Annotated in this window: 40 protein-coding genes and 1 tRNA gene; 1 reads left to right on the forward strand and 40 read right to left on the reverse strand. The window is 38.4% G+C overall.

Annotated features, from left to right (window positions below):
• Positions 1-406: 406 nt before the first annotated feature.
• From lysS to spoIIE, 18 genes are all read right to left on the reverse strand, one after another.
• Positions 407-1900 carry a lysine--tRNA ligase gene (gene lysS / locus M3600_RS24985; protein WP_237940529.1) on the reverse strand — a complete coding sequence of 498 codons (1494 nt, stop codon included), beginning with the start codon at positions 1898-1900 and terminating at the stop codon, positions 407-409.
• Positions 1901-2080: 180 nt separating this feature from the next.
• On the reverse strand, positions 2081-3079 hold the full coding sequence (gene dusB, locus M3600_RS24990) for a tRNA dihydrouridine synthase DusB (RefSeq protein ID WP_233318750.1): 999 nt from the start codon (positions 3077-3079) through the stop codon (positions 2081-2083).
• A 20-nt stretch (positions 3080-3099) separates the two neighbouring features.
• Entirely contained in the window at positions 3100-3315 is a 216-nt protein-coding gene (locus M3600_RS24995; RefSeq protein ID WP_233318752.1) for a helix-turn-helix domain-containing protein, read from the reverse strand.
• The gene (folK, locus tag M3600_RS25000; RefSeq protein ID WP_251648006.1) at positions 3264-3794 is read right to left on the reverse strand and encodes a 2-amino-4-hydroxy-6-hydroxymethyldihydropteridine diphosphokinase; all 531 of its coding nucleotides are present in this window, start codon (positions 3792-3794) and stop codon (positions 3264-3266) included. The genes M3600_RS24995 and folK overlap by 52 nt, the downstream gene beginning before the upstream one ends.
• Positions 3791-4153 (reverse strand): dihydroneopterin aldolase, encoded by a 363-nt coding sequence (gene folB, locus M3600_RS25005; protein ID WP_251648007.1) that lies wholly within the window; start codon positions 4151-4153, stop codon positions 3791-3793. Before folB ends, folK begins: the two co-directional genes overlap by 4 nt.
• Positions 4146-4976 (reverse strand): dihydropteroate synthase, encoded by an 831-nt coding sequence (gene folP, locus M3600_RS25010; protein ID WP_233318759.1) that lies wholly within the window; start codon positions 4974-4976, stop codon positions 4146-4148. Before folP ends, folB begins: the two co-directional genes overlap by 8 nt.
• 2 nt (positions 4977-4978) lie before the next feature.
• Positions 4979-5848, reverse strand: a complete 870-nt coding sequence (pabC, locus tag M3600_RS25015) for an aminodeoxychorismate lyase (RefSeq protein WP_251648008.1) — start codon at positions 5846-5848, stop codon at positions 4979-4981.
• Between the two features lie 2 nt (positions 5849-5850).
• Positions 5851-6435, reverse strand: a complete 585-nt coding sequence (gene pabA, locus M3600_RS25020; RefSeq protein ID WP_251648009.1) for an aminodeoxychorismate/anthranilate synthase component II — start codon at positions 6433-6435, stop codon at positions 5851-5853.
• A gap of 8 nt (positions 6436-6443) precedes the next feature.
• Entirely contained in the window at positions 6444-7841 is a 1398-nt protein-coding gene (locus tag M3600_RS25025; RefSeq protein ID WP_251648010.1) for an anthranilate synthase component I family protein, read from the reverse strand.
• Positions 7842-7988: 147 nt separating this feature from the next.
• On the reverse strand, positions 7989-8921 hold the full coding sequence (gene cysK, locus M3600_RS25030) for a cysteine synthase A (RefSeq protein ID WP_233318769.1): 933 nt from the start codon (positions 8919-8921) through the stop codon (positions 7989-7991).
• 195 nt (positions 8922-9116) lie between these two features.
• On the reverse strand, positions 9117-9995 hold the full coding sequence (gene hslO / locus M3600_RS25035; RefSeq protein ID WP_233318771.1) for an Hsp33 family molecular chaperone HslO: 879 nt from the start codon (positions 9993-9995) through the stop codon (positions 9117-9119).
• A gap of 30 nt (positions 9996-10025) precedes the next feature.
• Positions 10026-10796, reverse strand: coding sequence for a type III pantothenate kinase (locus M3600_RS25040; RefSeq protein WP_233318773.1), 771 nt, complete (start codon positions 10794-10796; stop codon positions 10026-10028).
• A 185-nt stretch (positions 10797-10981) separates the two neighbouring features.
• Positions 10982-12901 (reverse strand): ATP-dependent zinc metalloprotease FtsH, encoded by a 1920-nt coding sequence (gene ftsH, locus M3600_RS25045; protein ID WP_233318775.1) that lies wholly within the window; start codon positions 12899-12901, stop codon positions 10982-10984.
• A gap of 107 nt (positions 12902-13008) precedes the next feature.
• Complete coding sequence (gene hpt, locus M3600_RS25050) at positions 13009-13557, reverse strand: hypoxanthine phosphoribosyltransferase (protein ID WP_233318777.1); 549 nt, start codon at positions 13555-13557, stop codon at positions 13009-13011.
• 22 nt (positions 13558-13579) lie between these two features.
• Positions 13580-14965 carry a tRNA lysidine(34) synthetase TilS gene (gene tilS, locus M3600_RS25055; protein ID WP_251648011.1) on the reverse strand — a complete coding sequence of 462 codons (1386 nt, stop codon included), beginning with the start codon at positions 14963-14965 and terminating at the stop codon, positions 13580-13582.
• A 141-nt stretch (positions 14966-15106) separates the two neighbouring features.
• Positions 15107-16114: a protein kinase domain-containing protein gene (locus M3600_RS25060; RefSeq protein WP_233318832.1), complete on the reverse strand. Its 1008-nt coding sequence runs from the start codon at positions 16112-16114 to the stop codon at positions 15107-15109.
• Positions 16086-16823 (reverse strand): vWA domain-containing protein, encoded by a 738-nt coding sequence (locus M3600_RS25065; protein ID WP_237940522.1) that lies wholly within the window; start codon positions 16821-16823, stop codon positions 16086-16088. The genes M3600_RS25060 and M3600_RS25065 overlap by 29 nt, the downstream gene beginning before the upstream one ends.
• A 78-nt stretch (positions 16824-16901) precedes the next feature.
• Positions 16902-19385, reverse strand: coding sequence for a stage II sporulation protein E (spoIIE, locus tag M3600_RS25070; RefSeq protein WP_237940520.1), 2484 nt, complete (start codon positions 19383-19385; stop codon positions 16902-16904).
• A 413-nt stretch (positions 19386-19798) separates the two neighbouring features.
• Here spoIIE and M3600_RS25075 point away from each other — a divergent pair.
• A tRNA-Met gene (locus tag M3600_RS25075) sits at positions 19799-19872 on the forward strand.
• Positions 19873-20020: 148 nt separating this feature from the next.
• On the opposite strand, the gene M3600_RS25080 is transcribed toward M3600_RS25075, so the two are convergent.
• The 22 genes from M3600_RS25080 to veg all read right to left on the reverse strand — a co-directional run bounded on the left by M3600_RS25080 (position 20021) and on the right by veg (position 40163).
• The gene (locus tag M3600_RS25080; RefSeq protein WP_233318785.1) at positions 20021-20497 is read right to left on the reverse strand and encodes a S1 domain-containing RNA-binding protein; all 477 of its coding nucleotides are present in this window, start codon (positions 20495-20497) and stop codon (positions 20021-20023) included.
• A gap of 116 nt (positions 20498-20613) precedes the next feature.
• Complete coding sequence (locus M3600_RS25085; protein WP_237940518.1) at positions 20614-20991, reverse strand: FtsB family cell division protein; 378 nt, start codon at positions 20989-20991, stop codon at positions 20614-20616.
• 18 nt (positions 20992-21009) lie between these two features.
• Positions 21010-21636 carry a spore cortex biosynthesis protein YabQ gene (gene yabQ / locus M3600_RS25090; protein ID WP_233318788.1) on the reverse strand — a complete coding sequence of 209 codons (627 nt, stop codon included), beginning with the start codon at positions 21634-21636 and terminating at the stop codon, positions 21010-21012.
• Positions 21633-21935, reverse strand: coding sequence for a sporulation protein YabP (gene yabP, locus M3600_RS25095; protein ID WP_251648012.1), 303 nt, complete (start codon positions 21933-21935; stop codon positions 21633-21635). The genes yabQ and yabP overlap by 4 nt, the downstream gene beginning before the upstream one ends.
• Before the next feature lie 142 nt (positions 21936-22077).
• Positions 22078-22335, reverse strand: a complete 258-nt coding sequence (locus M3600_RS25100; RefSeq protein WP_233318792.1) for an RNA-binding S4 domain-containing protein — start codon at positions 22333-22335, stop codon at positions 22078-22080.
• A 13-nt stretch (positions 22336-22348) separates the two neighbouring features.
• Positions 22349-23821 carry a bifunctional methyltransferase/pyrophosphohydrolase YabN gene (gene yabN, locus M3600_RS25105; RefSeq protein ID WP_237940516.1) on the reverse strand — a complete coding sequence of 491 codons (1473 nt, stop codon included), beginning with the start codon at positions 23819-23821 and terminating at the stop codon, positions 22349-22351.
• A 1-nt stretch (position 23822) separates the two neighbouring features.
• A complete protein-coding gene (locus M3600_RS25110) occupies positions 23823-25427 on the reverse strand; it encodes a putative polysaccharide biosynthesis protein (protein WP_233318797.1) in 1605 nt (534 codons plus the stop codon).
• 125 nt (positions 25428-25552) lie between these two features.
• The gene (locus tag M3600_RS25115) at positions 25553-26653 is read right to left on the reverse strand and encodes a DUF1648 domain-containing protein (RefSeq protein WP_251648014.1); all 1101 of its coding nucleotides are present in this window, start codon (positions 26651-26653) and stop codon (positions 25553-25555) included.
• Between the two features lie 2 nt (positions 26654-26655).
• On the reverse strand, positions 26656-27036 hold the full coding sequence (locus M3600_RS25120) for a GntR family transcriptional regulator (protein WP_233318800.1): 381 nt from the start codon (positions 27034-27036) through the stop codon (positions 26656-26658).
• A 130-nt stretch (positions 27037-27166) separates the two neighbouring features.
• The gene (gene spoVT, locus M3600_RS25125; protein ID WP_192486470.1) at positions 27167-27703 is read right to left on the reverse strand and encodes a stage V sporulation protein T; all 537 of its coding nucleotides are present in this window, start codon (positions 27701-27703) and stop codon (positions 27167-27169) included.
• A 421-nt stretch (positions 27704-28124) separates the two neighbouring features.
• Positions 28125-31667 carry a transcription-repair coupling factor gene (mfd, locus tag M3600_RS25130; RefSeq protein WP_233318802.1) on the reverse strand — a complete coding sequence of 1181 codons (3543 nt, stop codon included), beginning with the start codon at positions 31665-31667 and terminating at the stop codon, positions 28125-28127.
• A 233-nt stretch (positions 31668-31900) separates the two neighbouring features.
• The gene (fin, locus tag M3600_RS25135; RefSeq protein WP_192486466.1) at positions 31901-32131 is read right to left on the reverse strand and encodes an anti-sigma-F factor Fin; all 231 of its coding nucleotides are present in this window, start codon (positions 32129-32131) and stop codon (positions 31901-31903) included.
• Positions 32132-32228: 97 nt separating this feature from the next.
• Positions 32229-32792: an aminoacyl-tRNA hydrolase gene (gene pth, locus M3600_RS25140; protein ID WP_192486465.1), complete on the reverse strand. Its 564-nt coding sequence runs from the start codon at positions 32790-32792 to the stop codon at positions 32229-32231.
• A 228-nt stretch (positions 32793-33020) separates the two neighbouring features.
• Positions 33021-33659 (reverse strand): 50S ribosomal protein L25/general stress protein Ctc, encoded by a 639-nt coding sequence (locus tag M3600_RS25145; RefSeq protein WP_192486464.1) that lies wholly within the window; start codon positions 33657-33659, stop codon positions 33021-33023.
• 176 nt (positions 33660-33835) lie between these two features.
• Positions 33836-34792 carry a ribose-phosphate diphosphokinase gene (locus M3600_RS25150; protein WP_192486463.1) on the reverse strand — a complete coding sequence of 319 codons (957 nt, stop codon included), beginning with the start codon at positions 34790-34792 and terminating at the stop codon, positions 33836-33838.
• Between the two features lie 100 nt (positions 34793-34892).
• Complete coding sequence (glmU, locus tag M3600_RS25155) at positions 34893-36263, reverse strand: bifunctional UDP-N-acetylglucosamine diphosphorylase/glucosamine-1-phosphate N-acetyltransferase GlmU (protein WP_251648016.1); 1371 nt, start codon at positions 36261-36263, stop codon at positions 34893-34895.
• Positions 36264-36572: 309 nt separating this feature from the next.
• Positions 36573-36863, reverse strand: a complete 291-nt coding sequence (gene spoVG, locus M3600_RS25160; protein WP_101658244.1) for a septation regulator SpoVG — start codon at positions 36861-36863, stop codon at positions 36573-36575.
• 158 nt (positions 36864-37021) lie between these two features.
• Positions 37022-37396 (reverse strand): 2-iminobutanoate/2-iminopropanoate deaminase, encoded by a 375-nt coding sequence (gene ridA / locus M3600_RS25165; RefSeq protein ID WP_192486461.1) that lies wholly within the window; start codon positions 37394-37396, stop codon positions 37022-37024.
• A 13-nt stretch (positions 37397-37409) separates the two neighbouring features.
• Positions 37410-38234, reverse strand: a complete 825-nt coding sequence (purR, locus tag M3600_RS25170; RefSeq protein WP_192486460.1) for a pur operon repressor — start codon at positions 38232-38234, stop codon at positions 37410-37412.
• Positions 38235-38292: 58 nt separating this feature from the next.
• Entirely contained in the window at positions 38293-39162 is an 870-nt protein-coding gene (ispE, locus tag M3600_RS25175; protein WP_192486459.1) for a 4-(cytidine 5'-diphospho)-2-C-methyl-D-erythritol kinase, read from the reverse strand.
• Between the two features lie 409 nt (positions 39163-39571).
• A complete protein-coding gene (locus M3600_RS25180) occupies positions 39572-39751 on the reverse strand; it encodes a small, acid-soluble spore protein, alpha/beta type (RefSeq protein WP_192486458.1) in 180 nt (59 codons plus the stop codon).
• A 148-nt stretch (positions 39752-39899) separates the two neighbouring features.
• On the reverse strand, positions 39900-40163 hold the full coding sequence (gene veg, locus M3600_RS25185) for a biofilm formation stimulator Veg (RefSeq protein ID WP_192486457.1): 264 nt from the start codon (positions 40161-40163) through the stop codon (positions 39900-39902).
• Positions 40164-40484 lie beyond the last annotated feature (321 nt).

The raw sequence follows: 40484 nt of genomic DNA on the forward strand, positions 1-40484 counted from the left end.
ATAAAGAGTAAGATTAGCTCATTTGCTAAACTCTAGCTTTTTGTTACTTTGTTTTCATCTTTATAACGCAAGTTATAAAAACGATTATTGTTGACGTTTTGTTTGTTCAGTTTTCAAAGAGCAATTTCTGTCGCTATCAGACGACTTTTTTAATATTACCAGAAGTCTACTTTCAAGTCAACAGTTTTTAAAATTATTTTTCATTTGTGTTACTGGCTTGTTTCAGCAACGAATATAAATATACCACCCTATTCGACCCTATGCAACTCTTTTTTTAAAGAAAAAATATTCTAATAACTATATCTGCATTTTACCCATAAGTACATGAACAAAACCAGCAGACAACCTAAAAGTTTTTATTATATTAAAAGACCTGGAATGTCTCTGCATTCCAGGTCTTTTTTAATTATGAGCGGTGTCTCATTAATGGGAATAATAGTACATCTCTGATAGATGGTGCATTTGTCAATAGCATAACTAGTCTGTCGATACCGATACCTAGTCCACCTGTTGGAGGCATACCATATTCAAGCGCCTCTACAAAGTCGTCATCCATTAGATGAGCTTCATCATTTCCTTGCTCTCTTTCTTTCAGCTGTGCTTCAAATCTTTCTCTTTGATCAATTGGATCATTTAACTCTGTAAATGCATTCGCATGCTCTCTACCTACGATAAACAATTCGAAACGATCAGTGAATCGCGGATCCTCATCATTTTTCTTCGCTAATGGTGAGATTTCAAGCGGGTGCCCGAAAATAAATGTTGGTTGAATCAGCTTCTCTTCTACTCTTTGCTCAAAGAACTCATTAACTATATGTCCATAAGTCATGTGCTCATTGATTTCAATATTGTTTTCTTTAGCTAGTTTTCTTGCTTCCTCTACTGACATCTCAGGCCAGAAATCAACACCTGTATATTGTTTAATTGCATCAACCATATGAAGTCTTGTCCATTCTGGTTTAAGATCTACTTCATATTCTCCGTATGGTATTGTTGTCGTACCATGAATTTCTTGAGCAATATGTGCAACTAAATTTTCTGTCAGACTCATGATATCACGGTAATCAGCATACGCTTCATAAAGTTCAATCATTGTAAATTCAGGATTATGTCTAGTAGAAACCCCTTCGTTCCTAAATACACGGCCTATTTCATAAACCTTCTCCATACCGCCGACAATTAATCTTTTCAGATGTAGTTCAATCGCAATACGCATGTATAACGGCATATCTAAAGCATTATGATGTGTAATAAACGGACGTGCAGATGCACCACCTGCAATCGAATGCATCATCGGTGTTTCTACTTCTAAATAACCATGGTCGTCTAAGTATCTGCGCATAGCCTGAATAATTTTACTGCGAAGAATAAATGTATGCTTGCTTTCTTCACTAGAAATTAAATCAAGATAACGCTGACGGTAGCGCTGTTCAATATCTTTTAATCCATGGAACTTATCAGGAAGCGGGCGCAATGCTTTTGTAAGCAAAGTGAAATCCTTAACCTTTATAGACAGCTCTCCAACATTCGTTTTAAATAGAGTTCCTTCCACTCCGACAATATCCCCTAGATCTACTGTGTTAAAAATTGCGTATTGGTCCTCTCCAACAGCATCTTTTCTAACATAAAGCTGGATTTGTCCTGCAAGATCTTGAATATGAGCAAAACCTGCTTTACCTTTTCCTCTTTTAGTCATTACTCGTCCTGCAAGAGAAACAATAATCCCCTTCTCTTCAAGTTCTTCCTTAGAAAGAGAATCAAATTGGCTTTTTAACTCCTCCGATAAATGGGTACGTTCAAATCTTTTGCCGAAAGGATCTATACCTTGATCACGAAGATCAGTCATTTTGTTTCGTCTAACTTGTAATTGGTCATTTAAATTCAATTCTTCATGACTCATGCTTAAATCAACTCCACCATCTTTATTTATGTATGACACCTTTTAAGGTAGTCGTGACTTTAATTACATACTTTATTATTCTACACAATGTTACAACTACAGACACTAAAAAAGAAAAAAAAACCGCCAGTTTTTTTCACCGGCAGCCTTTTGGTCGTGTATGAAATAAGAAATAAGGTATTATCCTACTTGAATTTCCCTTTCTTTCGCTTCTTCTTCCAATACTAAACCATTTAATAACGAAACGAGCTGCTCGCGAGTTTCACATTCATTCACTCCATTGCGTGCTTTCGCATTTCCTCGAATACCCTTTAAGTACCAGGCTGCATGCTTTCTCATTTCTCTAACGGCGATATATTCATCTTTTAAATTTATTAAACGATCTAAATGAAGGATACAAACATCTATCTTTTCACGTACAGATGGTTCACCTGCAAGCTTCCCTGTTTCAAGATAGTTTACAGTACGATAGATCATCCATGGGTTTCCTAAAGCAGCTCTGCCGATCATTACTGCATCACAACCAGTTTCATCAAGCATTCTTTTTGCATCTTGGGGCGTATTAACATCTCCATTCCCAATCAGCGGGATGTTGATGGATTGCTTAACCTCACGGATAATATCCCAATTCGCTTGGCCCTCATACAATTGCACACGTGTCCGTCCATGCAGTGCTACTGCTGATCCACCAGCACGCTCCACTGCCTGGGCATTGCGCACAGCATATATATGCTCTTCATCCCAACCCATGCGCATCTTTACTGTAACTGGCTTATCTACCGCTTCAACTACAGCTGATACCATATCATATATTTTGTTGGGATCAAGCAGCCATTTAGCTCCTGCATCGCATTTCGTAATTTTAGGAACAGGGCAACCCATGTTGATATCAATAATATCAGCATTAGTATTCTTATCAACAAATCGAGCAGCCTCAACCAACGTTTCCTTTTCTCCGCCGAAAATCTGCAAGCTTAGAGGATTTTCTCTTTCATCTATATATAACATGTTCATTGTTTTTTGATTTTTTGAGACAATCCCTTTATCGCTGATCATTTCTGCACAAACTAAACCTGCGCCGAATTCCTTTACTGTTAAGCGAAATGCCGAGTTAGATATTCCTGCCATTGGCGCTAAAACAACACGGTTATTCATCTCAACATTGCCTATCTTAAACAAATTTTTACCTCCCTTTGTTTTCAGCTATTAATATTCGGATCTAGCTCTTCTCTGCTTATCTTTAACACTTTAACGATTGAATCAATTATCTCATCAGAGGGAACTCGGTTACCTCTTTCTATTTCTCCTAATATAGATACAGACACAAGCAGTTCTTTAGCAAGATTCTCTTGTGTATATCCTTTTAGTTTTCGAAAAGCTCGAATACGTCTTCCCCATTTTTCTGATGTCTCCATACTCTTACTCCTTCTTTATCCTGCAAAAGCTCTAGACTTTCTTGTAAACGTGTGGATTTATTCGGTATCTTCACGAAAGGAGCTATCTCTATTAATGGAATTAGAACAAAAGCCCTTTCCTCTATTCTTGGATGTGGAACAATTAGCTTCTCTGATTCTATATTTTCGTGATTATACAATAAAATGTCAAGGTCTATTGTCCTTGGGCCCCATTTAATTATCCTTTTCCTTCCAAGTTCTTGCTCAATACTTTGGCAAACTTCTAATAATGCAAACGGCGATAATGAAGTGCATACTTCAACAGCTATATTTAAGAACATTTCCTGATCCCTATAACCTACAGGATCTGTTTCATAAATGGAGGAAACACTTACCACTTTTATATCCTCGTATTGGTTTAGCTTTCGGACGGCTTCCTCCAAATTCTGCAATCGATTGCCTATATTTGATCCTAATGATAAGAACGCCGCGTTATTCATCCGCGCTTCCTCGTTATCTCAACAGAAACAGATTGATAATGACCCGGAATTGGCGGGTCCGGCTTAATCACGCGTACCATCACACTAAAAATGCGCTCGTAGCTTCCCAGCAACTTTTGTGCTATTGCCTCTGCAACAGACTCAATCAGTTTAACAGGGTCACCTTCTACAACTTCCTTCACATCGAAATAAAGCTGTCCATAATTAATGGAATACTCCAGATTATCAGTAGTTCCTGCTTGTTGTAGATCTGTCTCAACTTCTAGGTCAATAATAAATCTTTGCCCCAGTTTTGTTTCTTCTTTGAAAACTCCATGATACCCATAGAACTCCATTTTGTTTAATGCTATCTTATCCACCGTACTGCCCCTTTCCCATTAAAGCATCCATCATACGAGCCATTCTTGTCATCTCCTTGACATCATGCACCCGGATAATTTGGCAGCCTTTCTGAATTCCAAAACATACAGTTGCACCAGTGCCTTCTAGTCTTTCCGCTACTGGCAAGTCTAAGATCTTTCCAATCATGGACTTTTTAGAGGTGCCAAGCAGCACAGGGTAACCTAGTGCTACGAGCTTGTCCAAATTACGCATCATTTCAAGGTTATATGTTAAATCCTTCGCAAAACCAATACCTGGATCAAGAATGATTTTGTCTTTTTTCACACCCGCTTTTACGGAGATATCAATACTTTCGTTCATATCAGCAATAACATCTTCTACAAATGATTGATAGTCCTTGTCATTGCGATTATGCATAAGCACAATCGGTGCATCATACTCTACAGCTACAGCTGCAATTTCTGGTTCTCGTTTTGCTCCCCAAATATCATTAATAATATGAGCCCCGGATGCCATAGCTGCTCTTGCAACCTTTGCCTTATAAGTGTCAATGGAAATAGGAACGTCTACTTCATTCGAGATCAACTCAATGATAGGAGCAACCCTTTCTATTTCCTCTTCTGCAGAGATTTCTGTATACCCTGGTCTTGTTGATTCTCCGCCAATATCTAAAATATCAGCACCGTTTTCAACCATTTCCTGAGCATGCAATAGTGCTTTGTCTCGCTCGTTATACTTGCCCCCATCTGAGAAGGAATCTGGATTAACATTTAATATGCCCATCACAATTGTTCTTTCTTGAAACGGCAGTTTGTACTTCCCGCATTTTATATTCTGCATCCTTATCTATGTCCTCCTAACTCATCAATTGACCATAAGTATGAACAATTATCTTTATATCTTGTATAGAGCATCTGCACAATGGGACCACTGACTCCTTTGTACGATTCTGACCCAATACTTTTGATTGCGACAATTTCCTGAATGGAATTTGTGATAAATACCTCATCTGCCTCCAATAAATTTTCCTGCTTATATAGTCCTTCCCGCACCTCTAACCCTGATTGAGCTGCCAACGCTAGGATAAACCGTCTAGTAATTCCGTTCAATATACCTGTTTCCACACTTGGAGTATATAAAATCCCATTTCTTATCCAAAATAAATTAGATGTTATCCCTTCAGCCACGTAACCTTCTTTTGTCAAAAAAAGTCCCTCCATCTGAACATCCTCACCTATCTCTCTCTTAGCTAAAAGGTTATTCAAATAATGATGGGACTTCAGTCTTTCATCACCCTCAGGAGTATTCCGCCGTATCCTCAGCCATTCCGCTTTTTTCTCTCCAAGTGATTCACCGGTTTGCAATGATTTCATATACATTATAACGTTTGGTTCGTTATAAGAGGATGTTTGAAGTCCTATACCACCGATTCCGGCCGAAACATTAAAGCGAATATATGCATTTTCCAGCTTATTTTCATTCAATAATCGCTGAATGATTTGATTTGTTTCTTCTCTGTAAAAGGAACGGTCTATATTCAGCTGCCTTAACCCTTTATTAAGCCGGCCCAGATGACTGTCCAATAGGAACGGATGTCCTCTGTATGTGCGGAAAGTTTCAAACAGACCAGCACCGTACATAAACCCATGATCGAAAACAGAAATCTGTGCCTTTTCGTGAGGGATGATTTCTCCATTTATATAAATATACACTATCAGGAAGCAGCCCCTTTTTTATATAACTCAACAAAGTTGGCTAGAATATCCATACCAGCTGTTGTCATGATTGATTCTGGATGAAATTGCACTGCCTCTATAGGAAGCTCCTTATGGCGCAGCGCCATTATTTCCCCCTCCTTAGTCCATGCAGAAACTTCCAGACAGTCAGGCAAGGAAGTTTTTTCGACAAGAAGAGAATGATATCTTGTTGCTGGGAAGGGGTTCGGCAAGCCTTCAAATATAGTCTTATTATCATGGTAGATTGGAGAAGTTTTGCCGTGCATTAAATTTTCAGCTCGGATTACCTTTCCACCGAATGCTTGAGCAATTGCTTGATGTCCTAAACACACACCAAAGATAGGCAACTCTCCAGCAAATGCACTTATCGCCTCAAGACTTATCCCCGCCTCATTTGGCGTACAAGGTCCTGGAGATATCATTAAGTATTCAGGATTTACTCTTCTGATTTCTTCTAAAGAAGTTTTATCATTGCGGCTGACAGTCAGATCACTGCCTAATGAACCTAAATACTGCACAAGATTATACGTAAATGAATCATAATTATCGATCATATATATCATTTCTTCACCTATTTCTCTTCTGCCAGTTCTTTCGCATTCCATAGAGCTCTGGCTTTTTTCATTGATTCCTTATACTCATTACTTGGGACAGAATCTATGACAATCCCAGCCCCAGCTTGTACATACGATTTCTTATCTTTCACAAGCATCGTTCTAATCATAATATTTAATTCAATATCTTTATTAAAACCAATCCAGCCCATTGACCCGGTATAAGGTCCTCTTCTTACAGGCTCGAGTTCTTCAATAATTTCCATTGTTCGTATTTTCGGGGCTCCTGTTATCGTTCCTCCCGGGAACATACTGTCAATCAGGTCATATTCATCATACTTAGCAGCTAATTTCCCACGGACATTAGAAACAATATGCATCACATGAGAGTACTTTTCTATTGCCATGAACTCATCAACTTCAACTGAACCGTACTCACAAACCCTTCCTAGGTCATTCCGTTCGAGATCAACGAGCATCACATGCTCTGCCCGTTCCTTTTCACTGTTAATGAGTTCATCAGCAAGCTTCTGATCCTCATCATTATCTTTACCTCTCGATCTTGTGCCTGCAATCGGGCGAGTACTAACCTCATCACCTTTTTTCTTCACTAACAGCTCAGGCGAACCGGAAACAAGCTGAAAATCAGGTGTGTGAAAATACCCCATATACGGTGATGGGTTGAGGATGCGCAGCTGATTATACACTTCCAAAGCTGAAACGTTTAGTGACTTCATTTGGCGAACAGACAAGTTTACTTGAAAAACGTCTCCTTGAGAAATATATTCTTGTATTTTCCCGACTGACTGTTGAAATTCATTATCCTTAATAGAAACCTCTTGTCCCATTGTTTTTTCAGGAGTAAGCATTTGGTGTTCAACTTTCCTGTTCTCCTGTAGCTTTTCCACTGCTTTATCTATTCTATCTTCCACTTCGGAGGAAGTTGCTTCTGTGTATAAGGCTGACAGCCATAATTTGTTTTCCTTCAGATCATAAACAAACCAATTATCAAAAAGCATAAAAAATACATCTGGTGTTTCTAAATCATCAACTGCAATATTCGGGATTTCTTCAATATAGCGGATATAATCATAGCTTATGAATCCAATCGCTCCCCCTTGAAACTCTGGAGATTCATGGTTAGCTTCTACTTCATACTCCTTCATTATCTGTTTAACTGTATGGAGCGGATTGCCTTTATGTATAGTTGTTCCCTCTATGCCCACTACTTCTAATGTATTGTCTTTTCCGATCATCGTGGCAATAGGGTTCATTGCAGCAATGCTGTATCTTCCACCCCTGCCGCTTTCCAAGATGGCATAATACTGTGATTCTTGGGATAACTGAATGAACTGCTCATAAAATTGAGCATATGAAATACTTAAACTCTTGCTGAAAACCTTAAATTTTTTCAATTCACTCTCGCTCCTTCTATTTCTCTTTTATCATCATACATGATGAAGCAGAGGAAAAACAAAAAAATTTGCCGGCATTTTTCAGGTGGCCGTCTATATTGCTAAGCAAAAAAAAGACAGCCCATCGGCTGTCTTTTTTTTGCATAATTACTCTTCATCAAATTGGTATAAAGCTGTGCTCAAATAACGCTCTCCGTTACTTGGAATTACAGCCAAGACTTTTTTGCCTTTTCCTAGTTCTTTAGCAACCTTAATGGCAGCATAGATAGCAGCACCAGAAGAGATTCCACCAAGAATACCTTCTTCTTTACCTGCTTTTCTAGCATATTCGAATGCTTGATCTGTTGTTACTTGAATAATATCATCATAAACTTCACTATTCAGGATTTCTGGCACAAAACCTGCCCCAATTCCTTGAATTTTGTGAGGACCTGGTTTTCCTCCAGATAATACCGGAGAATCCGTTGGTTCTACTGCATATATTTTAATATCATTATATTTTTCTTTTAATACTTCTCCGGCTCCTGTAATTGTTCCGCCAGTGCCAATTCCTGCGATAAACGCATCTAAGCCTTCATCACCAAAAGCTGCCACGATTTCTGGACCAGTAGTGCTTCTATGAACTTCAGGATTAGAAACATTTTTAAACTGCTGTGGTAGGAAATATCCATTTTCTTTAGACAATTCTTCCGCTTTGCGAATTGCGCCACCCATGCCCTCAGGTCCTGGTGTTAATACTAGTTCTGCACCGTATGCTCTTAGCAAGTTACGGCGCTCCAAGCTCATTGTTTCAGGCATAACAAGAATTGCTTTATATCCTTTTGCAGCTGCAACCATTGCTAAGCCAATCCCTGTGTTTCCGCTAGTAGGCTCAATAAGTGTGCTGCCAGGCTTCAAATCACCGCTCTGCTCAGCAGCTTCAATCATCGCTAGAGCAATACGGTCTTTAACACTGCTACCTGGATTCATATATTCTAGTTTAAGATATACATCTGCACTTGCTTCATCTGTTAAACGGTTTAATTTTACAATAGGAGTTTGACCTATTAAATCTACAACTGAATTAGCTATACGAGTCATTCTTAATCTCTCCCTTATCTCTTAATCCGAGTATCTTAATTGGTATTCTATTAATTATTAATTTATCAATGAATGCCCATTTTGTCAATTGATTTGTTCTTATTTTCGAAAAAATCCAAACATAATCCTTGATTGAAAATCCACTTACCAGAATAAAAAAATAAGCCTGGTGCAAACATGCACCAGGCTTATTTTTTATAGCGCTTCTTCAAGAAGCTCCTCTAATTCAGTTTTGGAGAAAAGGTATTTTTCATTACAGAAGTGGCAGTGTGCTTCAGCCTTTTCATCTGTTGCGATCATATCTTCTATTTCTGCCTTGCCTAAACTGATAATTGCCGTTGAAAATCGCTCCTTTGAGCATGTACATGTGAACGATACGGGCATCTTCTCAATAATTTTCATATTATCTTTTCCAAAGATTTCTTCCAGAATTTCTTCCGGAGTAAGACCTTTTTCAATCAGCTTAGAAATCGGCGGTATTTCTTGTAATCTCTTCTCAATTTTTGTGATGGTTTCATCATCTGTTCCTGGCATAAGCTGAATGATGAATCCGCCAGCCGCTAAGATTGAGTTATCTGGATTAACAAGTACTCCGACACCGACAGATGAAGGTACTTGCTCTGATGTCACCAAGTAGTAAGTAAAATCTTCTCCAAGCTCCCCAGATACAATCGGCACTTGCCCTGTGAAGTAGTCACGCATTCCGATATCTTTAACAACAGACAGTGTTCCCTCTGTTCCTACCGCTCTTCTAACATCCAGCTTTCCATGTTCGTTTAAATCAAAATGAGTTTGTGGATTCGTTACATAGCCCCTTACTTCACCTTTCGCATTTCCATCAACAAGGATTAGCCCTATAGGTCCATCTCCATCTACTTTCACCGTTAGCTTTTGATCACCTTTAAGCATTGCTCCCAACATTGCTGTAGCAGATAAAGTTCTTCCTAATGCCGCAGATGCAGTAGGCCAAGTGTAGTGCCTGCGTTGAGCCTCAGCAACTGTCTCTGTGCTTCTAACAGCATATGCACGTACTTGATCGTTAAAGGCTAAAGCCTTTACTAAATAATCACTCATAAAATACCTCTTTTCCTATATTCTTATTACTTACTTTTCCTTATTTTTCTTATATATAAGCTGTAAACCTTTTAATGTTAAAAATGGATCTACTACGTCAATTGCATTTGATTCTTGACTGATGAGATTAGCTAGTCCGCCTGTTGCAATTACCTTTGGATTTTCTGAGCTCTGCTCTTTCATTCTCTTTACAATACCCTCAACTTGTCCAACATATCCATATAATATTCCAGACTGCATAGCAGATACTGTGTTTTTGCCTACCACTCCATCCGGTCGGGCAATTTCTATTCTCGGCAGCTTAGCAGCTTTAGAATATAGAGCTTCTGTCGCAATATTAATACCAGGTGCAATAGCTCCACCCATATATTGTTTATGCTCATTAACATAGCAGAATGTTGTTGCAGTTCCAAAGTCTACAATTATTAATGGGCTCCCGTATTCATGTATCGCAGCAACTGCATTAACAATCCTGTCTGCACCTACCTCTTTTGGATTATCATATTTAATGTTCAGCCCTGTTTTCGTTCCAGGACCAACTACTAACGGTTTAATATTAAAGTATTTATGACACATTCTTTCTAGAGAGAACATAATCGGCGGTACTACAGAGGAAATAATAATTCCGTCAATATCCGAAAACTTTAAGCCCACATGGTCAAACAGAGACTTGATTATCATGCCATATTCATCTTCCGTTTTAAAGCGGTTCGTTTCTATTCTCCAGTGTTGTGTCAGCTTATCGCCTTCGTATACACCTAGCACTATATTTGTATTCCCAATATCAAAAACAAAAATCAAAGTCAGTCACCACTTTTTTATTATTCTTCAAACACCATCTATTTAAGCAGCTGTTGCCCTTAATAGATGTATGGATTATTAGCACTAAAATATCATAACATACGAGCATATGTAAGTGAAATCCAATGAACTTTACGGAAGAAAAAAGGGAATGCACAAGTGTGCATTCCCTTATAGTGAAGGTTTTAATCTTCTTTAGTCTCTTCATCTTCTTTTTTCATATTGATGTTGACTTTCACATCATCATTTGTGAATGATTCAGCTTTTTTAGAACGGTCTGGAAGAACTCCATCTTTATACAGGCTAGTGATTTGTTCCGCATCCAATGTTTCGATTTCTAACAATGTTTCGGCAATCAAGTTTAGCTTCTCCCTGTTTTCAGTTAAGATTGTTTTCGCTCTTTCATAGCTCTCTTTAATGATGCGTTGAATTTCTTGGTCAATATCATATGCGATAGCATCTGAATAGTTTTGTTCATTATTCAAATCTCTGCCAAGGAAGACTTGACCTCCTTGCGCTTGACCGAATTGAAGCGGTCCAAGCTTTTCGCTCATTCCATATTCAGTAACCATTTTGCGAGCAATGTTTGTTGCTCTTTGGAAATCATTATGTGCACCAGTGCTGACTTCACCGAAGACAATATCCTCTGCCACACGGCCGCCAAGCAATCCAGTAATTTTGTCTAACAACTCTTGCCTTGTCAGTAAGAAGCGGTCTTCTTTTGGAAGCATAACTGCATAGCCTCCAGCTTGACCCCTTGGTACGATGGTAACTTTATGCACCATATCTGCCTCATCAAGGACAACACCTATGATTGTATGACCAGCTTCGTGGTATGCCACAATATTTCTTTCTTTTTTAGAAATGACACGGCTCTTTTTGGACGGACCAGCAATTACACGGTCTGTTGCCTCATCCATATCTTCCATATCAATCTTTTTCTTATCTGCTCTTGCAGCGACAAGTGCTGCTTCGTTAAGCAAGTTTTCTAAATCTGCGCCTGAGAAACCAGGTGTACGCATCGCAATGCTTTTTAAATCTACTGATGGATCTAATGGCTTGTTGCGGGCATGTACACGCAATACTGCTTCACGGCCAGTAACATCAGGTCGGTCAACAGTGATTTGACGGTCAAAACGTCCTGGACGCAATAACGCTGGGTCAAGAATGTCCGGTCGGTTAGTCGCAGCGATAATGATGATCCCTTCGTTTGCTCCAAAACCATCCATCTCAACCAACAATTGGTTCAGAGTTTGTTCACGCTCATCATGGCCTCCGCCGAGCCCTGCCCCACGCTGACGACCTACTGCGTCAATCTCATCTATAAAGATAATACATGGTGCATTCTTTTTCGCTGTTTCAAATAGGTCACGTACACGAGATGCACCGACCCCAACAAACATTTCCACAAAGTCAGATCCGCTGATGGAGAAGAATGGAACTCCTGCTTCACCTGCGACAGCTCTTGCTAATAATGTTTTACCTGTTCCTGGAGGTCCATTAAGAAGGACACCCTTCGGAATTCTTGCTCCTAGCTCAGCAAATTTTCTTGGGTCTTTCAGGAATTCTACAACTTCTACTAACTCTTGCTTCTCTTCATCCGCTCCTGCTACATCTTTAAAACGGACTTTCTTCTTCTCTTCATTATAAAGCTTCGCTTTGCTCTTTCCAAAGTTCATTACTCGACTGCCGCCGCCTTGCGCTTGGTTGAGCAAGAAGAAGAACAAGATGAATATAATGACAAAAGGAATAATAGAAGTAAAGAATGTCACCCAGCTGCTCGTTTCTTGAGCAGGAAGGACATCAATTTTTGATCCTTCTGTAGCCGCTTTATCAATGCGGTTTTGAACAGTTTCATTATTCGTTACGTAAGAAACGAAGTATTCATCTTCACTGTAAGAATCTAACTGCCCGCGTAATTCTAAAACGCCTCGTTCAGGCTGCTGTGTAATGGAACTGACATCACCTTCTTCAAGGTGCTTAATCAGATCGGTATACGATAATTGCTTGGTTGGCTCGTTATTACCATTAAAGAAACTTACCACACCAATAATTACTAAAAATATTAATAAATAAAAGATGGTATTACGGAAAATACGGTTCATCCCTTACCTCCTCCCACGGTAAACAAACTATATTGTATAGTAACATAGAAAATTGTGTAAATTCAAGAAATTACCCTCTTGAACACAAAACTTCCCTGTCACTCCAATTACTCGTTATTGTTAGTATAAACTTCTGGTTTTAAAACACCAATGTAAGGCAAATTACGGTATCTTTCAGCATAATCAAGTCCATAACCTACAACAAATTCATCTGGAACGATAAATCCAATGTAATCAGCTTGTAAATCTACTTTCCTTCCAGAAGGCTTATCAAGCAGCGTCACAATCTTGATGGATTTTGCTTTGCGGTAACGGAATAGCTCAACAAGGTAGCTTAATGTTAAGCCGCTGTCAATTATGTCTTCAATAATGAGGATATCTCTTCCTTCTACAGAAGTATCCAAATCCTTTAAGATTTTCACTTCACCAGAAGATACTGTTGAGTTTCCATAGCTAGAAACATCCATAAAGTCCATTTCTAGATATGTATCCATGCGTTTCAAAAGGTCAGCCATAAATGGCATAGCTCCTTTAAGCACTCCTACAGCTAAAGGAAATTTATCCTTATAATCCTCTGTTAATTGAAAACCAAGGTCCTTAATCTTGCCTTGTAGTTCATCTTCAGAAATCAATATTTTTTCGATATCATGTTTCATTGCTTGTGTGCCCCCTAGAAGATCATTGCTTTTTATATGTTATTAATAGATTATAACCACTATTCGCCTGCTTTAAAGAAAAAACAGATTTTTTTAGCCCAGGAACCCATAATATGTTATCGTTCCCATCTGTAATGATTGGCCATCCGTCTCTCTCTTGCAGAGGAATCTTTGCATCGATGAACAGTTTCTTCACTTTCTTCATCCCATTCATTCCTCTAACTTGTATCTTATCCCCGTTTTTCCTTGTCCTTATAACAAGCGGAAAGGTAATTGATTCAGGATCAACAAGGATAGCATCTGCAATCGGAGTTTGAATGCTGCTAGTATATTCTACCCTAATATAATGCCCATTTGGTAATAATATCTCTCCCGATTTCAAAAATTCATGATAAAAGGGTTCATTTGGTGAAATATTTAATTGAAAGTGTGCCAAATGGTAGGATTTAATTACCTTCAAACCTTCTGGGAGATCAATGTTTCCGGAAGAATGAGGATTCTGAAACAATGCAATAATTTGGTTAGTATGTAATGCGGATAAGGAAGATATCTTCTCTTTATAGAGATAATTTAATATTAGATGAATACATCTTCTTTGTAAAGAAATAGCTATTGAGAGGAATGCGTTAATATCAACTGTTATCTCATTTTCTCTCTGGCTCTTTACCACTTTACTCCAAACTGATTTCGTTGCTGCCAATAAAAAGGCCTCGTCCTCCTCCGCTTCCTCGCTAAAACGCTGAAAATGGGCTGCGGCATTCGGATTTTCCTGCTTTAAGAATGGCAGAACATGCTTTCGAAATCTGTTCCTGCTGTATACTTCTTTATCATTGCTCGGATCTCTTCTAGGGAAAAGCATATGCCTATTACAGTATTCCTCTATTTCCTGCTTTTCTAAACATAAAAATGGCCTAAATAATCTTCCCGGCCCAAAAGGGCGGCTGAAGGGAATTCCAGCTCTCGACTTAGCACTACTTCCTCTCGTCAAGCGCATTAAAATCGTCTCAATCTGATCATCTGCATGATGACCGAGGGCAAGAAGGGATATACCGCTCTCTTCCATAATTTCTTTGTAAAATGCATATCGGCATTCTCGTGAAGCCAGCTGGCCATTTTTTCCGGTTTGCTTTATAATAGCCGGCATATCGATTTGCTTCCAAATGAATGGAATGGATTTTCCCTTGCAAAATTCTTCTACAAATTTTGCATCTTCTAATGATTCCTCCCCTCTGAACATATGATCAACATGTGCCGCTATCACCTTTATATTCCATGCTGACTCTTTGCTCCAAAGGAAGTGAAGCAGTGCCAAGGAATCTGGTCCACCAGACACTCCAACAAGCACTCTCGCACCGCTAAGCGACAAATCCTTCTTTTTCAGATACTCTACTACCTTTTCTTCCAACATTAAAATACTTCCTTAATTTATCACTATTCTGCATAGTAATCTGTTATGACCTTTTTATGTAAGCATGCAGTCTGCTTATGTAAGAATAACATTTTTGCGAAAGCTACATCAAATGCTTTCCCTTATGTTTCCTATCGTATATTAAGTCAATTGACCATAAATATATACAATATAAAGCAATGATATGACTACTATTAATAGAATAGATTCTAGATAACCTGTCCTTTTTTTCTTTTTGGCCATCTTTTTTTGCTGTGCCTGTGCTCTTTTTGGACTAGCCCCTCTGTTTTTTATAGATGGAGCCTTTGTTTTGCCAGAGTTGCTTGTCCTTGTATTTGTCCTAGCTTCTTGGCCGCTAGAAAGTTTAATCAGCTCGCCTCTCATCTCATTAGCACTGCCGTATCTACCAGTTAGCGCTTTTGTTAGCACCTGTTCATAAGGTAATAATTCCCGCTTCTTTTGAATCATCATTTGGAGCTGCTTAAGTCCTCCTTCTAGCTTATTAAATCTCTTCGGATAAAAAATATTTATCATAATCATAGCGACAGCAAACAGATCATAAGAAGGCTCTGCCTTTCTTGATCCGAGTCCCCAGTAGCCGCGGTCATAAAATTCTGTGAACTCTTTTATTGCTCTGCCTATAATAGTAGTACCACCTACATCAATACATCTTATTCTAGTAGGAGGCCCATTTATAATTAAGTTTTCCGGCTTTAAATCTCCGAACACCCAATTGTTATCATGTAGAACTTGAAGATCCTTTAATAGCTGTATCATTAATACATTGACCCAAGAACTATCCTTATTTTCAATATAAGTTAATAAATCAGGTCCATTTATATACTCCATAACATAAAAAGATACTGTTCCACTCGTCGTGACCCAATCATCAACATCTATTAAAGAAGGTCCAAGGCTGTAACCTTGGACCTTAGCAAAGGATTTTAATACATTTACCTCTGAAATAATCGACATGCCATTATCACTTAGCTTTAAAGCAACCTTTCCAAGGGCAGAGTCTGCGAGAAACACAGTCCCATTTGCCCCAAAGCCAAGCTCTTTAATTATGGTATAATCCTTCCGATGCCATTTCCCTTTGATTATTGTTCCGCGATTAATCTTAAATGGACTCTTCATAGAATTCATCATCGTCACGTCTAATCAGACTCCTTAATGAACGTTTTTGCTTAAAGTATTGGATTGCTTCTTTTAAAGCCGGACCAGTAGGTGTAATACCCCCAGTTGTAAGCCTAGAAAAAATACTTGTTAATGATTCTAGCCGCGGAGTCCAGTCAAGCAGCTTTTCGACATCTTTCTTTTTCCCGGGAAATACAAATACTGAATATCTGTTTTCACCTGATCTTGCATTCAAACTCAAAGACAAGTCAATCAAAGCTTCTTTCACTGTAGGGAGCTTATGCTTCATACTCGCACTAGTATCAACTAAAACAAGCACCTCCAGCTCAACTGTTTCACCGAGCTCATCGACAACCTCCATCACTTCTCCCCGTTTTTCCGGTGGTAAATCTTCCACACTGCTTGATTTTCCTAATATCTGCTGCAGCTCTTTGTTGACAACGCCCTGCAATGTTTGAGTCATTGCTTTTTTTGTTACCATTTGAACTGTTTGCGCTAAAGCTTGAGCATATACAACCTGACTCACCCCTCCGCCTGAAAGGGCAATTTCCTCTATTTCTTTCAAACCACGATCATCAATAATATCCTTTTCCATTACCCCGATTACGTTTACAGTAATTCCTTGTTCGTTCGCTAATGCAGCCATTGCAATTGGATCATTTCCCTGATTAGAACACCCGTCTGTTATAAGCAATATTTGTTTTATTGTACCTGTTTTCATATTTCTCCCCTCCATCTATTAATGAGTTAGTCCCATTTTCGACGGAAAAGAGAGCATTTATACCTCTATTTTAGTGAACTAGTTTGCTTTTTGATGAAATCCTCTCATTGGGATAGAAGCCCATTTCGGTATATTATGGTTAATCTGTGCTACAAGCACAGTCATATCATCCTCAATTAGACCAGACCGAGACCTGATAACCTCTTCCATAATAAGGTCAGCAACCTCCTGTGGACTTTCTGTTTTAAGCTCTTTGATTTTCCTCTTCATCCACAAGTCAAAGTTTTCGACATGCTTTGGTCCCTCAAATACCCCATCACTCATCATGATCAATAAATCTCCTGCTTTTAATTGCTCACTTACCACATCAACATCAAATTCCTGAACAATCCCCATCGGCAAGTTGCTAGCTTGTATTTTAATTACTTTTGATCCCCTTTTTATAAAACTTGGTGTGGACCCAATTTTAAGAAACTTAGCATTTGCATTTTGCAAATCAATCATCGCCAAATCTAGAGTTGCAAATACCTCATCAGTTGTTCTTAATGACAGCACAGAGTTGATAGATTTGATCGCAACCTGTTCTTCAATTCCAGATTGAAGTATTTTCTGGAGAAGCTGCAATGTTTCCTCACTTTCGATATGCGCCCGCTCTCCATTACCCATCCCGTCACTTATTGCTACAGCATATTTGCCTAATCCAAGTTCGATCGTTGAATAACTGTCTCCCGAGATAAACCCACCATCCTTTGCAGCATGAGCAACACCTGTTTCAACGACAAATGCTTTTGCAGAACGGAATGTTGCATGGCTGTAATCGTTCCCATAAGCTCCAGTCTCTTCTTTATTGACAATGATTGTTTCATTTAAAATATCTGACAGCATTGGCGCTATAAGCTTTTCACACTCTCCGAATCCTGTGTTATATGGAATGGTTATGTCAATATCAACATTTCCTTGTTCTAGACTGTAAATTTCCACATTCTCAATATGAATGCCAAATTCTTGGATAGCTTCAAGTATTAATTCCTCCTGTTTATGGTGGTTTTCTCTTTCTCTTTGTATTTCTTTCGCAAAATCCCCCATCACCTCTGAAACACCTAATAATTGGTCTGCAACTAGCTTTCTGCTTTCTTGAACTTGCTTTTTAAGTTTCTGGTTTGCTTGATACAGTGTTAATTCCTGATGAATCGCATCTACTACTTTTTTCGATCTTGTACAATGCTTCTCCCATTCTCGTGATAACCCTAATGAAATACTACCATCCGTCTCTGACATTTCTGTCATAATATCTTTCATATAGTCATAAGTTGTATTAAAGTTCCTTGCCCAGCAAGCTTCTTTTCTAAAGCAAGTTTGACATGTTTTTTCTGTCACATTGCTTAAGAAATAATCAAGCTCTCTATCTGAATCGTCTATATCTTTTTGTATATTATTCGCAGAAAAACTATTTGAAAGTGCTTCAAACACTGTGGAAAATTGGGAGACTCTTTGAGCTGTGACGTCACGCATTTTCCTCATATATTGTTGCTGCTCCTGCGAATATTCGGCAGTACCTGGAATATGCTTAGCTATCCGTGACGTAAGTAAAGATGGCGTAAGCATAAATAGAAAAACAGAGACAGTTGTTTCCATAAGGGAAACTGACAGCACACCGCCACCTTCTCCATACATGCCGATTAATAGTGTTGCAATATAAAGTCCTAATGCAACACCTACCTTTCTGCCTTCCTTCAATAATCCGCCAAGTAAACCAGAGAACGCAAGCAAGCTCATATGATAGAAACTCGAAATACTTGCCAGACTAAATATAAGACCAGTTACAACCCCTACTGTCGAGCCAATTGTTGCACCTGCCATAAATGCAAATAAAAGCACTAAGTAGCGTGACATAATATGTTCGATTGACAAGTCATACAGACTCCACCCGATTGTTCCCGTCATAACAGAAGCCAGCATAATAATGAGACATACGATTTCTTCTGTTTTTAATGCTTGTCTCCTTTTGCCGATAGTCAATAATGGCAGACTCTGCATAAAAATTAAAGTAAGAATATATCCTAGACTCGCTTCAACAAGCGCCATCATCGCTCCATACATTGTAATTGCGCCCGAAATAATATAAGACTCGCCTAAGCTAACTAACAAAACAGTTGAAAGTACAAGAACAGGGACAAAATTATTATTATTCTCATTTTTTCTCCACTTACTGAGAGGTTTATAAATAATGAGGAATAAAAATGCGAGTATAAAACTAATAAAAGCCTCCCTTAAGGAAAGAGTAGCAGCTCCTCCAATTAAGCCTACTAGCGCTAAAGGCGCCTTATCCTTTCGCGTTAAGTACACCGCCGCAAAGAAAGGGAGGACAAACGGGGTCAGTTTAGCCAGAATTAGCGCTCTCCCCAAAAGAAAACCAATAACCAAAAGTATATAGCCTTTGGCCAAAAAAAAGCTTTCTACTTTCGTATGGAATTTATGATATATAACGCCAAATCCCTCTTTTGATTTGCCAAAGTCTACATCTGCAATACCGTCCATAATATCCCTTTCCACTTTTTCCATTTAACTCAACTCCCTATCAGGTATCGTTGCACACAATTATAAGAGTTGTAATAGTAAAAGTTTGTCAAAAGAGCGGACAAGCCTATATATTTCGCTCGACTTCTTTCAAGCAATTTCTTGCATTTAAACAAAATTCGCTAAAGCTATAGCTGACATATTCCTGTTTCTCTTTTCGACTAAAGAGTATAATTAACTAATCAGCGCCTGTGTTTGCTTACCATTAACTGCATGAATAACCTTGCTCCTATCTTTTCCTGTAATCTTCTAGGCCTTGTTTTATTTGTCAAAAAATGAGTGTCAGCTTCGACTTTTTATATTAATCACCATGTTTACTTTGTCATAAAAAAAAGCAGTTGACTTTTATCGAAAAAGTTTGTATTATATATCTTGTGCCTAAGGCGCCTTTCATACATGGCGGTGTAGCTCAGCTGGCTAGAGCGTACGGTTCATACCCGTGAGGTCGGGGGTTCGATCCCCTCCGCCGCTATCCTTTAAAAAGGACGATAGATTAATCTATCGTCCTTTTTTTGTTCTTAACAATAAAAACAAAAAAAGCAAGCCGTTATGGCTTGCTTTAAGCTATGGGAATATACGAACGATAAACCCTGCTTTTTTATAAAAAATTCAGCAGCAAGTTACCCTCGTCTAGCGCCTCTTCCCCCGCGTTTAGACTCAGTATTTCGTTTAAGAGAAGCTAACCGATCTTCACTGTCTTTTAGGAAACGAGCCATCTTTGATTCAAAGTTTTCCTTTGGAGCACGGTTATCATGCGATTTCGCATTGCGAGGTCTTGATGCGTTATTGGAGTAGCCGCCTCTAGACTCTCTGCGCTCCCCACGATCATGGGATCTTTCTGGTCTTTCTGGTCTTTCCGGTCTATCTTTTGCCTTTTTAATAGACAGGCCAATCTTGCCATCTTTCTCCACATTAATGACTTTCACTTCCACTACGTCTCCGACCTTTAAGTGATCATTAATGTCTTTTACATAATTATCTGCGACTTCACTAATGTGAACAAGACCAGTTGCACCTTCTGGGAGTTCTACAAACGCACCAAAATTAGTAATTCCTGTTACCTTTCCTTGTAACTTGCTGCCTACTTCGATTGACATAAAAAAGTTTTGCCTCCTTAAGGATATAAAAAATCATACTTATACTATATTATACAAAATGAAAAAAAAGGGTGTCAATATAACTGTTGACCTTATTATTTTCCATCAGCGCCTGTTTAATCGTTCTTATCTGGGATACTGAAGATAATTTCCCCTTTTTCAGAAAGAAGCAAATCTTTCCTTGCAAGCTTGGCCAAATAATCTTCATCATTCAATTTCACAATTTGTTCCTTTAACTGCTTTTCTTCCTTCTCCAACATAGCGATCTTTCCATCAAGCTTTTCCTTTTCAGCAGCCTTTTCTTCCAAAGTGGAGCTTTGGGATATGAGTGTTGAAATCATGAAAAAGCCGATAGCCAGTGCACAGATAGAGAAAGCAGTTAACCTTCGGAACAACAGCTTCTTTTTTCTTGCTGCACTGATACTCAGTTCTTCTTGCTGTACTGTATATTCTGTTTGTAATTTTGTCACATCTGTTTTTTTTAATACACTCATACTCTGCTCCTCCCTTCCTTACTGTTTTTTTCTATTTTTTATCCATTCCTTAACATATTTCTTTATCATGGTATAATATCCTGCCAATTTCCCAGAATATTTCTCGACGAATAATTTAATCCTTTTCGGCAAAATCAGCCATATTAAGGACAATAGCCATTTAAACGGCAACAAAACTATCTTCAGAATAAATCTTAATACCCTGATAATAAAGTTGACAAGTGCCATAAGTCCCTTTAACAAGAAAATTACCACAGAAACCATAAATAAGAGAAGTGTTTTTATAGGTTTATAGATAAGATTTACCACTAACTTGACAGTAAGCTGGTAGAATCGGACACTAACAGAAATAATAAGCTTCAAAAACGAAAGATAAATTGATTTCAATAAGGCTTGGTATGCTGCAAAACCTAATAACACTGCTAGTACCAAATAGATTCTAATTTCACCTTGGTTCACTAAAAATAGCACATAAAATATTAACAAAGCCTGCAAAACCCAAAAAAGGAGGTCATGGAAAAAGACAATGGTTCTTTTCCTTTCAGCTCTTTTCAAAAAGAACTGATACGTATCTAAGCTTATCCCAAAAAACAAACCCATGCCAACCATAGCCAGCATGGTCATGAATTGTGTAGATAGTGTCATCGGAATATCTTGCTAAAGAAACCCTTAGCTTTTTCTCCGCTTTGTTCATCAACATAAATCAATTCAAACACTTTGCCCTTAATAGAAACAATCCCTTTTTCCACATCCAGGTTTTTCATTTGCAGGTTTTGTCCTCGAATAGATAAGAAACCCATCACTGTCTCCAGCAAAAACTCTTCATTATCAAAGCTTTCCACTTGCTTAACTCCTGTAATGTCAAGCAATCTTCTTCCTCTCATGATAACATCATGCTCTATGTTGCTCGTTTTCGCAGTATTGGATTCATAATTTTGGTTCATATCCTTATCCCTCACAATCACAAAAGTACAATCATTTGTACAAGTGTATGAGGAGGGAGTCGAAAAAAGAACAAGCTCTTTTCCCAAAAATCGATCGCTTGGTTACTCTGTCTTTTATTCCCCGGTAATTCCTTTAGTTAAACTAGGATACTGTCTCTTCTTTAATGATTTTATACATATTAGCCGCATCTTCTTTTTTTGTAGATTCTTGCAGTATTTCTATTTGGACCGTCACTAGCTTTTGGCCAAAACGGACTTGCAGTTCATCGCCCACTTTAACATTACTGCTGGCTTTTGCCTGAATTCCGTTTATAAGAATACGTCCTTGATCTGCAACCTCTTTAGCCAATGTTCTTCTTTTAATTAATCTGGAAATTTTTAAAAATTTATCTAATCGCATGTCTATTCACTCCTTATCTGTTTTCTTTCTCCATCTGTTTAGCTTCTTCCCAATAACTATCTAAAATTTCTAATGGCAGCTCCTGCACTTCCTTACCCAATTCCTTAACCTTTGCTTCAATAAAATGAAAACGGCTGATGAACTTTTGATTTGTGCGGAAAACAGCTAATTCTGGATCTATCTTGTAATATCTAGCTACATTTACAAACGAGAACAGAATGTCGCCAAATTCTTTTTCCATTTCTTCTTTACTTGCCCCATTCTCTACTTCTTCTCTGAACTCTATCATTTCTTCTTTCACTTTATCCCAAGCTTCTGCAACTTCCGGCCAATCGAATCCAGCTTTTGCGGCTTTACTTTGAAGATCATAAGCTCTGGAAAGATTAGGCGAGCTACTTAAAACCCCATCAAGCAAGGAAGCTTGCTTTTCTGGCTTTTCCGCAGTTTTTGCTTGCTGCCATGTATCCAAAACATCTTCCACTGTTTCTAACTTCTCTTTTCCAAAAACATGAGGATGTCTCCGCACCATTTTTTCTGATATTCCTTCTATCACATCATCAATGGAGAAATAGCCTTCATCTTCACCTATTTGGCTATGAAGCATAACCTGCAGCAATACATCTCCGAGTTCTTCTATTATATTATCGATATCACCCTCATTGATTGCCTCAATAAGTTCAAATGATTCTTCAATTAAATATTTTCTAAGCGACTCGTGGGTCTGTTCCTTATCCCAGGGACATCCTTCGGGACCTCTTAATGTTGCAATAATCTGCCGCAACTTTGCAAACTGTTTATAAAGCATTCGCTCCTCTTGCACTGGTGGAATATATAACGATGTTAAGTTATTCAACTCTACCTCTCTATCCAATTCATGAAGCTCAATTTCCTTGATGCGCTCCTGCGCACTGCCTGCAGCTGTTACAATCACTACAGGATAGTCATAAGGAAGCTTTTCCATTAAGGTAAGCTTAACTTCAGATGCTGAAAAAGCATCATACACTTGTCCAATGATAAGATGCTGCGTGAACTGCAACTCATCTTTTCGCAAGTCTGTACCATCCAGTAGCTGAAAACCATCGATAGGGTCAATTTTCAACGCTTGAAAGATATTATCTAAAAAGCTTTGACCTCCGCCAATCTTTAAGTTAACCTCACCCTTTTCACTTTTTTCAATAAGGAGCTGAACTGTTTTTTCTGCTACAAGAGGATGACCTGGCACTGCATACACGATAGCTTCTTTCTCTGCCTCTACCATTAAAACATCCACGATTTCACTATAAACAGCGTCAAATTGATCATGCTTCTCATATATATAATCCATATAAATAAATTCGCCGCCCTCTTCTTCAAGTACAGCAAGAACAGGATGATCCTTCGTACGCACATAAACCTTTTGCTTATTATTCATTAAGCTTCTATAAACACCAAGCGGAAGCTGGTCAATATCACCTGCACCTAGTCCTATTACTTCAATGTTTCTCATGCTATTTTCTTCCTTTCTTAGGTAAAAACCAGCTTAACTTCCTTCCGAACGGCAATACCAGCAAATCTTGCTCTTTAAACACATTGCCTCTAAGAACGAGGAAGACATAAACAAATCCTCCAAGCACTACTCCCGTCAGAGATTGAAATGCGGACAGCAAACGGCTGTCTTCTCTTTGCATAAATATATCTGTCAGAAGAATATACCCTTCAACAGATAAGTACATACATATAGCCGCAAACAAAATAATGACTATATGCTTGCTATTTACAAGCGGCACTTTCAATAGCATATATAATTTAACAGCCATTAATACAAGAATGATAAGCAGTGTTAAGTTAGTCGCATAGGCTGCTCCGCTCGTTCCAAACGCAGAAACAAACGGGCCGTTTAACACATACTTAATGACAAACCCAAATAAAACAATAACAGCTGGGAAAAGAGTAGAACCCAATCCTTGAAGTACTGCAGTACATGTAACAATCATTGCATTAAGCAGAATGACAAAGCATAAAACCGCTAGTACCTGGGACCCTTGTTCATTTTGGAACAGCATGCTGTTTACTTCACTAATCATGCTTAGCAGACCAACGGAGGCACCAAACCCAAAGAAAAGGCTGACCACTAGTGAAAATCTTACCTTTTCAGCTAAAATGCTCTTTTCCTTTTTCATTCTTTCACCTGTAATAAATGGTACTAATGTTAAAGCCATTGAAGTAGAAATGACTGTCCCAAGCTGTATTAACGGCTGTCCTCTGTCATATATTCCTTTAAGCACCTTTGCCTCTTCTTCATTAATTCCAGCAGAAAGAAGCTGAGTATAAATTGTTAAAGAGTCAGCAAGCTGTAATAAGATGAGCAGCATACTGCTTATTGAAATAGTAATTCCTTCATATATGATTCTTTTTATAATTTTTCTATTATCACTGTTCCATAATTTGCGAACAGACGAGATACTACGCAGAGAGTGATGCTTTTTATAAAAGTAAAACAACACTAAAAAGGAAAGCAAACCTCCTGTTACAGAGCCAAGCATCGCACCTGCTCCAACCGCATATAACGAATAGCCTTTGCTTATGAAATAAACGGAGCAAAAAAGAATGGTGCCTACCCTCATCAACTGTTCAGCAACTTGAGAAAAAGCAGTTGGAACCATGTTGCCTTCTCCTTGGAGCAATCCCCTAGATGTAGCAACAAAAGGTGTGAATAAAAAGGCAAATGATATCACTTTAATCAGAATAGCTAACTCTTCATCACCCATAGCAGCTGACAAATACTCTGCTCCAAAAAATAAGAACAAGAATGAGCCTATTCCCAAGGAGTATAAAAGCAAAAAAGAGGAACGAATAAGTCCTTCCAGTCCAATTACATCGCCCTTTGATTTCATTTCTGTATATAGCTTAGATATAACAACGGGAAATCCATATGTACTTAAAGCTATTGCCACACCATAGATTGGATAAACCTGTTGATATATATAAAAACCTGTATCTCCGACTATATTTTGAAAGGGTATTCTGTATACAGCGCTCAATATTTTTACGACAAGCGCTCCAACTGTCAGGATGATAGCACCTGTGAACCAATTATTTGATTGTTTAGGCACAAGCAAGGCCCCTTCCATCTTCTGTTTCGCTTGTATTATAGCACAATTCCACCCTAGTTGCCTTTGCACACCCCATAAAAATGCTAAAAAAAGGAAAATGCGAAAAAGCATTTTCCTTTTTTCTGTTACAGAAAAGATGTCACAATTATAATAAGAATGAGAGGTCCAAAAATGATGGCATATCCTAACGGTTGTGCAAAGTTGATGCTCCAGCCTATTCCGAACCTTTTCTCTACGAACAACGATGGATCATTTTTATTGAAATAGAAAAGTCCTCCCTTCCAATGATAGTCTGAGTCAAAATCAGAAACTTCCTTCGTGACGTCAGCTTTTGTCAATGCCTCAAGCTGCACATTTAGCTTTCCTACTTTAATTGCATATACAAGAGTCCCAATCAATACTACCGCTAGAAATGCTAACGGGAATAACAGCATTAGAGTCTCGGCAAATATGCCGGGATAAATAATGGATAATTGCAGGAAGGACAACAATACCGTCATTACTAAAGAGATGATCGCTAAAAACCAGCTGTTGTACTTTCTCATAAGCAGCTGCCTTGTCTTAGAACCAGATTTGTTAGAAGCGCTAATCTTGATTCCCGATTTTCTAGTAAATTCGTGGATGGCAACAAACATGGACTGCATAACCAATAGGAGCAGCAGATGGGAAAGAACGGAAAGATAGCTTTTTTCCGTAAAACTGTCTGGTTGACCATTAGCTCCCCAGTGGGTTGGAATACTGTCTGGTATTTGAGTATATTGCGTGAGGGTAAGCACACTTAAACCTAGTGTTAAAAGAATCGGCATAGCTACTATAAACCATGGCAGCATTTCGTCGAGCTTTCTGACGCTCAAGTCTGTAATCTTCACTTCCTTTAAAGCGGCAGACCAACCTGTACGCTTCTTCAACTCCGACATCTTTCCATGGCAGTAAAAATATAAGATTAGTCCCCAAAGCATCGAAGATAATAGAAGCACCATACCTAAAGCTGCTCTAACACTTGGATTCAGTTCATTCATCCATATTGCATAACCAGCAATAATAGCCAGTGAACCGGCTGAGTAACTGATCACATATAGTTTTTTATAAAACTGCACCCTCTTTTCATCTTTATACTCATCCGGTACATACACACCAAACACATGTGTTTTTCTCATGACAACAGGGATAATACTTTGCATCACTGTTTGAAAAACCATTAACACTATAAATATTCCTTGTTCCATGTTTATTCCCCCTTATATTCATTGATCAGCAATTCTACAAGACCGTTTATCTCTGCTTTCCCCATTCCTAATGTCATTGCCTCAAGCAATACTGGCTTCATTTCTCTAACAAGCCGCTCATAATGCTCAGACCCAGGATTCGCATGTTGAAGTCTTACAATCGCCCCTGATTTCGGGATAATTTGAATAATTCCTCTCTTTTCGAGCTCATGATAGCTTTTATTAACTGTATGCATGTTAATACCTAGGTCAGCTGCTAAGGACCTTACAGAAGGAAGCATGTCTCCCTCCTTTAATTCCCCTTTTAAAATTCCCTCCATTAATTGATGTATTAATTGCGAATAAATAGGGAAGTCTGATTGAGGGTCTAATTTAATATACATTTTTATTCTCCTTACTTGTTATACCTTTATTATAACAGATTTGTTCTACACTTCATATAACAAGACACTGATTTTCTTTTAAAAACAACAAAAAAGGCAGCCAATATAGCTGCCCTTAACAATATTAAGATTAGGATTCCATTTGTCTAGCTAAAAAGCCAGCAGCAGTTTCTACTGCTTTCTTTTCTACCTCGCCAAGAGTACCTTCTTTAGAAAAAATGATAACTGCACCAATTGGATCACCATTTGCAATGATTGGTCCGATGGTATAGGCAGAAACAGTTTCTGTATTGTTATCTACGAGTGCAATTTGCTCTTGCTGTGTAATAAGGACTGATCCTCTGTCCTCCATTGCCTTCTCAATAACTTCACTGATATTCTTGTTTAAATATTCCTTCTTCGACCCACCGGCAACTGCGATATAGGTATCCCTGTCACAAATTAATACAGAGTTTCCTAAGCTATCATAAAGAGCTTCTGCATACTCTTTAGCAAAATCACTTAGCTCGCTAATAGGAGAATACTTCTTCAAAATTACTTCCCCATCGCGATCTACGAATATTTCCAGTGGATCTCCTTCACGGATACGTAAAGTTCTTCTGATTTCTTTTGGGATAACGACACGACCCAAATCATCGATTCGACGCACAATTCCAGTTGCTTTCATTTCATGTTGCCTCACTTTCATCAGATGATTTTTTAATATTGGTAAGTATTTCTTCTGTAAAATATGAAATGCTACCATATTTAAACTTAGTATCTTTCATATGGAAAGTTCTATGCATTAACTACGTAAAATTTTCTCTTCGATGTGAATATTACCATCTTAGGTAACACGGGACATTTTCTGCAAAATTTACAGTTGCGGCTAAAGACATTTTTTCCAAAACAAAACATAAACATTGGCATTGGCATTGCTTTGACAAAAAAGCGGAATCCATTAAAAAGCTGCCTTTTAGCAATTATATCTCTGGTTTTCTTTACCCCTGTCCATATTAGATAAACCTGCGCATAGGCATAATAAGACAAAAAAACTGTTTGGATACAAGCATGATGCCCTCTCCAAACAGTTTTCAGTTATCATATTTTCAGCTTGCCTCTTGAGGCTCTTTTTTAAATGTGCTCAATGCCTCTACCATTTCATAACAAGCATTTAGCCACTTATCTGTTTCAATTCCTTTTACATGGAGGACGATTTTTAATTTTTTGCCATCCATTCCTAAACCAATCATACGGCCAAACTTCGAACTCTTCTCGAAAATCTTCTGTCCGTCCATTAAACTGCTGCCATGCTCAGACAATAGAATCAGAACTTCTTCTTTCGATTGTTTAATAAGCTCTACTCCAGCAGCTTTTCCATACAGCTTCATTTCTGTCAATTTGAACAAATAAGCAACCTCAGATGGATAATCTCCAAATCTGTCGACCATTTCATCCTGAAGCTCTGAAAGCTCATCAAAGGACGCAACCCCTCTGAACCTCTTATACATTTCAATCTTCTGCTGACCATCACTAATATAAAAGTCTGGGATATAAGCATCAATATCCAGATCTAGATCAATTGTCTGTTTCTGCTGCTCATCAAATGTACCTTTTCTTTCTTCAATAGCATCCTTGAGCATTTGAGAATACAAATCAAATCCGACTGAATCAATAAATCCATGCTGCTGTGCTCCGAGAAGATTACCTGCTCCTCTTATCGTCAAATCTCTCATGGCAATTTTGAAGCCTGAACCAAGTTCAGTAAATTCCTTAATTGCCTGCAGCCTTTTTTCTGCTACTTCTGTGAGAACTTTATCCTTGCGGTAAGTAAAGTATGCATAGGCAACCCGGTTTGAGCGTCCCACACGTCCGCGCAGCTGGTAAAGCTGGGAAAGACCCATGCGATCAGCATCCTGAACAATTAGTGTATTTACATTCGGGATATCTACACCTGTCTCAATGATGGTTGTGCTAACCAACACATCAAACTCTCCCTCTAGGAAGCTGAGCATAACCGATTCCAGCTCATTTTCGGTCATTTGCCCGTGAGCATATGTTACCCTTGCATCTGGGACAAGCATCGATATTTCCTCTGCTTTCCGTTCAATATCTTCAACCCGGTTATACAGGAAGTAGATTTGCCCGTTACGTGCCAATTCCCTTTCAATCGCTTCACGCACTAGTGCTCCGTTATATTCCATTACATATGTCTGTATTGGGAAGCGGTTCTCCGGCGGTGTCTCAATAACAGAAAGGTCGCGCACACCCAGCATTGACATATGCAGCGTTCTCGGAATAGGAGTTGCTGTTAATGTCAGAACATCTACGTTAGTTTTTAGCTGCTTGATTTTTTCTTTATGCGTAACACCAAAACGCTGTTCTTCATCAATGATCAGCAAACCTAAATCACGATAAGTAATATCCTTTGAAAGAATACGATGTGTTCCCACAACGATATCAAAGGTGCCTGCTTTTAACCCTTTAATAGTGTCTGTCTGCTGCTTTCTTGTCCTAAATCTGCTTAATAATCCTATTTCAATCGGATAATCCTGGAATCGCTCTCTCAAAGTCTCATAATGTTGCTGTGCTAAGATGGTTGTAGGCACAAGAAAAGCGACTTGCTTTCCATCTGCAATTGCTTTGAAGGCTGCACGAATGGCAACTTCCGTTTTCCCATAGCCAACATCTCCACATAACAGTCTATCCATTGGACGTTCTCTTTCCATATCCTTTTTGATCTCATGGATAGAGCGTAGCTGATCTTCTGTCTCTTGGTATGCAAAGGATGATTCAAATTCCCGCTGCATTTCTCCATCTGGAGAGAAACCATAGCCGACGGCTGCTTCCCGCTCTGCATATAGCTTAATAAGATCATCAGCAATGTCCTGAACAGATGATTCAACCTTCTTCTTAACCTTCTTCCAATCATTGCCGCCCAATTTATATATTTTTGGCTCTTTGCTCTCTGACCCTACATATTTTTGCACTAAGTCTATCTGATCAACAGGAACATACAGCTTGTCGCTGCCTTGATAGCGTAAATGGAGGTAATCTTTATGAATACCATTGATTTGCAATGTTTCAATTCCTAAGTACTTACCAATCCCGTGATTTACATGCACAACATAATCGCCAATTTTCAACTCAGAATAGCTCTTTATTCTTTCTGCATTAGAAAGCTTTTGCCTCCGTGCAGATGATTTTTTCACTTTAGTCTTAAACAGCTCTTCCTCAGTAATAACAGCAAGCTTTAATAATGGCATTTCAAAGCCAGACTGAAGGCTTCCCTCCAGCAGCTGAATTTTGCCTGTCGCAATCCTGTCATTGTCTGTTTGAATATCTGCCTGAATATCATAATCTTGAAGCACTTGTTCTAGCTTCTCTAACCTTTCCTGATTGTTCGCTAAAACAAGGACAGAGTACTTATTCTTCTTCCAACGATCCATCTCAGATTTAAGCACATTCATTTGCCCGTGGAAGCTTTGCATTTGTTTACACGTAACATTAATGATATTCTGCGGATTCGTATTCGGAACATGGCGCAGGAATAAAGACATATAAACAATTGGCTGCACAGCCTTATGAAGCAAATCTTGGACATTTTGCGAAAGCTTCATGTCATGAATGATTTCCCCTTCATTTAGCAGGCCAGTATACCAATCAGCCTCTTCCTTCTCCAATGTATCGTTCATTTCTTGAACTCTACTAATTTCATCAATAAAAACCAGACCATTTTTTGGTAAATAGTCTATCAAACTTGTATGATCAGGATATAGAAGAGATAAATATTTATAGAGCTGCTCCGGCTTCTGGCCATTTTTCAGCTGCTCAATCTCATGTCCTATATTCTGTGCAAGCAGTGTCTTCGTCTTTTCATCTTTAATCTTTTTCAGACTTTTTGCCAAGCCAGTCTCGACCTTTGCCGCAAAAGCCTCCAGCTCAACTGTATCAATAATAACCTCTGTTGCTGGACCAATTGTTATGGAAGAGAGCTTCTCTTTTGAACGCTGGTCTTCTAGTGAGAATGTTCGAATAGAATCAATTTCTGTATCAAACAATTCCATACGTAGGGGATACTCCTCAGTTAAAGGATAAATATCCAATATACCCCCTCTTAAACTGAAGTCACCAGGGGCAGAAACCATATCTGTTCGTACATATCCAGTCGTAACAAAGCGTTGGATGAGCTCTTCCAGATTAATATCCTTACCGACTTCAAGTTCAATTTGCTGTGCTTGCCACAGACTTTTTGGTGGAAGCATCTTTCTCAAACCCGCAACAGGGACAATCAGTATCCCTTTAGCTGTTTTATCATTTGTCCAGTGGTTCAGCACTTCAATCCGCTGTGCCTTTAATTCTGGACTGGAGATACTAATTTCAGCAGCTATAAGCTCATTGGCAGGGTACAAGAATACTTCCTTCTCGTCCACTACATTAGTTATATCATCATAAAGTTTTTGTGCCTGAAGCAGATTTGGTGCTACTACAACCACTGGTCTTTTTGTTTGCTCATATATAGAAGTCATAAATAGTGTTCTTGCAGAGTTAGATAAACCAGAAACTATTTGTTCCTTCAACCCCGCCTCAACACCTGACATGACATTTTTAATGTCTTCCTGTTTATTGAATAATTTTTTTAGGCCTAACAATAGAAGATTCCCTCCCTACTTAAAAAATGAAAAAACAATCTTGTTTTTTCGTACAAATTACACCTATCATACATTTTATCTGCCCCTTGAAGCCTGTTTATCTATTTATAATTTTTTTGTTTAGATCAATAATATTATATTACATTAAGTCTCCAAAATTCTGTAAACAAGCAAACGGAAAAATGCTTTGGAATCGCTCCAAAGCTTCTTTCGCCATGAAATGCTTCATAACATTAATGAATCAAATAATCGGTTTCATAATAACCTGGATTTTTAGCTAATGATTCTTGGCAATCCTCACAAATGGACTTGATATGAATATCGCCTGACCCGCTGTAATTTATCATCTCTGCTCTTTCTTGTTCTGTCAAGATATCAAAGCCCAGCCGGGAAGTTTCAACAGACTTCGCTTCAATACTTCCTATCTTTACTCCACAATGACGGCAATTATAATGTATAGCCATAAAGCAGGCCTCCTTAAAGCTTTATACTAGTGCTAGTATTTACCTTTTGGAGGGAAGTTATACTTAAGAATCTAAAAGCACAGCGGCCTTAAAACGCTTACTGGATATTATATATATTCATCACTTGCAGGAATGGTTCTTTCATCCACTGTTCACAAGCATCAGAACATTTCTTCACAATGATTTCCAAAGCCTCTTGCTCTTCCTTCGTAAATCTTCCTAAAACATAATCTGTCACTTTCATCCCATTCTGGGGCCTGTCAATTCCGACACGAATACGATTAAATTTTTCAGTGCCTGTATGGGCAATCGTCGATTTAATCCCATTATGTCCGCCAGAGCTTCCTTTTTGTCGCAATCTTATTTTGCCGACAGGCAAATCTAAATCGTCGTATATTACAACGATATCCTCTGTTTTAATATCATAATAGTCCATGATTGGGCGGATGGATTCCCCAGACAAGTTCATGTACGTCAGCGGCTTTAACAGTACTGCCTTTTCTCCATTAATCATCCCGATGCCATATTGTCCCTTGAATTTAGATTTATCCAAAGGGATTCCATACTCTTTAGATATATAATCTATAACTTCAAAGCCAATATTATGCCTTGTTTTTTCGTATTGCTTTCCTGGGTTGCCCAAGCCTACTACCAATTTCATGAAATTCACCCTTTTATTCTTGTTTATATACAGAAAAAGAAGGCTTGCCAATAACTTCTCAATCGGCCAAGCCTCCATTATTGATTATCACAGCTTGTATGTATATATCAAATAGGAACAAGCACAACTTGCCATCCTATTTGATATTCTACATCCATTTAATGCATACCTTCCTTTTTTAAGCATTTAATCATTAAATACATACAAAAGGTCCATATTACCTAAAAATTAATCTGTTTCCTCAACAGTCGTTTCTCTGCCTTCTACATTTTCTGGAATTCCACCATCTTGCTGCTCACCAGTGCTTATTTCTTCCTCTTGTCTTGGAGGAAGTATGGAAGCAATGGTTTCATCTGCCTCATGGTTAATTTCCAGATTGTCATATCCTTTAATATCAGAGATAGATAGCGTTTCGCCAACCTGCAGGCTGCTGATATCAATATCAATAGCAGCAGGAATATCGTTAGGCTTTGCTGTTACTTCGACTTCATGCAGCGCCTGCTGCAGAACGCCGCCATCCTTTACGCCGCTTGATTCGCCAGTAAGATTGATTCTGACTGTTGCAGTTATTTCTTTTGATAAATCAACCGCTAAAAAGTCAACATGTAGAATTGTTCGTTTAATCGGATCAGAATGATATTCGTTCAGCACAACATTGTGCTTATCACCATCGACATCCAAGGAAATAACTCCATTGCGTCCAACATCCTTCAATACTTTTAAAAAGTTCGCTTCATTTAGCGTAATAGATGTGCTGTCCACTTTGGAACCATAAACCACGCCTGGAATGTCTCCTTTAGTCCTTAAATCCGTTAACACCGAATGCTTAGAAACCGTACGCTTTTTTGCTTGTAATGTTGCACTCATAATAAAATTCGCCTCCATTATATTCAAATCACTATATATAAAAAATTCCCTAAAACTAGCTATTTTAAACATACTAGTTAGTAACTAGGTAATTTTTTCCTAAGAGTGAAAGAATATAGAAGACCAATATCCCAATAGAAATAAGTCGCTCCCCTTAACAGAGAGCGACATATTTCTTAATCAAAAAGATAGCTTACTGACTGATCGGAATGAACTCTGATTATTGCTTCTCCAAGCAATTCTGCTACAGAAAGTTGAATTACGTTATCTGTAAGCTTTTCTTCTGGAAGCTCAATAGAGTTTGTAACTACAAGCTCTTTTATTTTTGAATTCTTAATTCTTTCCATGGCAGGTCCAGACAGAACAGGGTGTGTACAGCAAGCGTACACTTCCTTCGCTCCATTCTCAGCAAGAGCATTTGCTCCAAGAGTAATTGTGCCAGCAGTGTCAATGATGTCGTCAATAAGAATAGCAATTTTTCCTTCGATATTTCCGACGATGTTCATGACTTCAGCCACATTCGGTTTAGGACGTCGTTTATCAATGATAGCAATTGGTGCTTTAAGACGCTCTGCAAGCTTACGAGCTCTTGTTACACCGCCATGGTCTGGTGATACGATGACAATATCGCCGTCGAATTCCCTTTTGCTGAAATATTCCCCTAAAATTGGCACACCCATCAAGTGATCGATAGGAATATCGAAGAATCCTTGAATTTGCGGTGCATGCAAGTCTAACGTTATAACACGAGTAGCTCCTGCAGTTTCCAACAGATTCGCTACCAGCTTAGCTGTAATTGGTTCACGTGCACGAGCTTTACGATCTTGACGTGCATAACCATAGTAAGGTATTACCAAGTTAATTGTTTTAGCAGAAGCGCGTTTTAAAGCATCAATCATGATAAGAAGCTCCATGATGTGCTCATTTACAGGAGAACTTGTTGATTGAATAATATAAACATCACAACCACGAATGCTCTCTTCAATATTGATTTGAATTTCTCCATCACTGAAACGTGTAACAGAGCACTTACCTAGTTCTACGCCGATTGTTTTGGCAATTTCCGCTGCCAACGCCGGATTGGAATTTAAGGTAAATACCTTTAAGTTTGGATCTGTATTTTTAACTAGCATGATGAACCTCCACTGGCTTTATTCCTAATTAATAGCTTGTCCTAATTTCAGCAAGGAATAAGACAGGATTAATTCCCTCTTATTCCACTTTTTACTTCTTTCAATCTTGCTTTGACTTTTTCACGTACTCATCTTTATTAACTTGTCGGGCCCGTGCAATGGATAACGCATCCGCTGGAACATCATCTGTAATAGTAGAACCAGCTGCAACGTAAGCTCCTTTGCCTACTTTGACTGGTGCTATCAAATTGGAATTACAGCCAATGAATGCACCATCTTCTATGGTTGTCAAAAACTTATTTTCGCCGTCGTAATTGACTGTTATCGTACCACAGCCTATATTGACATCACTGCCAACTGTCGCATCACCGATATAGCTTAAATGGGAAGCTTTGCTTCTGTCCCCAAATTCCGCCTTTTTGATTTCAACAAAATTACCTATTTTCACGTCATCACCTATAGCGGAGGCAGGACGGATATGGGCGAAAGGTCCAATATTTACATTCGAACCAATTTTGCTGTCAAATGCAGCAGATTGCCTGATTTCAGTATTTTCTCCAATAACACAATTGCTTATTTCCGTATTTGGTCCAATAACACAATCGGAAGCAATAGCTGTTTGCCCTGAAATTATTGTGCCTGGCAAGATGACCGTATCATTTCCAATCGTAACATCTGTGCCGATATAAGTATTTGATGGATCTACAATCGTGACACCATTGCGCATATGAGCTTCATTGACACGTTTCTTAAGGAGTCTTTCAGCTTCAGCCAATGCAATCCGGTCATTCACGCCAATCGTCTCATTAAAGTCCTCTGTCTTATATGCAGATACTATTTCACTTTGTTTTTTGAAAATCTCAATGACATCAGGCAAATAGTACTCCCCTTGAGCATTTTCATTTGTGACATTATTCAATGCCTCAAACAGAGCTGCATTATCAAAACAGTACGTACCAGTATTTATTTCGACAATTTTCTTTTCGTCATCCGAAGCATCTTTATGTTCAACAATTTTTTCAACTTCACCAATATCGTTCCGTACAATCCGTCCATAACCTGTCGGGTCGTCTGCAACTGCAGTCAATACTGTTGCTTTAGCGGAAACTTCTAAATGATAACTGCAAAGAGCCTCTAACGTCTCCGATGTAATCAAAGGTGTATCGCCGCAAACAACGACTGTGACTCCTTCTTTATCTTGAAGAAACTCCTTAGCCTGCATAACTGCGTGTGCAGTTCCTAACTGTTCAGCCTGATAAGCATAACTGATTTTATCTCCAAGCTGTGCTTTAACTTGATCCGAACCGTGGCCTATAACAGTTACAATACGCTCCATTTGAAGCTTTGATACTTGATCGACTACATGCTGCACCATCGGCTTGCCGCAAACTGGATGAAGCACTTTATATAGCTTAGACTTCATTCTTGTTCCTTGTCCTGCGGCCAAAATCACTGCGTATCGATTTATCATTAACGGGCCTCCAATTTAACCTTTTTATCCATTAAAAATATATCCTAATTACAGCATGATTTCAAGGAATGTTTGTATCCAAATATATGAAAAACAGCTGAAATAATAAGGTGTATAAGGGTTTCTCATCAATGATTTTTTTATTTACTTTTCTTACGGATGCTAAGAATCCGCTTACCTTTTTTCCACTGTAATAATTCACATGTGCAAATTATTTCTATATCTATATAAAATTATGCTTCAACTATCTGTAGTCGCAAAAAAAAGAGCCTTACTCTTCGGAAGTAGGCTCTAGCTGCTCATTATTCTTTAGGAAGCACCAGCTTCTTCAAATTCAACTTCTAATTCACCTAAACGGTGGTACTCTGTTAAAACAGCTTCCTGGATTTTACCTCTTGTCCCGGAGTTAATCGGATGAGCAATATCCCTAAATTCACCATCTGGTGTCCGTTTGCTAGGCATTGCGACAAATAAACCGTTATTTCCGTCAATGACCCTAATATCGTGAACAACAAACTCATTATCTAGAGTAATAGAGGCAATGGCTCTCATTCGTCCATCCGTATTGACTCGGCGTAGTCTTACGTCAGTTACTTCCATTCTGTTCACCACCTTTACTAGAAGATAAAATCTAGTTAAGTAATTCAACAGAATTTCCATAACTCCTTCTTAATCAGCAAAATTTTTTAGAATATTTAAGATAAAATCCTAAAAAACGCTAACTTTAGTTACAAAAACTAACATATTCCTACCTAAAGTTACTTACTTAATGCGATTACTTCAATTTCAACTAGTACATCTTTAGGCAATCTTGCTACTTCTACACAAGAACGTGCTGGTTTATGTACATTAAAATATTGACCGTACACTTCATTAATTGCTGCAAAGTCATCCATGTTTTTAATGAAAACAGTAGCTTTCACGACAGTTTCAAAAGAAGCATTTGCTTCTTTCAGTACCGCTGCAAGATTTTTAAATACTTGGTGTGTTTGTTCCTGTACGTCACCAGTAACTAATTCTCCTTCTGCAGTCAAAGGGATTTGGCCGGAGCTGTAGAACATGTTATTGACAATAATTCCTTGAGAATATGGACCAATTGCTGCTGGCGCATCATTTGTTTGTACAATTTTCATTTTCATTATCCCCCTATTGGTTCTTATCAAAAAAATTTCCAACTTCAACAGATATTTTCTTTTCTTTAACATCGACACCAGAAAGTTTTACCAATGACAAATAATCATCAACAAGCCTTTCCTCCGCTTCTTCCGCCTCAATCAAGACGGCAATACCGGCAACGTTAGCATTAAATTCATCCAATAGGCTGATCATGCCATTCACTGTGCCGCCTGCCTTCATGAAATCATCGACAATAAGTACGTTGGAGCCTTGCTCTAAGCTTCGTTTTGAAAGAACCATCGTTTGAATCCGCTTGGATGAGCCTGATACATAATTAATGCTCACTGTTGATCCTTCCGTTACTTTACTGTCCCTTCTTACCATCACAACTGGAACATTCAAGAATGAAGCAACAGCATAGGCAAGCGGGATCCCTTTTGTTGCCACTGTCATGACAACATCAATATTTGTTTCAGCAAAAGCAGACGCAAAGATTTTCCCTACCCTTTGTACAAGAGCCGTATCTCCTAGAATATCTGTCATATAAAGATATCCACCGGGAAGCAGCCTGTCAGGTTTCATTATTAATTGACAGAGCTCCTCTATGAATGCTTTTGCTTCCTCTTCATTAACTTTAGCGTGATATTTCACGCCACCTGCAGCACCTGGCAATGTTTGCAGAATCCCTATTCCTCTTTCCTCAAAGGTTTCTTTTATTATCGCTAAGTCTTCACTGATGGAAGATTTAGCAGAACCATACCTTTCGGAAAAATAAGATAAGGAAACTAATTGCCTTGGATGCTCTAATAAATAATTCGTCATGTCTATTAAACGTTCACTACGACGAAATTTCATAAGGCGAACCTCCAAAAATCCGAATATTTTACAGTTAATATTACAGTATTATACGGATTTAATCAAGGGTATGACGATTCCCCATCATGCGGACTGCAAATACTTGGTCGCAAAAACCTCTTAATCCATTATATACACGGTTCATTCTTGAATCATGCTGGATTAATCCAAAGACAGTCGGACCGCTGCCGCTCATCAATACTGCATCTGCCCCGAACTTTTTCATCTGGTCCTTTATTTGAGCCACCTCAGGATACAGATTTAACGTTACATCTTCTAGTACATTCCCGACATTATTGCACATTGCTTCATAATCGCCTGTGCGAATGCACTCAATCATACCTTCAGTATCAGGGTGATTAATTTGCGAGACATTCAACTTTTTGTAAATATCCGCTGTAGACACGCCTATAAAGGGCTTGGCCAACACTACCCAGCAAATAGGCGGAGCAGGGATTTCCTTAATCATTTCTCCTCTGCCAGTTGCGAGGGCCGTGCCCCCATATACACAAAAGCTCACATCAGAGCCGATTTCCGCTCCAATCTCAGCAAGCTCATCAAGGGTCAATTGAAGGTCCCACAGCTTGTTTAGACCCCTCAATACTGCTGCAGCATCGCTGCTTCCCCCTGCAAGTCCTGCTGCAACCGGGATGTTCTTTTCAATTTTAATTGTAACTCCCTTTTTAACATTAAACTTTTTCTTTAATAGATTTGCTGCTTGATAAGCAAGATTCCTTTGGTCATCGGGTACAAATCGATTAAGGGAATTTATCTTTATGGAATCCTTCTCTTCCAGAATAAGTTCAATTCTGTCTGCAAGGTCAATGGTTGTCATGATCATTTCTACCTCATGATAGCCATCCGGCCTTTTACTCAATACATCCAACGATAAGTTGATTTTAGCTGGTGCCTTCACCAAAAGCTTCAATATTTCCACCTACTTAACATTTTCATAAGTCCGCTTTTTCGTCCTATTGTACCACACAATAGGAAATAAAAAGAATGACTGATATAATAACCCAATTCTTCTATGTATGAAACAAAAAACAAAGAAGCAAACTATTGATTGCTTTATGTTTAATGAATAAATTCACAGCATTTTATGGCTATAGTGATTTTACCATAAAATATGTCATTTAAAGCAAAATACTAAGAATCATTTATGTTTTTTCCGCTCGTTTCCTAGCTTTTTTACTTGTTAGAAAAAAGGTGCAAAAAAAGACCTAACCCTACACCCTTCCCTATAGTGAAAAGGGTGCAGAGTTAAACCTGATGCCGTGAATAAATCCTTGATAGTTAATTTTTGTAAACAGGATTTAATTTAAAGGAATCAAAATTCACTTTTGATTATTTAGAAGACTCTGCTCAGCGATTTCAATTGCCCTCTTGACCATGTTCCCAGCATCCTTAGCTCGGATGCCGCCCCATCCATCCTTTTGGACAACATCATAAAAACCTAGTTCTTTTGCAATTTCTTCTTTTAGCCCTTCTGACATAATTCCTCTTCGTCTACTCAACCTTAAACCTCTCCTTTCATTATTCACGGTAGTTATAGTATGTAACCCTGTTTTTTTTTCATGTACTGTTTCTATTTCCAGTTATCACAGATTTTCCCCATGAAAAAAGCAGCAACCACGTGGTAACTGCTAGTCTCTACAATATATATTAGCTTAGAGCAACTTGTCCTGATGTATCTTCATAGAAGGTAATTTGAACCGTTTCTGTTAAAACATCTGCATAACTGTACGATACCCGTTCAAATGCATTTTCATCCTGATCTAACTCTACCACAAACACAGAGGGATATGTTTCAGCCAATACACCTGAACGTTCAATCGTTTTACGACGACCGCCATTAGCCTTCAGCATCAATCTTTTCCCTAAATTCGAATCAAGAGCTTTTTTTATATCTGATAATGTTTTTGCCATTTTCGGTCCACCTCACTGTGTAAAGTATATCACACTGACACAATAGAGTCAAACAAAAATATAAATTATAACAGTCTCTTTTAGAAGTTGTCAATATTTTTTATTCTTATTTTTCTTCTATTTTTCAACAATTTTATTTTTTCCCATTCTACCATAATTATGTATTAAAGTTTTTTTTATAAAGGAGCCTTTCTAAATAAGAAAAACCGGGCATAGCCCGGTCCTTTTCATGGTTAGAGAATATCCGATAATTTGTACTCTATGCCATGTACCCCTTTATAATACTCAGGATACATTTCACCCCCACATTTTTCACATGCA

It is taken from the genome of Niallia sp. MER 6 (assembly GCF_023714395.1).
GTDB lineage: Bacteria > Bacillota > Bacilli > Bacillales > Cytobacillaceae > Niallia.

Bases quoted from the DNA above. Each gene is read 5' to 3' on its own strand.
- M3600_RS24995 (WP_233318752.1), bottom strand. From the start codon at position 3,315: ATGGAGACATCAGAAAAATGGGGAAGACGTATTCGAGCTTTTCGAAAA.
- pabA (WP_251648009.1), bottom strand. From the start codon at position 6,435: ATGATATATATGATCGATAATTATGATTCATTTACGTATAATCTTGTG.
- M3600_RS25100 (WP_233318792.1), bottom strand. From the start codon at position 22,335: ATGCGATTAGATAAATTTTTAAAAATTTCCAGATTAATTAAAAGAAGA.
- lysS (WP_237940529.1), bottom strand. From the start codon at position 1,900: ATGAGTCATGAAGAATTGAATTTAAATGACCAATTACAAGTTAGACGA.
- yabP (WP_251648012.1), bottom strand. From the start codon at position 21,935: ATGAACCAAAATTATGAATCCAATACTGCGAAAACGAGCAACATAGAG.
- hpt (WP_233318777.1), bottom strand. From the start codon at position 13,557: ATGAAACATGATATCGAAAAAATATTGATTTCTGAAGATGAACTACAA.
- fin (WP_192486466.1), bottom strand. From the start codon at position 32,131: ATGGCTATACATTATAATTGCCGTCATTGTGGAGTAAAGATAGGAAGT.
- M3600_RS25120 (WP_233318800.1), bottom strand. From the start codon at position 27,036: ATGTATATTAAATTAGACCCTCAATCAGACTTCCCTATTTATTCGCAA.
- spoVT (WP_192486470.1), bottom strand. From the start codon at position 27,703: ATGAAAGCAACTGGAATTGTGCGTCGAATCGATGATTTGGGTCGTGTC.
- glmU (WP_251648016.1), bottom strand. From the start codon at position 36,263: ATGATAAATCGATACGCAGTGATTTTGGCCGCAGGACAAGGAACAAGA.
- folK (WP_251648006.1), bottom strand. From the start codon at position 3,794: ATGAATAACGCGGCGTTCTTATCATTAGGATCAAATATAGGCAATCGA.
- M3600_RS25080 (WP_233318785.1), bottom strand. From the start codon at position 20,497: ATGTCAATCGAAGTAGGCAGCAAGTTACAAGGAAAGGTAACAGGAATT.
- M3600_RS25145 (WP_192486464.1), bottom strand. From the start codon at position 33,659: ATGAGTGCAACATTACAAGCAAAAAAGCGTACGGTTTCTAAGCATTCG.
- M3600_RS25150 (WP_192486463.1), bottom strand. From the start codon at position 34,792: ATGCTAGTTAAAAATACAGATCCAAACTTAAAGGTATTTACCTTAAAT.
- folP (WP_233318759.1), bottom strand. From the start codon at position 4,976: ATGCAGAATATAAAATGCGGGAAGTACAAACTGCCGTTTCAAGAAAGA.
- M3600_RS25060 (WP_233318832.1), bottom strand. From the start codon at position 16,114: ATGATGAATTCTATGAAGAGTCCATTTAAGATTAATCGCGGAACAATA.
- veg (WP_192486457.1), bottom strand. From the start codon at position 40,163: ATGGCAAAAACATTATCAGATATAAAAAAAGCTCTTGATTCGAATTTA.
- hslO (WP_233318771.1), bottom strand. From the start codon at position 9,995: ATGAGTGATTATTTAGTAAAGGCTTTAGCCTTTAACGATCAAGTACGT.
- ridA (WP_192486461.1), bottom strand. From the start codon at position 37,396: ATGAAAATTGTACAAACAAATGATGCGCCAGCAGCAATTGGTCCATAT.
- yabN (WP_237940516.1), bottom strand. From the start codon at position 23,821: ATGAGAAACATTGAAGTAATAGGACTAGGTGCAGGTGATATTGACCAG.
- M3600_RS25085 (WP_237940518.1), bottom strand. From the start codon at position 20,991: ATGAGTGTATTAAAAAAAACAGATGTGACAAAATTACAAACAGAATAT.
- M3600_RS25115 (WP_251648014.1), bottom strand. From the start codon at position 26,653: ATGGAACAAGGAATATTTATAGTGTTAATGGTTTTTCAAACAGTGATG.
- ftsH (WP_233318775.1), bottom strand. From the start codon at position 12,901: ATGAACCGTATTTTCCGTAATACCATCTTTTATTTATTAATATTTTTA.
- spoVG (WP_101658244.1), bottom strand. From the start codon at position 36,863: ATGGAAGTAACTGACGTAAGACTACGCCGAGTCAATACGGATGGACGA.
- tilS (WP_251648011.1), bottom strand. From the start codon at position 14,965: ATGTTGGAAGAAAAGGTAGTAGAGTATCTGAAAAAGAAGGATTTGTCG.
- spoIIE (WP_237940520.1), bottom strand. From the start codon at position 19,385: ATGGAAAAAGTGGAAAGGGATATTATGGACGGTATTGCAGATGTAGAC.
- purR (WP_192486460.1), bottom strand. From the start codon at position 38,234: ATGAAATTTCGTCGTAGTGAACGTTTAATAGACATGACGAATTATTTA.
- cysK (WP_233318769.1), bottom strand. From the start codon at position 8,921: ATGACTCGTATAGCTAATTCAGTTGTAGATTTAATAGGTCAAACTCCT.
- pth (WP_192486465.1), bottom strand. From the start codon at position 32,792: ATGAAATTGGTAGTAGGCTTGGGCAACCCAGGAAAGCAATACGAAAAA.
- M3600_RS25065 (WP_237940522.1), bottom strand. From the start codon at position 16,823: ATGAAAACAGGTACAATAAAACAAATATTGCTTATAACAGACGGGTGT.
- yabQ (WP_233318788.1), bottom strand. From the start codon at position 21,636: ATGACACTATCTACACAATTCATGACCATGCTGGCTATGGTTGGCATG.